The following is a 57671-nucleotide window of genomic DNA, read 5'->3' as shown; positions in this document are numbered from 1 at the left end:
GACGGAGCTCGACAAGGCGCTCAAGCCCATCGCGGAGCACCTGCGCGGGCAGCGCGGACGTTCCTGACGGCGCTCTCGACGGCGGCCTCACCAGGCACCGGGCAGGCGGAGCTCGAACAGGGCACCGCCTGCCGGCGCGTCGTGGACCGTGAGGGTGCCGCCGTGCCGCAGCGCGACGTCGCGGGCGATGGCCAGGCCCAGCCCGGCGCCGCCGTCGTCGCGGCTGCGGGCGGCGTCGAGCCGTACGAAGCGTTCGAAGATCCGCTCCCGGTCGGCCGCCGGCACACCCTCGCCGTCGTCGGCCACCGCGACCACTGCCGCCTCACCGTCCCGTCGTACGGACACCTCCACCGCCGAGCGGGCGTGCCGCTGCGCGTTGTCCAGCAGGTTGGCCAGCACCCGTCCCAGCTGCCCCCGTGATCCGGCCACGGTGACCTCACCCCCGGCCCGCACGCTCACTCCGGACCGGCCCGCGGTCTCCTCCCGCGCGAGCGCGGCGAGGTCGAAGCGGGCGTCGGCGGGCCTCTCCCCCGCGTCCAGCCTGGCCAGCAGCAGCAGGTCGGCGGCGAGCCGCTGCAGCCGTACGGTGTCCTCCACCGCGCCGTCGAGGTCCAGCAGCTCCGGGTGGGCGGCGGCCACCTCCAGCTGGGTGCGCAGGGAGGCGATCGGGCTGCGCAGTTCGTGCGAGGCGTCGGCGACGAACCGCCGCTGCCGCTCCACCGAGGCCTCCAGGGCGGCCAGCGTCTCGTTGGTCGTCGAGGCGAGCCGGGCGACCTCGTCGTGGGTGCCCGGCACCGGGACGCGGCGCGCGAGGTCCTCGCTGGCGGTGATCGCGGCCATCTCGCGCCGGATGCCCTCCACCGGGCGCAGCGCACGCCGGGTGACCAGCCAGGTCACCCACGCGACGACCGCGAGCAGCACGGGGAAGCCGATCAGCATCACGGTCAGCGCGGTGTCCACGGCGCCGTGTTCGGCGGACAGCGGGGCACCGGCCCAGACGGTGAGCCGGCCCCGGTCCCGGGTCTCGACGGGTACCGCGGCGAAGCGGTAGTCCTGCGTGTCGCCGTCGACGGTCGCCGATCCGTCGCCGGTGGTGGCCCGCTCACCGATCTCGCCGGGTTCGAGTGACTCGCCGGAGGCGTCATCGTCGTCGTCCGCGTCGTCGTCCTCCCCGTCCCGGGGAGCGGCCTGCTGCGGCTTCACCGCGGCGACGCCGGTGCCGCTGATCCGCTCCAGGTCCTCACTGGCGGCGACCAGCCTGCCGTGACCGTCGACGACCTGCACCGGCCGGTCGTCCACGTCCAGCGACAGCTCGCCGTACGCCGTCCCGACGGCCAGCTCGGCGGCGACCTCCCGCGCGGAACGCTCCGCCTGCGTACCGGCCTCGCCGAGCAGGTTGGAGCGCAGGGACAGCAGGACGGCGGCGCCGGCCGCGACGAGGGCGACGGCCACGACGAGGGTGGCGCCCAGCGTGGCCCGGGCGCGGACCGACCCGAAGAGCCGGCTCATCGTCCGCCCTCCAGCCGGTAGCCGGCGCCGCGCACGGTCCCGATGAGGCCGGCGCGCAGCTTGCGCCTGAGGGCGCTGACGTAGACCTCGACGATGTTGGGGTCGCCTGCGTAGGCGAAGTCCCAGACGTGCTCCAGGATCTCCGCCTTGGAGACGACCTGGCCGGCGCGCACCACCAGCTGCTCCAGGACCGCGAACTCCTTCGCGGTCAGCGTGACCTCGGCCTCGCCCAGGAAGACCCGGTGCGCGGCGGTGTCGACCTTCAGGTCGCCGTGGACGTGCACGGGCGAGGCCCCGGCCGCCTGGGCGCGTCGCCGCAGCAGGGCCTTCACGCGGGCGACGAGGACGACGTACGAGAAGGGCTTGGTGAGGTAGTCGTCCGCGCCCGTGTCCAGGCCCTCCGCCTCGTCGTACTCGCCGTCCTTGGCGGTCAGCATCAGGATCGGCACGTCGTGCCCGGCGGCGCGCAGGGCGGCGCAGACCCGGTAGCCGTTGAGGCCGGGGAGCATGATGTCGAGGACGACGAGGTCGTACGTGCCCTCACCGGCCCGGTGCAGGCCCTCCCGGCCGTCGTGGACGACGTCCACGGCGTGGCCCTCGGCGGTGAGGCCCTTGGCCAGCGAGAGGGCGAGCCGCTTCTCGTCCTCCACGATCAGGATGCGGGAGGGGCGGCGCGCGGCGCCTCCGGCGGGGTGGTGGTGGGCGACGGGTGGGCGCATGCGTCAAGAGTCCCAGAGCGAGGCTGAAGATCCCTTCAGGTGGCTTCAGCCTGGCCTCAGCGTCGGTCCGCGACAGTGAAGGCGTCGATGTCGAAGCGATGGAGATTGACTCGGAGGACAAGGCATGAAGCGCAACATCGTGATCGCCGCCGTGACCGCCGCCGCACTGATCGGAGGCGGTACGGCGACGGCCCTGGCGACCACGGGGGACGACGACCCCGGTACGACGCGTCAGACGGACGTCCGCGACGCCTCGGAGGCCGACGTCGACGGCGGCGGCGTCACCCGCGTGTCCTCCGCGAAGGTGACGGTGGCCGACGCCGTCGCCTCCGCCCTGCGGGAGGCACCCGGCGCCGCGGTCTCCGCCGAACTGGACGACTTTGACCGCGACGACGGCGACGACGGCGACGGCGACGAGAGCGCGGCCTGGGAGGTCGACGTCCTCGCCGGTGACGGCACGTGGCACAGCGTGCGCGTCGACCCGGCCACCGGCGAGGTCCTCGGCTCCCACACGGAGAAGGACGAGGACGACACGGCCGAGGCGCGGGCCGCCCTCAAGGGCACGTCCGTCAGCGCGGCCGAGGCGGCGCGGGCCGCGGCCGGCAAGGGCACGGTGACCTCCGTGGAGCTGGACGACGGCGATGACGGCGACAAGGCGGCCTGGGAGGTCGAGACCCGGTCCTCCGGCGACGCGGAGCAGGACTGGCGGGTCGACCTGAAGACCGGCAAGGTCACGGCCGACCGCTCGTCCGACTCGGACTCGGGCTCGGACGGCTCGGGCTCGGACGACTCCCGCCCGGACGACGACTGAGCAGCCCGGGCCGCTCCCCGGTTGCACCGCGGCGGCGCCCCGGCACCAGCGCCGCCGCCACGGCGACCGCGCCGCAGAGCGCGAAGCACACCGGCAGCGGCAGCCGTTCCACCAGCAGGCCCACCGCGGCGGCACCGGCGGACATGCCGGCGTTCACGGCCGTGTTGCACCAGGCGCCGGCCCGGGTGCGGAAGCCGGGCTCGGCGCTCTCGTCGGCGATCAGGTAGGCCGTCGTCAGCGCCGGTGCCACGAACAGCCCCGCGCAGGTGACGGCCGCGACCAGCATGCCGACGCCGGGGGCGAGGCCCGCGGCGGCCAGGCACAGTCCCAGGCCGGCCGCGAGGAACGGCAGCCGGGCACGGGCGGACGACCTCCAGGTGACGGCGCCGTTCAGCAGGCCGCCGACCGCGCTGCCCGCCGACAGCGCCGCGAGCACCCAGGCGACGGTGCCGTCCCCGTGGCCGTGCTGCCCGGCGAAGGCGACGGCGAGGAGGTCGACGGCGCTCACCGAGACGCCGACACCCGCCGCGACGACCACGGGTTGCAGCAGGGCCCGCCCCTGTCCCGTTCCGGCCCGTCCGGCCGCCGGGGTGCCGTCCTTCGCCCGCCCCGCCGGACGCAGCGCGCCCGCCGCCGGTGACGTGGCGAAGACGAGGGTGCCCACCGCGACCAGCAGCGCGCTGAGTGCGACGCCGACAGCCGGTGGAGCGACGCCGACCACCACGCCGACCAGGAGCGGGCCGGAGACGAAGAGCAGTTCCTCGGCGACGCCGTCCAGGCTGTAGGCGCGCTGCACCATGGCCCGGTCGGGCAGCAGTTCGGCCCACACGGCGCGCATCGTGGGGCCGAGCGGCGGCGTGCAGGCGCCGGCCAGCGCGGCGGTCCCGGCGAGGACGGCCGGGTGCGCGCCCGGTCGCCAGCAGGCCGCCGCGAGCGCGCCGAGCAGGGTGGCGTACAGCAGGGCCATGGGGAGCAGGGCCCGGCGTGGGCCGTGCCGGTCGACCAGGGCGGCGCGGTAGGGGGACAGGAAGACGCTGGTGGCCCCGAAGAGCGCCATGAGGGTGCCGGCCATGGCGTACGACCCGGTGGACCGGGTCAGGGAGAGCATCAGGGCGAGGGAGACCGTGCCGTACGACAACCGGCCGACGAGGGCGGCCGTGAAGGCGCGGAGGGCATGGGGGGCGCGGAGGACGGCGGCGTAGGAGGGCCGCGGAGAGGGCGTGGACACGCGAGTGGTTCCTCAGGAAGGAGGCGAAAGGGGGACGCCGAAGCGCGCGACGGCCGGGTACGGCGGTCGCGTGCGGGGCGGGTCCTAGGCCAAGAGGAGGAACACGCGGGTGAAGGTACCAGCAAGTCCGTGAAGCCGCGACGGGTTTTTCGCGGGCGGGTTCGCGGGCACGGGCAGAGGTCAGCCGCGACGCGTGTGCCGCGCCCACAGACGCACGCCGGTGCCGGCCGCGACGCACCGGTCGCGGCCGCGGACGCAGGCCGAAGTCAGCCGCGACGCGTACATCGCACCCACAGACGCACGCCGGCGCCGGCCGCGAGGGCGTGGCGCGGACACGGACGCACGCCGGCGCCGGCCGCGAAGGTTGGCGCAGACACGGACGCCCGCCGGCGCCGGCCGCCCCGCGTCGTCGCGTGCGGCGGACGCGGACCCACCCCCGGCCGCCGCACGTCCTTCCCCGGACCCGGGCCAGGGCGCGGACCCGCCCAGCCACCCCGCGCCTCTCGCAGGCGCAGGCCGGTGTCAGCCGCTGGTCAGTCCCGTCACCAGTTCGTCCGCCGCGCGGTACGGGTCCAGGTCGCCCGCCACGATCCGTTCCGCCAGCGCGCCCAGGCGGCGGTCACCGTGGAGGTCGCCGATGCGTTCGCGCAGGGTGGTGACGGCGATGGTCTCGACCTCGCGGGCGGCGCGGGCCCGGCGGCGTTCGGCCAGGACGTCCCGCTCCTCCATCCACGCGCGGTGCTTCTCCAGGGCCTCGACGACCTCGTCGACGCCCTCGCCGCGCGCGGCGACCGTCTTGACGATGGGCGGGCGCCAGTCGCCGGGAGCGCGGGCCTCGCCGAGGCCGAGCATGTGGTTCAGCTCGCGTGCGGTCGCGTCGGCGCCGTCCCGGTCGGCCTTGTTGACGACGTAGACGTCGCCGATCTCCAGGATCCCGGCCTTGGCCGCCTGGATGCCGTCGCCCATGCCCGGGGCGAGGAGGACGACGGAGGTGTCGGCCTGGGAGGCGATCTCGACCTCCGACTGCCCCACCCCCACCGTCTCGACGAGGATCACGTCGCAGCCGGCCGCGTCCAGCACCCGGATGGCCTGCGGCGCGGCCCAGGCGAGGCCGCCGAGGTGGCCGCGGGTCGCCATCGAGCGGATGTAGACGCCGGGGTCGGAGGCGTGCTCCGACATGCGGACGCGGTCGCCGAGCAGGGCACCGCCGGAGAAGGGGGACGAGGGGTCGACGGCGAGCACACCGACCCGCTTGCCCTGCTTGCGGTACGCCGTCACCAGAGCCGAGGTGGACGTCGACTTGCCGACCCCCGGCGAGCCGGTCAGACCGACCACGTACGCCCCGCCGGTCAGCGGCGCAAGGGCCGCCATGACCTCCCTGAGCTGCGGGGACGCCCCCTCCACCAGGGAGATCAGCCGGGCCACGGCCCGCGGCCGGCCTTCTCTGGCCTGGGCGACCAGCGAGGAGACGTCCTGCATCACAGCTCCGTTCAGCTCCGTTCGGCGTTCAGGTTCATTCGGGTGCGTCCGGGGTCGCCCGGTGAGACGGCGTACCGCGCACTCAGGCCTTGGGTACCCGCACGATCAACGCGTCACCCTGGCCGCCACCGCCGCACAGCGCCGCCGCGCCGACCCCGCCGCCGCGCCGCTTCAGCTCCAGCGCCAGGTGGAGTACGAGCCGGGCGCCGGACATGCCGATCGGGTGACCCAGGGCGATCGCGCCGCCGTTGACGTTCACCTTTTCGGTGGAAACGCCGAGGTCGTTCATTGACTGCACCGCGACGGCGGCGAACGCCTCGTTGATCTCGATCAGATCCAGGTCGCCCACCTCCAGCCCCTCCTTCTTCAGAGCGTGCCGGATGGCGTTCGACGGCTGCGACTGCAAAGAGTTGTCCGGACCGGCCACGTTGCCGTGCGCGCCGATCTCCGCGATCCACTCCAGGCCCAGCTCCTGCGCCTTGGCCTTGCTCATGACGACCACGGCCGCCGCGCCGTCGGAGATCTGCGAGGAGGAGCCCGCGGTGATCGTGCCGTCCTTGGAGAAGGCCGGCCGGAGCTTGCCGAGCGACTCGGTGGTGGTGTCGCCGCGGATGCCCTCGTCCTTGCTGAACAGCACCGGGTCGCCCTTGCGCTGCGGGATCTCGACCGGGGTGATCTCGGCCTCGAAGACGCCGTTCTTCTGGGCGGCCGCGGCTCGCTGGTGGGACAGGGCGGCGATCTCGTCCTGGGCCTCGCGCGCGATGCCGAGGCGGGTGTTGTGCTTCTCCGTGGACTCGCCCATGGCGATGCCCTCGAAGGAGTCGGTCAGACCGTCGTACGCCATGGCGTCGATCATCTGGACCGCGCCGTACTTGAAGCCCTCACGGGACTTCGGCAGCAGGTGCGGGGCGTTGGTCATGGACTCCTGGCCGCCCGCGACGATCACGTCGAATTCGCCCGCGCGAATCAGCTGGTCGGCGAGCGCGATGGCGTCGAGGCCGGAGAGGCACACCTTGTTGACCGTGAGCGCCGGGACGCTCATGGGGATGCCCGCCTTGACCGCGGCCTGACGGGCGGGGATCTGTCCGGCGCCGGCCTGGAGCACCTGCCCCATGATCACGTACTGGACCTGGTCGCCGCCGATCCCCGCACGGTCGAGGGCGGCCTTGATCGCGAAGCCGCCGAGGTCGGCTCCGGAGAAGGACTTCAGCGAACCGAGCAACCGCCCCATCGGGGTACGCGCACCCGCGACGATGACGGAGGTCGTGCCGTTCGTTGCAGAAGACATGAGCTGCGATCCCCTTTTCCGGCCCGCACAGGCCCAGGAGTGAACGAGGGTTTACTTGAATGTACTGAGCGGTATCCCGCCCGTCACCCGGCGGTCGGTGTGATCGCGCGCACGTTGCGTAACCACCTCCGGAGCGCTGCACTGAATCCATGCTGACGCGAATCGACCACATCGGAATCGCCTGCCGCGACCTCGACACGACCGTCGAGTTCTACCGTGCCACCTACGGCTTCGAGGTGTTCCACACCGAGGTCAACGAGGAGCAGGGGGTGCGCGAGGCCATGCTCAAGATCAACGAGACGTCCGACGGCGGCGCCACCTACCTGCAGCTGCTCGAACCGACCCGCGAGGACTCCGCGGTCGGGAAGTGGCTGGCGAAGAACGGCGAGGGCGTCCACCACATCGCGTTCGGTACGCCGGACGTGGACGCGGACGCCGCGGACGTCCGCGGCAAGGGCGTACGGGTTCTGTACGACGAGCCCCGGCGCGGTTCCATGGGGTCGCGGATCACCTTCCTGCACCCCAAGGACTGCCATGGCGTACTGACAGAACTGGTCACTTCGGCGGCCGTTGGGACACCTGAGCACTGACCCTCGTACATAGGGGCCGGTAGGGTTGGGTGCGGTCGCCGCTCAGTCCAGGGTGACCCGGTCCTGTCGTCGGTGACGTCGGGATCGCCGGGGTCGTGTTTCGGGGGGCGGGCGACGGGGCAGCAGCCCAGGCTCCGCCGTTGATCTGACACCATTCCCCGGGGGCACCGTTCGGCCGACGGACGGAGCCCGTTCTAAGGGATTTGCGACCAGGGGACGGATGGGACCGCGCAGTGCGGGGCTACGAGAGCCAGGAGCGAGAGCCGGCGGCTGACGTCGACCACCTCTCTCGGTTCGAGGCCGAGATGAAGCGGCTGAGGACCGAGCGGGAAAAGGCGATCCAGCACGCCGAGGACCTCGGCTACCAGGTCGAGGTGCTGCGCGCCAAGTTGCACGAGGCGCGGCGCACCATCATGTCCCGGCCCGCCTTCGACGGCGGCGACATCGGGTACCAGGCCGAACAGCTGCTGCGCAACGCGCAGACGCAGGCCGACCAGCTGCGCGCGGACGCCGAGCGGGAGCTGAGCCAGGCCCGGGCGCAGACCCAGCGCATCCTCCAGGAGCATGCCGAGCAGGCCGCCCGGCTCCAGGCGGAGCTGCACCAGGAGGCGGTGTCCCGGCGCCAGCAGCTGGACCAGGAGCTGGCCGAGCGCCGGCGGACCGTCGAGTCGCACGTCAACGAGAACGTGGCCTGGGCGGAGCAGCTGCGTGCCCGGACCGAGCAGCAGGCCCGCCGGCTCCTCGACGAGTCCCGCGCCGAGGCCGAGCAGGCCATGGCCGCCGCCCGCGCCGAGGCCGAGCGGCTGACCTCCGAGGCCCGGCAGCGGCTGCAGAGCGACGCCGAGAGCGCCCGCGCCGAGGCCGAGCAGATCCTGCGCCGGGCCCGCGCCGACGCCGAGCGGCTGCTGAACGCCGCCTCCACGCAGGCGCAGGAGGCCACCGACCACGCGGAGCAGCTGCGCAGCTCCACGGCGACGGAGTCGGAGTCCGCCCGCCGTCAGGCCCAGGAGCTGAGCCGGGCCGCCGAGCAGCGCATGTCCGAGGCCGAGGAGGCGCTGCGCAAGGCGCAGACCGAGGCCGAGAAGCTGGTCGCCGAGGCCAAGGAGTCCGCGGCCAAGGCCCTGGCGAGCGCCGAGTCGGCCAACGAGCAGCGCACGCGCACCGCCAAGGAGCAGGTCGCCCGGCTGGTCAGCGAGGCCACGAAGGACGCCGAGTCGACGAGGTCCGAGGCCGAGCAGCTGGTCGCGGACGCCCGCGCCGAGGCCGAGAAGATCGTCGCCGAGGCCGTCGAGAAGGCCCGTGCGCTCACCGCCGAGGAGTCGGCCACCCAGCTGTCCAAGGCGGCCAAGACCGCCGAGGACGTGCTGAACAAGGCGTCGGAGGAGGCCAAGCGGACCCGGAAGGCCGCCGCCGAGGAGGCCGAGCGGATCCGCACCGAGGCCGAGGCCGAGGCGGACCGGCTGCGCGGCGAGGCGCACGACATCGCCGAGCAGCTCAAGGGCGCGGCGAAGGACGACACCAAGGAGTACCGCGCCAAGACGGTCGAGCTCCAGGAGGAGGCGCGCCGGCTGCGTGGCGAGGCCGAGCAGCTGCGCGCCGAAGCGGTCGCCGAGGGCGAGAAGATCCGCGCGGAGGCCCGCAAGGAGGCCGTGGCGCAGATCGAGGAGGCGGCGAAGACCGCCGAGGAGCTGCTCGCCAAGGCCAAGGCGGACGCGGACGAGCTCAGGCAGACCGCGACGGCGGACAGCGAGAAGGTCCGCACCGAGGCCATCGAGCGGGCGACGACCCTGCGCCGGCAGGCCGAGGAGACCCTGGAGCGCACCCGCGCCGAGGCCGAGCGGCACCGCGCGGAGGCCGCCGAGCGCGCCGAGGAGCTCCAGGCGGACGCCGAGCGCGCCGCCCGCGAGCTGCGCGAGGAGACCGAGCGTGCCGTCGAGGCCCGTCGCACGGAGGCCGCCGAGGAGCTGACGCGGCTGCACACCGAGGCCGAGGAGCGCCGCACCGCCGCCGAGGAGGCGCTGACCGAGGCCCGTGAGGAGGGCGCGCGGATCCGCCGCGAGGCCGCCGAGGAGAGCGAGCGGCTGCGCACCGAGGCCGCGGAGCGGATCCGTACGCTCCAGCAGCAGGCCGAGACGGAGGCCGAGCGGCTGCGCACCGAGGCCGCCGCGGACGCCTCCGCCTCCCGCGCGGAGGGCGAGGCCGTCGCCGTACGGCTGCGCACGGAGGCCGCCAGTGAGGCCGAGCGGCTGAAGTCGGAGGCGCAGGAGAGCGCCGACCGGGTGCGGGCGGAGGCGCAGGCCGCCGCCGAGCGCATCGCCACCGAGGCGTCCGAGACGCTGGCCGCCGCCCAGGAGGAGGCCGCCCGGCGTCGCCGCGAGGCCGAGGAACTGCTCGGTTCCGCGCGGCAGGAGGCCGACCAGGAGCGCGAGCGGGCCCGCGAGCAGAGCGAGGAACTGCTGGCCTCGGCGCGCACCCGCGTGGAGGAGGCGCAGGCCGAGGCGACCCGGCTGGTCGAGGAGGCCGACCGGCGCGCGACCGAGATGGTGTCGGCCGCCGAGCAGCACGCGCAGCAGGTGCGGGACTCGGTCGCCGGGCTGCACGAGCAGGCCCAGGAGGAGATCACCGGGCTGCGCAGCGCCGCCGAGCACGCGGCGGAGCGCACCCGGCGCGAGGCCGAGGAGGAGGCGGACCGCGTCCGCTCCGACGCCTACGCGGAGCGCGAGCGGGCGAGCGAGGACGCCGGCCGGCTGCGCCGCGAGGCGCAGGAGGAGGCGGAGGCCGCCAAGGCGCTGGCCGAGCGGACGATGTCCGAGGCGATGTCGGAGGCCGAGCGGATCCGGTCGGACGTCGCCGAGCACGCCCAGCGGGTGCGCACGGAGGCGTCGGACACCATCGCGGAGGCCGAGCAGGCGGCGGCGCGTACCCGGGCGGACGCCCGCGAGGACGCCAACCGCATCCGGTCCGACGCGGCGACGCAGGCGGACACCCTGATCACCGAGGCGCGTTCCGAGGCGGAGCGGCTCACCACCGAGACGGCGGCCGAGACCGACCGGATCCGGACGGAGACGGTCGCCCGGGCGGAGCGCGTCCGCGGCGAGGCGGCGGACGAGGCCGAGCGGGTACGGACGACGGCGCGCGAGGAGGCGGAGCGGCTCACCGCGGAGACGGTCGCCGAGGCCGAGCGGGTCCGGGCCGAGGTGGCCGCCCAGGCCGAGCAGATGCTCTCGGAGGCCGCCGCCGAGGCGGAGCGGCTGCGTGCCGAGGCCGCCGAGGCGGTCGGCTCCGCGCAGCAGCACGCCGAGCGGACGCGCACCGAGGCCGAGCGCGTGCGGGAGGAGGCCGCCGCGGCGGCCGAGCGGGTCACCGCGGCCGCGCGCGAGGAGGCCGAGCGCACCCTCGACGAGGCGCGCAAGGACGCCAACAAGAGGCGTTCGGAGGCCGCCGAGCAGGTCGACACGCTCATCACCGAGACCGCGGCCGAGGCCGACAAGCTGCTCACCGAGGCCCAGCAGCAGGCTCAGAAGACCACGGCGGACGCCGAGTCGCAGGCCGACACGATGGTGGGCGCGGCCCGTGCCGAGGCCGAGCGGATCGTGTCGGAAGCGACGGTCGAGGGCAACCTGCGGGTGGAGAAGGCCCGTACGGACGCGGACGAGCTGCTGGTCGGCGCGCGCCGGGACGCGACCGCCGTCAGGGAGCGCGCGGAGGAGCTGCGCGAGCGGCTCACCCGGGAGATCGAGGAGCTGCACGAGCGGGCCCGACGCGAGGCCGCCGAGACGATGAAGTCGGCCGGTGACCGCTGCGACGCGCTGATCAAGGCCGCCGAGGAGCAGCTCGCCAAGGCGGAGGCGAAGGCCAAGGAGCTGGTGTCGGAGGCCAATTCGGAGGCCGGCAAGGTACGCATCGCCGCCGTCAAGAAGGCGGAGGGGCTGCTGAAGGAGGCCGAGCAGAAGAAGGCCACGCTGGTCCGGGAGGCCGAGGAGCTCAAGGCCGAGGCGGTCCGGGAGGCCCGGCGCACGGTCGACGAGGGCAAGCGCGAGCTGGAGATCCTGATGCGGCGCCGCGAGGACATCAACGCCGAGATCTCCCGGGTGCAGGACGTGCTGGAGGCGTTGGAGTCCTTCGAGGCGCCGGCCGGGGGCAAGGACAACGGGGTCAAGGCGGGAGCCACGGTGGGCGCCCCACGTTCGGGTGGCAAGTCGTCGGACGGCTAGCGCCCGGGACGGATTCGGTGTCTGCTGGAGATCTTTGGCCGAGTTCCGTCCAGGCCCTTGGCCTGAACTTTGGCAAGCCGTCCGAGGGTCAGCCACTCAAAAGAGGTGTCATTCTCCGTATCAAACGTGCATCCGCTCGATGACGCACCGCGTTGGCGCCTAGGATTCCCTCTATCACCTCACCCGGTCTCTTTCGACAGGAACCCCATGAGCGACACTTCCCCCTACGGCTTCGAGCTTGTGCGGCGTGGGTACGACCGCGCTCAGGTGGACGAACGCATCTCCAAGCTCGTCTCCGACCGTGACAGTGCTCTCGCCCGCATCACCGCTCTGGAAAAGCGCATCGAGGAGCTCCACCTCGAGACCCAGAACGCGCAGGCCCAGGTCAACGACGCCGAGCCGTCGTACGCCGGTCTCGGTGCCCGGGTCGAGAAGATCCTGCGTCTCGCCGAGGAAGAGGCCAAGGACCTGCGCGAGGAGGCCCGGCGCGCGGCCGAGCAGCACCGCGAGCTCGCCGAGTCGGCGGCCCAGCAGGTGCGCAACGACGCCGAGTCGTACGCCGCGGAGCGCAAGGCCAAGGCCGAGGACGAGGGCGTCCGGATCGTCGAGAAGGCCAAGAGCGACGCCTCGCAGCTGCGTTCGGAGGCGCAGAAGGACGCGCAGTCCAAGCGCGAGGAGGCGGACGCCCTCTTCGAGGAGACCCGCGCCAAGGCAGCGCAGGCCGCCGCCGACTTCGAGACGAACCTCGCCAAGCGCCGTGAGCAGTCCGAGCGCGACCTGGCGTCCCGTCAGGCCAAGGCCGAGAAGCGCCTCGCGGAGATCGAGCACCGTGCGGAGCAGCTGCGCCTGGAGGCGGAGAAGCTGCGCACCGACGCCGAGCGCCGGGCCCGTCAGACCGTGGAGACGGCGCAGCGCCAGGCCGAGGACATCGTGGCCGACGCCAACGCCAAGGCGGACCGGATCCGTTCGGAATCCGAGCGCGAGCTCGCCGCCCTCACCAACCGCCGCGACTCCATCAACGCGCAGCTCACCAACGTGCGCGAGATGCTGGCGACCCTCACGGGCGCCGCGGTGGCCGCCACCGGTGCGCCGGCCGAGGACGAGCCGGTCTCCCGCGGGGTCCCCGCCCAGCAGACCCGCTGACGCGGGGCGTACGCCGGCCGGCCCGCACGGACGGGGACGAGGCCTTCTGTCACTGGGGTGGCAGTGGGCCTCGTCCCGTTCTAGCGTGGGCGGCATGATCGAGCTCGAGGGGCTGACCAAGCGGTACGGCGAGAAGGTGGCGGTCAACAATCTCTCCTTCACCGTCAGACCCGGGATCATCACGGGCTTCCTCGGGCCCAACGGCGCGGGCAAGTCGACCACCATGCGGATGGTGCTGGGCCTGGACCGGCCCAGCGCCGGGGACGTACGGATCGACGGCAAGCACTACGACCAGCTCAAGGACCCGCTGACGTACATCGGCGCCCTGCTGGACGCCAAGGCCGTGCACGGCGGGCGCAGCGCGTACAACCATCTGCTCTGTCTGGCGCAGGCCAACGGGATCCCGTCCAGGCGGGTCCACGAGGTGCTGGACACCGTGGGTCTGACGGCGGTCGCGAAGAAGAAGGCCAAGGGCTTCTCCCTCGGCATGGGCCAGCGGCTCGGCATCGCCGGCGCGCTGCTCGGCGACCCGCGGATCCTGATGTTCGACGAGCCGGTCAACGGTCTCGACCCCGAGGGCATCCACTGGATCCGCAACCTGATGAAGTCACTGGCCGCGCAGGGCCGTACGGTCTTCGTCTCCTCCCATCTGATGAGCGAGATGGCGCTGACGGCGGATCACCTGGTGGTCATCGGCCAGGGCAGGCTGCTGGCGGACACGTCGATGGCCGAGTTCATCGCGGAGAACTCGCGCGCTTACGTCCGGATCCGCACCCCGCAGCGCGAGCGGCTGCTCGACGTGCTGAGCGGCGCGGGGATCGCGTTCGTCCAGCCCGGCACCGAGGTCCTCGAGGTGGACGGCGACAAGGCCGAGGCCGTCGGTGAGCTGGCGGCACGGCACCAGATCGTGCTGCACGAGCTGAGTCCGCAGCGGGCCTCGCTGGAGGAGGCGTTCATGCAGCTGACCGCGGAGTCGGTGGAGTACCACGCGCACGACGGACAGCCCGCCGGGCCGCTGCCTCAGCAGCAGCAACCGCAGCCGCACCAGCCGCCGCAGCAGCAGTGGGGCAGCGACTGGAGGAAGGGATGAGCATGACGGCGGCACAGGTCGTCCGGTCCGAGTGGACCAAGATCCGGTCGGTCGCGTCCACCGTGTGGACGCTGTCCCTCGCCGTGGTCGTCACCATCGCCCTCGGCATGCTGATCTCGGCCCTGTCGAAGAGCGAGTTCGACAACATGAGCGAGCGGGACCGGCTCACCTTCGACCCGACCTTCGTCAGCTTCGCCGGGACGAGCCTCGGTCAGCTCGCGATGATCGTGTTCGGGGTCCTGGTGGTGGCGAACGAGTACAGCTCCGGCATGATCCGCACCTCCCTGGCCGCCGTGCCGCAGCGCGGCACCTTCCTGTTCAGCAAGATCGCGGTGGCCACGGCGCTCTCCCTGGTCGTGAGCATGGTCACCAGCTTCGCCACCTTCTTCCTCGGCCAGGCGATGCTCGGCGGCCTCAAGGCGTCGATCGGTGATCCGGGCGTGCTGCGCGCGGTCATCGGCGGCGGCCTCTACATGACCCTCATCGCGATGTTCTCGATGGGCGTCGCCGCGATGCTGCGCTCGCCGATGCTGTCGCTGGGCATCCTGATGCCGTTCTTCTTCCTGATCTCCAACATCCTGGGCAACGTCCCGGCGACGGAGAAGGTCGGCCGGTTCCTGCCCGACCAGGCCGGCAGCAAGATCATGCAGGTGGTCACGCCGATCGACGACGACGTCCCGTACGGCCCGTGGGGCGGCCTCGGGATCATGGCGCTGTGGGTGATCGCGGCGCTCGTCGGCGGCTACGCGGTGCTCAAGCGGCGGGACGCCTGAGGACCGGGGGCCGCCCGAAGACCGGGCGGGGACGGGAAGGGCCCGGACCGCGGACGGGAAGGCCCCGGACCGCGGACGGATGTGCACGCGCTTGAACGGAACCGTCAGCACCTGGATATCCTCCTAACCCTTACGGGGGCGTGTGCCCTGCTGTCCTGATCCTTTCGATGGGTGCGGAGCATGATCGAGGCTGTCGGCCTGACCAAGCGCTACGGCGACAAGACCGCTGTGTACAACCTGTCCTTCCGGGTGCGGCCCGGTGCCGTCACCGGCTTCCTGGGGCCCAACGGTTCGGGCAAGTCGACCACGATGCGCATGATCCTCGGCCTGGACAACCCCACCGCCGGACATGTGACGATCGGCGGCCACCCGTACCGCAAGCTGCCCAACGCCCCTCGCCAGGTCGGCGCGCTGCTCGACGCCAAGGCGGTGCACGGCGGCCGGTCGGCCCGCAACCACCTGCTGAGCCTGGCCCAGCTCTCGGGCATCCCGGCCCGGCGCGTGGACGAGGTGCTCGGTGTGGTCGGCCTCCAGGACGTGGCCAAGCGGCGCTCCAAGGGCTTCTCCCTGGGCATGGGCCAGCGGCTGGGCATCGCCGCGGCCCTCCTCGGCGACCCGCAGGTGCTGCTGTTCGACGAGCCGGTCAACGGCCTCGACCCCGAGGGCATCCACTGGGTGCGCAACCTGATGAAGGCGCTCGCGGCCGAGGGCCGTACCGTCTTCGTCTCCTCGCACCTGATGAGCGAGATGGCGCTGACCGCCGACCACCTGATCGTCATCGGGCGCGGCCAGCTGCTCGCCGACATGAGTGTGACGGACTTCATCTCGGCCAACTCCGCCGACTTCGCGCGGGTTCGGACGCCGGACACCGAGCCGCAGCTGCGCGAGAAGCTGACGTCCGCGCTGACCGAGGCGGGCGGGCACGTGCTGCCCGAGCAGGACGGCGCGCTGCGGGTGACCGGGCTGGCGCTGCCCCGGATCAGCGACATCGCGCACGACAGCGACGTACGGCTGTGGGAGCTGTCACCGCACCAGGCCTCGCTGGAGGAGGCCTACATGCGGATGACGCAGGGCGCCGTCGACTACCGGTCGACCGTCGACCAGAAGGCGGGGCTCCAGCAGCCGCTGCCGCCCGGCGCGCAGCCCCCGATGCCGGTGCCCGGCCAGGGCCAGCCCGGCTGGTACGCCCCGCCGCCGCCCCAGCAGGGCGGTCAGCCCTTCCCGGCGCCGCAGGGCGCGCCCCACGGCGCCCCGGGCCGGGCCCCGGCAGGACCGTACGGCGCGCCGGCGGCACCCGGCGCGGTGCCGGGCGACCGGCCCGCCAACCCGTACGCGCAGCAGGCGCCGCAGGCACCCGCCGCGGCGCCCTCCCCCACTGCCGCCAATCCCGCCAGTCCCGCCACTCCCGCCCCCGCGCCCGTCACCGACCCGACCAAGCCCGAGGACGCCCGATGAGCACGCCCCAGCCCCCGATGCCGCAGGCCGCACCCGAGTGGCAGGCGGCGCCCGGCTCGCCGTACCCCGCCTACACGTCGCCGATCCCGGTGGTGCGCGCCCACCTCGGACACGCGCTCGCCTCCGAGTGGACGAAGATCAAATCGGTGCGCTCGACGATCTGGACGCTGGGCGTGTTCGTCCTGCTGGTCGTCGGCATCGGTCTGCTGGCCGGACTGGTGGTGGCGAGCTCGTCCTCCGGCCTGGCCGGCGAGACCGCGCTGAGCCTCGGTTTCTTCGGTCTGCTGCTCGGCAGCATGTGCGTCATCACGCTCGGCGTGCTGACCACCGCGTCGGAGTACGGCACGGGCATGATCCGCACGACGATGACCGCCTGCCCCAGCCGCAGCCGGGTGCTGGCGGCGAAGGCGATCGTGTTCTTCCTGGTGGCGTTCGTGGTGACCCTGGTGTCCGTGACGCTCGTCGCGCTGCTGCACGTGGCCCTGCTGGAGGACAAGGGCGCGGCGGACCCCACCGGCTCGGAGTGGCTGAAGGCCACCGTCGGCGTCTCGCTGTACATCGCGCTGCTCGGACTGCTCTCGCTGGCCGTCGGCTCGGTCATCCGGCACTCGGCGGGCGCGATCACCATCATGATCGGCGTCCTGCTCGCCCCGCTGGTGATCGCGCTGTTCATGTTCTCGGAGTCGCTGACGGACGTGCGGCAGGCTCTGCTCGAGTACTCGATCCCGAACCAGATGAGCATCTTCTACGCCAACTCGCTCTCCGAGTCGGGGCCGTCCGGCTGGGACCCGCTGTGGATCGTGCTCGGCGTGACGGCGGTCGCCCTCGCGGGCGCCTTCGCCCTGCTGCAGAAGCGGGACGTCTGACCCGCGGGTTCAGAACCTCGGCGCGTTACGGGACCGCTGCACCCGCGTGGTGCGGCGGTCCTTCGCGTTCCAGCATGATCTGTGCCAGTGCCGTCGCTCGTCGACCCCCGAGTGCGCCGGCCAGGCCACCACGTGCGGGACGCCGTCCGGAATGAGCTGGTCGCAGCCCGGGCAGCGGTACGACTTGCCCTGCGCGCTCGCACCCGCCACGTGCCGTACGCTCCAGTCCTCGCCCTGCCAGCTCTCCGAGGACTGCCAGCCGCCGTAGCGGCCGGAGCCGTCGTCCTCGGCGCTCCGGCCGGACGAACCGGCTCCCTTGGGTCGGTTGCGACGCGGGGACACAGGACACCTCACGGAGCTATACAGGGAGTACGGGCGGCGTCCAGCCTACGCGGCACGGACCGGGGTACGCGTACGGCACCAACCACCACAACTCGCCGTGCGGGACTCCTGCGAGGACCGCCGCGACCCCCTCCACGACGGCCCATTCTGCAGACAATCGGCCAATCCCCCCGTCCGACCGTGTCCTCGGCACGTGTCAGGCGGTTATGCCCTGTGGGGGAGCTCCGTGTCGGGGCCGAGGAAGCAGGAAAAGCAATGCGCGTAGGAAGTTTCGTGTTGGGCGCCCAGTTCCCGGGCCAGGGCCAGGGCGAGGCGCTGCACCGCGCGGTCCGTTCGGCCGAGGTCGCCGAGGAGGCGGGGCTGGACGCGGTCTGGCTGGCCGAACACCACTTCGTGCCGTACGGCACGTGCCCGTCGGCCGTGACACTGGCCGCGCTGTTGCTGGGCCGCACCCGCCGCATCAGGGTCGGCACCGCGGTCAGCGTGCTGCCCACCGTCCACCCCGTGGCGCTCGGTGAGCAGGCCGCGCTGCTCCACGTCACGAGCGGCGGCCGGTTCTCGCTGGGCGTCGGCCGCGGTGGGCCGTGGGTCGACCTGGAGGTGTTCGGCACGGGCCTGGAGGCGTACGAGAAGGGGTTCCCGGACTCACTCGATCTGGTGCTTCGCTGGCTGCGCGAACCGGCCGTCGGCGCCTCGGAGGGCCGCTTCCGGTTCCGTGAGGTGCCCGTCGTCCCGCGCCCCTCGGAGTCCCTCACGGAGGTCCCGGGCCCGGAGGTCGTCGTGGCCTGCACGTCACCGTCGAGCGTGCGCATGGCGGCCGAGCGCGGACTGCCGATGCTGCTCGGGATGCACGTCGGGGACGAGGAGAAGGCCGAGATGGTCGCCCTGTGGCGGCGGCACGCCCGCGCGGCCGGGCTCCCGTCGGCGCGCGTCCACGGCGCGGCCCACGTCTCGGCCGGCGTCTGCCAGATCGCGGACCGGCGCACGGACGCGGCGGAGACCCTGCTCAAGGCGATGCCGGGCTGGCTCCGGCAGGGACTGGACGCCCACGTCACGGTGGACGGCCGCGCCCGGCGGATGCGCGACCCGTACGCGTACACCGAGTTGCTCTGCGGGCTGCACCCGGTGGGCACGCCCCGGCTGTGCGCGGACCGGCTCGCGGCGACCGGCGAACGCACCGGGATCTCCCGCTTCGCCCTGCTCGTCGAGGGATCCGGGGACCTCGCGGCGACGGAGGAGAACGTACGGCGGCTCGGGGCCGAGGTACTTCCCCAGCTCCGCTGAGCGAGCCGGTGACGGACGGACGGGCCCGGTGGGCTCGAACGGGAGCCTGCCGCTCCGGTACAAACTGCTCCTCCCGCGTACGGAGCGGCAAGCGGACGATCGTCAGCAGTCGCGGAACTCGGGCGACTGGTTCAGCACTTGGCTGCGCACCGAGGTGAAGCGGGTGAGCGTCTCGTCGACGGAGGAGTCCAACGGGAACACCGCCACCCGGTGGCAGTTCTGGAAGGCCAGCCGCACCCCGAAGTGCCGCTGCAGTGCACCGCGTATGGCGTCACTCGCGAGCGCACGCAGCAGCTGACCGCGCGCCTGCTCGTCCGGCGGGGGCGTCTGGTTGTCGGCGAACGCTCCGCCGTCGACCTTCAGCTGTGCCACCAGGGAACTGACCATCTCCCATGCGTAGGGCAGGGAAGTCCGGACGCAGTCGACGAAGGCTGCTTCGTCGACCTCGCCTCGCTCGGCCTGTTCGAGTAGGGCCGGTGAGACGTCGAGCGACATGGGTTCTCCTCTCGCACCCCCGAACAGCAGGGGTTGCCGGACAGTGGGTGGGAGCGCGCGATGCCGAACACGCTGCGTACACGCTTCGCGACCTCCCGTTCAATACCGTAAGCAACCGATCGTGACGGCACCAGGAGAATGCCCAGATGGACACCATCCGGTAGGAACACAATCGGCCAGTGTGCAACACGGGGCCAATGGGAGAAGTGGGACGGGCCGCGACGTCACGCCGGGTGGAGGCGAATCGCGTCGGACCGGGCGCGTCGAGTAGCGTTGCCGACCATGCGTCTCGTCATTGCCCGCTGCTCCGTCGACTACGCCGGGCGGCTCACCGCCCATCTCCCCTCGGCTCCCCGCCTGATCCTGGTCAAGGCGGACGGCAGCGTCTCGGTCCACGCCGACGACCGGGCCTACAAGCCCCTCAACTGGATGTCGCCGCCCTGCACGCTGAAGGAGGGCACGGGCGAGGAGGAGGGAGTCTGGACCGTCGTCAACAAGGCGGGCGAGAAACTCATCATCACGATGGAGGAGATCCTGCACGACTCCTCGCACGAGCTGGGCGTCGATCCCGGACTGATCAAGGACGGCGTGGAAGCGCACCTCCAGGAGCTGCTCGCCGACCGCATCGAGACGCTGGGCGAGGGCTACACCCTCATCCGCCGTGAGTACATGACGGCCATCGGCCCCGTCGACATCCTGTGCCGGGACGCCGAGGGCCGGACCGTCGCCGTCGAGATCAAGCGGCGCGGCGAGATCGACGGCGTGGAGCAACTCACCCGCTACCTGGAGCTGTTGAACCGCGACCCGCACCTCGCCCCGGTGCGCGGCGTCTTCGCCGCCCAGGAGATCAAGCCGCAGGCCCGCGTGCTCGCCACGGACCGCGGCATCGGCTGCCAGGTGCTGGACTACGACGCCCTGCGGGGGATCGAGGACGACAAGCTGCGGCTGTTCTGAGCAGACGCGGACCGTAGGGACCCGTGCGGATGACACGTACGGATCCCTACAGGCGTCAGGTGGTACGTGAGGGCCGGGTCCGCCGCACGGACCCGGCCCTCACGTGCCGTCCCGGCGGCGTCAGACGATCCGGCCCGTCGCCGGCCCCGAACCGCTCGGCGACCCCGTGTCGCCGGTCGCCGTGCTGCTCTGCGAGGCCGTCGTGGTGCCGGCGGAGGTGGGGGACCTGTCGGGGCCGTCGGCGGTGTCGGACGTCTCGGGCGTCGACGGCGCAGGCGAGCCGGTGCCGGTGGGCGTGGGGCTGGTGGGCTCCTCCGTGCCGGTGGGCGTCCCGGGACCGCTCGGCTCGGTGTAGGTCGGCTTCGGCGGCGTCGGCCTCGTCGTCGGCACGGTCGGCGACTTGCTCGGCACGTGCGGCGAGTCCCCGTCGTCCGGGCTCTCGTCCTCACCGGGGCCGGCGCTGCCGCCCGGACTGCTCGGGGTGCCCGACGGCCGCCCCGACTCCGTGGGCGTCGGGTCGTCCGACGTGCCCGCGGTGCCGTCCGGGCCGGGGTGGGTCGGCCGGCCGGTCTCCCCGGTGATGCCGCCCGAGCCCTCGCTGTCGTCCTCGGGCCGGTCGGCGCCCATACTGCCGTCGTCGACCCCCTGGCTCGCCGACGGGTTGACGCCGACCTGCTCGGAGGGGTCGCCGGCGTCCTTCTCGGACGTGGCGCCGAGGGTCACCACCGTGCCGAGCACGGCGACCAGCAGTGCGCCCGCTCCGGCGGCCGCGAGGTTGCGCCGCGCGAAGTACCGGATGCCGCCCACGCCCTTGCGGGACGGCTCCTCGGACGGCACGTGGCGGGTGACGAGGGTCGGGGACTGCGGGGGTGGCTGGAGCGGCGGGAAGGGTGCGGGCACGCCCGCGGGCGGCGACGCCGACGCCTCGTTGCGGGCGTCGGGCACCTCCTCGCCCGCGGTGGGGCCCAGCCCGACGCCGACGACGCCGAAACCGGCACCGGCGCCCGCGGCACCGACCGCGCCCGCCCCGGTGCCCAGGCCGGGCGTGTCCCCGGTCCGGTCGGCGACCAGCGTGAGGGCACGGCGGCCGGCCACGGCGCCCCGCTTGTCGGACAGGGCGCCGCGCAGCCCGACGGAGGCCTCCAGCTCGGCGCGGGCCCGGTCGAGCTGCCCCTCGCACAGGGCGAGGATGCCGAGCTCGTGGTGGAAGTAGGCCTGCTCGGCGACGTCACCGGCGAGCCGGGAGGCCTGGGTGCCGGAGCGCAGCGCCCGTTCCCAGGCACTCCAGTGCAGCCCGGCGGCGAACGCGGGTGCCGCGGTGCGGGCCAGCTGGACGGCGGGGCTCTCCTCGTCGTCGGCGGGCGGGGTCGTCGTCGGGACCAGCACGGCGAGGGCGGCCAGCACGGCGTCGGCCTCGGCGCAGACCCGTTCCGGGGTGACCGAGGGGTGGCCGGCCCACCAGGCGTAGTGCTGGGCGGCGGCCAGCGCCCGCTCCCGCACGTCGGCGCCGTATCCGGCGCTCTCCAGCTGGGTGAGCACCCCGGCGGCGAGCCGGTAGCGGGAGCCGACCGGCGAGACGAGTCCGCAGTCCGCCAGTTCGCCGAGGGCCGCGTCCGCGTGGGTGTCGCCGATCAGGGCGGGCAGGTGCGCCTGGTGCGGCACCTCGCCGCCGAGCGCGACGGCGAACTCGAGGGTGGCGCGAGCGGAAGGGCTCAGCCTGGAGGCGAGCAGCGGCGCGGGCGCGGCGGCCTCGCCGACGGACGGCAGGGGGACCTCGTCGCCCTCGGCGGCGTCGTAGGGCGTGTCGTCGGCCGGGCGGGCGTCGGCGAAGACGCCGAACTCGTCGACGGCGTCGGCTCCGGCCCGCTGCCGGTCGCGCCGGCGCAGCAGGGCACCGGCCTGGACGAAGCGCAGCGGCAGGCCCTCGGACTCGAACCAGAGGTCGCCGGCCCAGTTGGCCTCCTCCTCGGTGAGCTCGCGGCCGGCGGCGCGCTCCAGCAGCTCCACGCCGTCCGAGCGGTCCAGGCCGGTGAGGAAGACCTCCTCGACGGCCGAGTCGGCGGAGGGTGCGGGCACGTCCGGGGTCGCGCCGATGAGGAAGGCGCACTCGGGGGTGGCGTCCAGCAGCTCGTCGAGGGCGGTGCCGCCGAACTCGATGTCGTCCAGGACGACGACCGCGCCGACCTCCCGGAGCCGGGCGAGCAGTTCGTCGCGGTCCGGGCGGTACAGGGGCGCGCGGTGGACGGCGTAGAAGAGGTCGTGGAGCAGGTCGTCGGCCGTGCGGTGGAAGCCGCTGAGGCGGACGACGCCGTCGGGGGCGAGGCCCGCGCAGTCCTCGGCGACGACGTCGAGGAGGCTGGAGCGGCCGGAGCCGGCGGGGCCGGTGAGGCGGACGGAACGGCCCCGGGCGAGCAGCCGCACCAGGCGCTCGCGCTCGTCCTCGCGGGCCAGCAGTCCCAGTACGGTCCTGGACGGCCCCGGCGGGACGGGCGGCCGGACGGCACGGGCCACCTCGGCGCGTTCGGCCGCGGTGAGCTTCTCGGGCCGGGCGGGGCGCTCGGCGGGCGGGCAGACCTCGATCTCGCTGCCGTCGACGGGGTTGACGGTCAGCAGGAAGTCGCCGGAGACGAGTTGCACCGTGCGGGCGAGCGCGGGCGCGGGCTGTCCGAAGTCGGGTGTGAGGGGGTCCCTGGAGGGGCGGCGCGACGTGTGGCCGTCACCGGTCTCGAACGCGCTCGACCGGGAGGTGCCGGCATCGTCGTGGCCGTACTCCTCGGGCCCCCGGTTGTTCGGGTCCATAGGTTCAAGCCCCCCAAAAGCGTCGTGTGCGGGGTCCCCGGTCGGGACCGCCCCTCCCGGCCTTGCCGCACACCGCGCTGTCGCTTCTGGTCCGGGCCCGCCGGTGGGTTCATGAGTGCGGGCAGCCAGACAGTAAACCTTCGCTCAGTATCCCCGACAGTCCGGGGTGCCGTCCCGTCCGAGACGTCACGGTCTCGTGAGGATTGCGTGCGTCGGGCGTTTCGCCGAGCGGTGTCCGGGTCTTCCGGGCGCCCGCCCGCACCGTCCCGGGGGCGTCACACCCGGGGCAGGGACTCCACGCCGAGGCCGCCCTCGATGGCCAGGATCCGGTGCAGCCGGGTGGCCACCAGCAGGCGCTGCATCTGCGGTGGTACACCGCGCAGCACCAGTCGCCGGCCGCAGCGGCCGGCCCGCCGGTGAGCCCCCATGATCACCCCGAGGCCGGTGGCGTCCCAGGAGTCCAGCTCGGACAGGTCCAGCACCAGGTCGCCGACTCCGTCGTCGACGGCCGAGTGCAGGACCGTACGGGCGTCCGCCGCGCTGCGGACGTCGAGGCGGCCCCCGACGACCAGCTCGACGTGGTCGCCCCTGATGTGCATATGCGCTCCCCGGCGTGCGTCTTTTTTCGTCTCTTCGGTTCTGCGATGTGGTCGATGTGGTCTCTCGGCGCTGTCAGGTGTTGCATCTTCTGACTGGCCTGAGCGATCGGAGGTTGCCGCCTGTGAGCGAACCGATACCGAATTCACTCCGGCGTGTGATGTTCGCCGGGGGCGGTGCGACCTCAGTGCTTGTAGAAGCCCTGCCCGCTCTTGCGGCCGATGTCACCGGCGTCCACCATCCGGCGCATCAGCTCCGGCGGGGCGAACTTCTCGTCCTGGGACTCGGTGTAGATGTTGCCCGTGGCGTGCAGCAGGATGTCGACGCCCGTCAGGTCGGCGGTGGCCAGCGGGCCCATGGCGTGGCCGAAGCCGAGCTTGCAGGCGAGGTCGATGTCCTCGGCGCTGGCGACGCCCGACTCGTACAGCTTCGCGGCCTCGACGACGAGGGCGGAGATGAGGCGGGTCGTCACGAAGCCGGCGACGTCGCGGTTGACGACGATGCAGGTCTTGCCGGTGGACTCGGCGAACTCCCGGGCGGTGGCGAGGGTTTCGTCGCTGGTCTTGTAGCCGCGCACCAGCTCGCAGAGCTGCATCATCGGGACCGGCGAGAAGAAGTGGGTGCCGACGACGCGCTCGGGGCGCTCCGTCACGGCCGCGATCTTGGTGATCGGGATGGCGGAGGTGTTGGACGCGAGGATCGCCTCGTCCTTCACCAGCTTGTCGAGCGCGCGGAAGATCTCGTGCTTGACGTCCAGCTTCTCGAAGACGGCCTCGACGACGACGTCCGCGTCGGCGGCGGCGTCCAGGTCGGTGGTCGCGGTGATGCGGGCGAGGGCGGCCTCGGCGTCGTCGGCGGCGAGTCTGCCCTTGGCGACGAACTTGTCGTACGAGGCCTTGATGCCGTCGGTGCCGCGCCGGAGCGCCTCGTCGGTGACGTCGCGCAGGACGACGTCCCAGCCCGCCTGTGCGGAGACCTGGGCGATGCCGGACCCCATGAGGCCGGCTCCGATGACGGCAAGCTTCCGTGTCACTGTGCCACTCCCCTGATACGCGCTGTCTGTCGTCTCTGGGCCGGAGATTATCGGGAGTGCGGGGCTGTGTGACCGGTTAGTAACGCGCGTCACGTCTCACATGACGGACATCACACCGGGGGTGCCGTCCGGGTGTCAGCCCGCGCCCCGTACGGCGTAGTTGGGCGCCGCGCGCCGGTCGGAGGCGAGCGGCACCCGAACGCCCGCTGCGCGGAAGTCGTGGCCGTGCCCCACCCGTTGCACCGTCGGTCGGTGAGGGCGGGCACGCGGGAGCGGTCGCCGGCGTCGCTCCCGCGCCGGGCCGGCCGTGGCGGTGGGGACACGCGTGCCCCGTACCGCAGGCGCGTCACTACGCTGACCTCATGGTCAACCTGACACGCATCTACACCCGGACCGGCGACCGGGGCACCACCGCCCTCGGTGACATGAGCCGGGTCCCCAAGACCGACCTCCGGATCGCCGCGTACGCCGACGCCAACGAGGCGAACGCGGTGATCGGCACGGCGATCGCTCTCGGCGGCCTGCACGAGGAGGTCGTCAAGGTCCTCGTCCGTGTCCAGAACGACCTCTTCGACGTGGGCGCGGACCTGTCGACGCCGGTGGTGGAGGACCCGCAGTACCCGCCGCTCAGGGTCGAGCAGTTCTACGTCGACAAGCTGGAGGCGGACTGCGACCGCTTCCTGGCCGGGCTGGAGAAGCTGCGCTCCTTCATCCTCCCCGGCGGCACGCCCGGCGCGGCCCTGCTGCACCAGGCGTGCACGGTGGTCCGGCGGGCCGAGCGCTCGACGTGGGCGGCGCTGGAGGTGCACGGCGAGACGATGAACCCGCTCACCGCGACCTACCTCAACCGCCTGTCCGACCTCCTGTTCATCCTGGCCCGGACGGCCAACAAGGAGGTCGGGGACGTGCTGTGGGTACCGGGCGGGGAACGCTAGGGCCGGTCGCGCGCCGGCCGGAACAGGCCCCACGCGGTCTCCGCGCCGCCGACGCACATCATCACGACGCCGGCCTTCGCCGGGTCCACGACGGGGACCTCGGCCTCCCCGGCGAACAGCCGGAGGGCGATGCCGACCACGAAGGTGGCACCGCCCTCCCAGAGGTTCCGCTCCGTCCTATCGGCGGGTGATCTCCTTCTCGTTCTCCTTCTCCGCCCCCGACGTGACCGGGGTGCCGGACGGACGCTGCTTGGGCCAGACGGCGTACGACAGCGCGATCACGCCGTGGATGCCGGTGACGCGCCAGGCGGTGAGCTGCCAGCTCTCCAGGGAACCGGTGCGGCTCGGGTCGCCGACGTACCACATGGCGAGCTGGAGCAGCCCGGTCGCCACGACGGCGCCGATCAGCGTGCCGATCCACACCTTGCCCTCGTGCCAGGCACGGGCCATGCCGTAGCGCGGCGGTCCGGCCGGTTTCGACGCCCCGCCCAGCCGGTGGGCGGCATGTCCGTCGAGCCACTTCACGGTGCGGTGGCCGTGGCCCACGGTGTAGCCGATGTACAGGGCCGCCAGACCGTGCTCCCAGCTCGGGTCGGCGCCGTTCTTCAGGTCCAGCGCGGTGGCGACCAGCAGCACGACTTCCAGCAGCGGCTCGCACAGCAGCAGCGCCATGCCCGCGCGCGGCTTCTTGAGCAGGTACCGGACGGACAGCCCGGCCGCCAGCAGTACCCAGAAGCCGATCTCGCAGACGATGATCAGGGTGACGATCACGGTGTGCTCCTCTCGATCGCTCTTCCAGGCTCTCCCGCCGGGCAGCCCGGATCGTCGTCGCCGGTGACGAACCTCCGGTACATCGAAAGGTGCAGTACGGGACCCGCCTCCGGGATCAGGCGAGCGGGCCGCGGGCCGTGTTGGATGGTGGCATGGCCCTCCGACTGCCCCGCCCGCGCCGCTTCGACGTGTACGCCGCGTCGTCCGGGCTGCTCGGCGGGCTGCTGCTGTGGGGCATCGGCCTGGGGGTGCGGCCCGCCGACGAGCCGATCGTGCTGTTCGACGGCCGCTGGCCGCTGCTGCTCCCGCTCGCCGTCATGGCGGGCTGCGAGCTGCTGCGCCGGGCCGCGCCCCGCACCGGTCTGCTGATCGGCACCGCCGCCCTGTTCGGGGACACGGTCACCCAGGGCAGCCTGGTCACGTTGATCATGTACACCGACCTGATGTACGCCGCCGTGCTGTACGGCCCACCCTCCTCCGCCCGCCGCATACCGTGGATCACCGGGCTGATCACGGTGGCCGCGACGGTGGTGGCGTTCGCGGTGTGGCGGGTGCCCGAGGCGCTGCTGGTCGGGGTCGCCGTCGGGGTCGTGTCGTTCGGGCCCGCCTCCACCGGCCTGATCGTGCGCAACCACCGGGAGGCCGCCGACGCCGCCCTGCTGCGCGCGGAGCAGACCGCGCTGCTGGCCGAGATGGACCGGGTCCAGGCCGTGACCGCGGAACGGTCCCGGATGGCCCGCGAGTTGCACGACATGGTCGCCAACCACCTGTCCGCGATCGCCATCCACTCCACGGCCGCGCTCTCCCTGGACGACGCGGCCACCACCCGGCAGGCGCTCGGTGTGATCCGGGAGAACAGCGTCGAGGGGCTGGCCGAGATGCGACGCCTCATCGGCATCCTGCGGGAGAGCGGCGAGGACACCGAGCCGGCCGCCGCCCCCACCCTCGACGGCCTCGGCGCCCTGGTCGACGGCGCCCGCGCCAACGGGCTCGACGTCACCCTGGAGGCGGCGCCCGGCGAGGGACTGCCGGCGCCGGTCGAGCTGGCCGCGTACCGGATCGTGCAGGAGTCGCTGACGAACGCGCTCAAGCACGCGGCGAAGGGAAGCGTCCGGGTGGAGCTCGACCGGCGCGACGACGTCCTGCGCGTCCGGGTGACCAGTCCGTACGGGGGCGGGGACACGCCGCGCGCCCCCGGTTCCGGCGCCGGCCTGATCGGCATGCGGGAGCGGGCCGCGCTGCTGCACGGCACGTTCGAGGCCGGGCCGGTGGCCGATCCCGCGTCGGCCGGCGGCAAGCTCTGGTCCGTACGCGCCACCCTGCCCCTGACCGAAGGAGACCTCCCATGATCCGCGTCCTCGTCGCCGAGGACCAGTCCGCCGTCCGCGCCGGGCTGGTGCTGATCCTGGGCAGCGCACCGGACATCGAGGTGGTCGGGGAGGCGGCGGACGGCGAGCAGGCCGTGGAGCTGGCCCGCCGGCTGCGCCCGGACCTGGTGCTGATGGACGTGCAGATGCCCCGGCTGGACGGGGTGTCGGCGACCCGGCGGGTGGTCGACGAGCAGCTGGCGGACGTGCTGGTGCTGACCACCTTCGACCTGGACGAGTACGTCTTCGGGGCGCTGCGGGCGGGCGCCGCCGGGTTCCTGCTGAAGAACACCGAGGCGAAGGACCTGATCAGTGCCGTGCGCACGGTGGCGAACGGGGAGGGGATCGTCGCCCCGGCCGTCACCCGGCGGCTGATCGCCGAGTTCGCCGCGAAGCCGGTGCGGGAGCCGGCCGCCGATCCGGCGGTGCTCAAGGATCTGACGCGGCGCGAGCGAGAGGTCCTCTCCTGTCTCGGCGAGGGGCTGTCCAACGCCGCGATCGCCACGCGGCTGGACATGGCCGAGGCCACGGTGAAGACGCACGTCAGCCGTCTGCTGGGGAAGCTGGGGCTGCGCAGCCGGGTGCAAGCGGCGGTTCTGGCACAGGAGTTGGGGCTCTAGCGGGACCCGGCGGGACACTGGTCCAGACCTATTGACCTATGGTCCAGACCTTTCTATTCTCGCCGCACTGCGGGCCGATGGCTCAGTCGGCCCGCGCCGACAACCCCACATAAGGAGGCGCAGCATGCGCTTCAGACACAGAGCCGCGGCACTTCTCGCGACCCTGTCGCTCCCGCTGGCCGGTCTGGTCGGCCTCGCGAGTGAGGCCCAGGCGGCCACGACCGCGACGGCCACCTTCGCCAAGACCTCGGACTGGGGCACGGGCTTCGGCGGCAACTGGACGGTGAAGAACACCGGTACCACCACCATCAACTCCTGGACCGTCGAGTGGGACTTCCCCGCCGGCACCAAGGTCACCTCCGCGTGGGACGCCACGGTCACCAACTCCGGTGACCACTGGACCGCCAAGAACGTCGGCTGGAACGGGACGCTCGCCCCCGGCGCCTCGGTCTCCTTCGGCTTCAACGGCAGCGGCCCCGGCTCGCCCTCCAACTGCAAGCTCAACGGCGGCAGCTGCGACGGCAGCTCCCAGCCCGGCGACGCGGCCCCCTCCGCGCCCGGCACGCCCACCGCCTCCGACATCACCGACACCTCGGTGAAGCTGTCCTGGACGGCGGCCACCGACGACAAGGGCGTCAAGAACTACGACGTGCTGCGTGACGGCGCCAAGGTCGCCACGGTCACCGGCACCACGTACACCAACACCGGCCTGACCGCCGGAACCGACTACTCGTACACCGTCCAGGCCCGCGACACCGCCGACCAGACCGGTCCGGTCAGCGGCGCGGTCAAGGTCCGCACCACCGGGGACGGCGGCAACCCGGGCGGCGGCGACGAGGTCAAGCTGGGCTACTTCACCAACTGGGGCGTCTACGGGCGCAACTACCACGTCAAGAACCTGGTCACCTCCGGCTCCGCCGAGAAGATCACGCACATCAACTACGCCTTCGGCAACGTCCAGGGCGGCAAGTGCACCATCGGCGACGCCTACGCCGACTACGACAAGGCGTACACCGCCGACCAGTCCGTCGACGGCGTCGCCGACACCTGGGACCAGCCGCTGCGCGGCAACTTCAACCAGCTCCGCAAGCTGAAGGCCAAGTACCCGCACATCAAGGTGCTGTTCTCCTTCGGCGGCTGGACCTGGTCCGGCGGCTTCCCCGACGCCGTGAAGAACCCGGCCGCGTTCGCGAAGTCCTGTCACGACCTGGTCGAGGACCCGCGCTGGGCCGACGTCTTCGACGGCATCGACCTGGACTGGGAGTACCCGAACGCCTGCGGTCTGAGCTGTGACACGACCAGCGGCAAGAACGCCTTCAGCTCCATGATGAAGGCCATGCGCGCCGAGTTCGGCAACGACCTGGTCACCGCGGCCGTCACCGCCGACGCCTCCGACGGCGGCAAGATCGAAGCGGCCGACTACGGCGCCGCCGCCCCGTACGTCGACTGGTACAACGTGATGACGTACGACTTCTTCGGCGCCTGGGCGAAGAACGGTCCGACCGCGCCGCACTCGCCGCTGACCTCGTACGACGGCATCCCGCAGCAGGGCTTCAACTCTGCCGAGGCGATCGCGAAGTTCAAGGCGACGGGTGTGCCGGCCGACAAGCTGCTCCTCGGCATCGGCTTCTACGGCCGCGGCTGGACCGGCGTCACGCAGGCGGCGCCCGGCGGCACCGCGACCGGCCCGGCCGCCGGCACCTACGAGGCGGGCATCGAGGACTACAAGGTCCTCAGGAACAGCTGCCCGGCCACCGGCACCGTCGCCGGCACCGCGTACGCCCACTGCGGCACCAACTGGTGGTCCTACGACACCCCGGCGACCGTGAAGTCGAAGATGGACTGGGCCGAGAACCAGGGCCTGGGCGGTGCCTTCTTCTGGGAGTTCAGCGGGGACACGGCCAACGGCGAGCTGGTCAGCGCCATCGACAGCGGTCTGAAGTAACAGCCGTCGAGCGACAGAGAGGGGGGGCGCCCCCGGACTTCGTCCGGGGGCGCCCCCCCTCCAGCGGGTGCACGTCGCTACGCCACGTTCACCCGCTGTCCGGGCGGGGCTGCCTCCAGCCACGCGAGGAATCCGGTCAGCGCGTCTTCGCTCATCGCCAGTTCGAGCCGGGTGCCCCGGTGCAGACAGGCGAGGACCACGGCGTCGGACAGCAGCGCCATCTCCTCCTCACCGTCCGGGAGACGGCGGCCGGCCACCTCGATCGCGGAACGCTCCAGGACGCGGCGCGGGCGCGGGGAGTACGAGAAGACGCGGTACCACTCGACCCGGTCGCCGTTGTAGCGCGCCACCCCATAGGCCCAGCCCTTGCCGCCGGCGTCACCCTCCTCGGGGGCGTCCCAGCGCAGAGAGCAGTCGAAGGTGCCGCCCGAACGCTGGATCAGCCGGCGGCGCAGGCCGAAGACGAAGAGTCCGACCACCACCAGGGCGACGACAATTCCGCACACAGTCAGAGCGAGGACCACCGGCACCGACCTCCTCGTCTCGTAGGTAACGGAACGGAAAAAACACCCGGATCTGCCTCAGCCGCGGCCGGGTCCGGATCGCTCCGGTCCCAGCCGCGGCTGAGTGACGTCATAGCACAGCGCCGTGGGTCAGTGCCCCGCCGCCGCGCGCAGTCGGACGTCCGCGCGACGCTCGGCGTGGGCGTCGCCCTCCGCCTTCGCGCGCTCGAGCTCCCGCTCCGCGCGATGGACGTCGATCTCTTCCGCCAGCTCGGCGATCTCGGCCAGCAGCGACAGCTTGTTGTCGGCGAACGAGATGAAACCGCCGTGCACCGCGGCGACGACGGTCTGGCCGTCACTCGTACGAATGGTCACCGGGCCCGACTCCAGCACACCGAGCAGCGGCTGGTGACCGGGCATGACGCCGATGTCGCCGGACGTGGTGCGCGCGACGACCAGGGTGGCCTCGCCGGACCAGACCTCTCGGTCGGCCGCGACCAGCGCGACGTGCAGCTCAGCAGCCAAGGTGGCTCCTCGGGTCACCACCCGGCGGGAGAGCCGGGTGTTGGTTACAAGTCTAAGGGGCGTGACGGAGGGGGCGGGACGCGCCCGCCCCCTCCGGTGTGGGCCGTGGGGCCCACCACGAGCACGGGGCTCAGGAGACGCCGAGCTCCTTCGCGTTCTTCTTCAGGTCCTCGATGCCACCGCACATGAAGAACGCCTGCTCCGGGAAGTGGTCGTACTCACCGTCGCAGATCGCGTTGAACGCGGCGATCGACTCGTCCAGCGGCACGTCCGAACCGTCCACGCCGGTGAACTGCTTGGCGACGTGGGTGTTCTGGGACAGGAAGCGCTCCACGCGACGGGCACGGTGGACGACGAGCTTGTCCTCCTCGCCGAGCTCGTCGATACCGAGGATCGCGATGATGTCCTGCAGGTCCTTGTACTTCTGCAGGATGTTCTTCACGCGCATCGCGGCCTGGTAGTGGTCCGCCGCGATGTACCGCGGGTCGAGGATGCGGGACGTCGAGTCCAGCGGGTCCACGGCCGGGTAGATGCCCTTCTCGGAGATCGGACGGGAGAGAACCGTCGTCGCGTCGAGGTGGGCGAAGGTGGTGGCCGGGGCCGGGTCGGTCAGGTCGTCCGCGGGGACGTAGATCGCCTGCATCGAGGTGATCGAGTGACCACGGGTCGAGGTGATGCGCTCCTGGAGGAGACCCATCTCGTCGGCCAGGTTCGGCTGGTAGCCCACCGCGGAGGGCATGCGGCCGAGCAGGGTCGACACCTCGGAACCCGCCTGGGTGAAGCGGAAGATGTTGTCGATGAAGAACAGCACGTCCTGCTTCTGGACGTCACGGAAGTACTCGGCCATGGTCAGGCCGGCCAGCGCGACGCGCAGACGGGTGCCCGGCGGCTCGTCCATCTGGCCGAAGACCAGCGCGGTCTTGTCGATGACGCCCGAGTCGCTCATCTCGTCGATGAGGTCGTTGCCCTCACGGGTGCGCTCACCGACACCGGCGAACACCGACACACCGTCGTGGTTGTTGGCGACGCGGTAGATCATCTCCTGGATGAGCACCGTCTTGCCGACGCCGGCGCCGCCGAACAGGCCGATCTTGCCGCCCTTGACGTACGGGGTGAGAAGGTCGATGACCTTGACGCCGGTCTCGAACATCTCGGTCTTCGACTCGAGCTCGTCGAAGTTGGGCGCCTTGCGGTGGATCGGCCAGCGCTCACCGGTGTACTTCTCGTCGACGTTCAGCACCTCGCCGAGGGTGTTGAACACCTTGCCCTTGGTGAAGTCGCCGACGGGGACGGAGATGGCCGAGCCCGTGTCCGTCACCGGGGCCTGGCGGACCAGGCCGTCGGTGGGCTGCATGGAGATGGTGCGGACCAGGCCGTCACCCAGGTGCTGGGCGACCTCCAGGGTCAGCGTCTTGATCTCGCCGGCCTGCGCCGGGTCGGCGACCTCGACGTGGAGGGCGTTGTAGATCTCCGGCATCGCGTCGACGGGGAACTCCACGTCGACGACCGGGCCGATGACCCGCGCGACGCGGCCGGTGGCCACGCCCGACGCAGCGGTCGGCTCAACAGTGGTGGTCATTAGTTGTCACTCCCCGCGGTCGCGTCGGCCAGTGCGCTCGCGCCACCGACGATCTCGCTGATTTCCTGGGTGATTTCGGCCTGGCGGGCCGCGTTGGCAAGACGGGAGAGCGTGTTGATCAGCTCGCCCGCGTTGTCGGTGGCCGACTTCATCGCGCGCCGCGTCGCGGCGTGCTTGGAAGCGGCCGACTGGAGCAGCGCGTTGTAGATACGGCTCTCGACGTAGCGCGGCAGCAGGGCGTCGAGGACGTCCTCCGCCGACGGCTCGAAGTCGTACAGCGGAAGGACCTCGTCCTTCGCGCCCGACTCCTGCGCGTCCGCTTCGAGGCGCAGCGGAAGCAGCCGGGAGTCGACCGCCGTCTGCGTCATCATCGAGACGAACTCGGTGTAGACGATGTGGAGCTCGTCCACGCCGCCCTCCGCCGTCTCCTTCCCGATGGCCTCGATCAGCGGCGCCGCGACCTTCTTGGCGTCCGCGTACGTGGGCTCGTCGGTGAAGCCCGTGAACGACTCCATGACCTTGCGCTCACGGAAGTTGTAGTGGGCGAGACCGCGTCGGCCGACGATGTACGTGTCGACCTGCCGACCCTCGCGCTCCAGGCGCTCGGTCAGCTGCTCCGCCGCCTTGATGGCGTTGGAGTTGAAGGCGCCGGCCAGGCCGCGGTCGCTCGTGAGGAGGAGGACCGCGACACGGGTCGGGTTGTCCGCCTCCGTGGTCAGCGGGTGCTTGGCGTCCGAACCGGTACCGACCGCCGTGACCGCGCGGGTCAGTTCCCGTGCGTACGGCGTGGAGGCCGCCACCTTGCGCTGCGCCTTGACGACACGCGAGGCGGCGATCATCTCCATCGCCTTGGTGATCTTCTTGGTCGCGGTGACGGATCGGATGCGACGCTTGTAGACCCGGAGCTGGGCTCCCATGAGTCAGGTCCCTTCCTTACGTCACTTGGCGGCGGACGGGGCGTCCTCGCCGAGCAGCTTGCCGTCCGAGGTCTCGAACTGCTTCTTGAACGCCGCGACGGCCTCGGCGACGGCCTGCAGGGTGTCGTCGGACATCTTGGCGCCCTCGCGGATGGAGGTCATGAGGCCCTGCTCCTGGCGGTGCAGGTACTCGAGGAGCTCCTTCTCGAAGCGGCGGATGTCGGCGACCGGCACCTCGTCCATCTTGCCGGTGGTACCGGCCCAGACGGAGACGACCTGGTCCTCGGTGGCCATCGGCTGGTACTGGTCCTGCTTCAGCAGCTCGACCATGCGCTGACCGCGCTCCAGCTGCGCCTTCGACGCGGCGTCCAGGTCGGAACCGAAGGCGGCGAACGCCTCCAGCTCACGGAACTGGGCGAGGTCCACGCGCAGTCGGCCGGAGACCTGCCTCATGGCCTTGTGCTGGGCGGAGCCACCGACGCGGGAGACCGAGATACCGACGTTCAGGGCCGGACGCTGACCGGCGTTGAACAGGTCGGACTCCAGGAAGCACTGGCCGTCGGTGATGGAGATGACGTTGGTCGGGATGAACGCCGAGACGTCGTTGGCCTTCGTCTCGACGATCGGCAGACCGGTCATCGAACCGGCGCCCATGTCGTCGGAGAGCTTGGCGCAGCGCTCCAGCAGACGGGAGTGCACGTAGAAGACGTCACCCGGGTAGGCCTCGCGGCCCGGCGGCCGGCGCAGCAGCAGGGAGACGGCGCGGTAGGCGTCGGCCTGCTTCGACAGGTCGTCGAAGATGATCAGGACGTGCTTGCCCTCGTACATCCACTGCTGGCCGATGGCCGAGCCGGTGTACGGCGCCAGGTACTTGAAGCCGGCCGGGTCGGACGCCGGGGCGGCGACGATGGTCGTGTACTCCAGCGCGCCGTTCTCCTCCAGCGCGCGGCGGACCGACGCGATGGTGGAGCCCTTCTGGCCGATGGCGACGTAGATGCAGCGGACCTGCTTGTTCGGGTCGCCGGTGCGCCAGTTGTCACGCTGGTTGATGATCGTGTCGACGGCCAGGGCGGTCTTGCCGGTCTGGCGGTCGCCGATGATCAGCTGACGCTGACCACGGCCGATCGGGGTCATGGCGTCGACGGCCTTGTAGCCGGTCTCCATCGGCTCGTGCACCGACTTGCGCTGCATGACCGTGGGGGCCTGCAGCTCCAGCGCGCGGCGACCGGACGTCTCGATCTCGCCGAGGCCGTCGATCGGGTTGCCGAGGGGGTCGACGACGCGGCCGAGGTAGCCCTCGCCCACGGCGACCGACAGGACCTCGCCGGTGCGGGTGACCGGCTGGCCCTCCTCGATACCGCTGAACTCACCGAGGATGACGCAACCGATCTCGCGCTCCTCGAGGTTGAGGGCGAGGCCGAGGGTGCCGTCCTCGAACTTCAGCAGTTCGTTGGCCATGGCCGACGGAAGACCCTCGACCTTCGCGATGCCGTCGCCGGCAAGGGTGACCGTACCGACCTCCTCGCGCGAGGCCGCGTCCGGCTTGTACGACTGGACGAAATTCTCCAGCGCGTCCCGGATCTCCTCCGGCCGGATCGTGAGCTCCGCCATCTGAGTTCCCTGCTCTCCTTGTTGGGCCCGAAGTTTCACTTTGGGGGGATGGGGACTCCCCCCTGATTGAGGTGAATCCTCTGCACGGCCCAACCCGGGCCGTAGTCATACGTATGGAGTTGCTGCTAGCTCGCCATGCGGCGGGCGGCGTCTTCGAGCCGGTCCGCGAGCGAGCCGTTGATGATCTCGTCGCCGACCCGCACCCGGATCCCGCCGAGGACCTCGGGGTCCACGTCGAGGTTGAGGTGCATCGCGCGGCCGTACAGCTTCGCCAGTGCCGCGCCGAGGCGCCGCTTCTGGGTGTCGCTGAGCGGGACCGCGGAGGTGACGACGGCGACCGCGCGGTTGCGGCGCTCGGCGGCGAGCTTGGACAGGGACTCGAGTCCCGCTTCCAGGCTACGTCCCCGGGGCGCGGTCACCAGACGCGTCACCAGACGCTCGGTCGTGGCCTTGGCCCGGCCGCCGAGCAGGCTGTGCAACAGCTCGCTCTTGGCCGAGGTGCTCGCCGAGCGGTCGGTCAGCGCGGACCGCAGTCCGGTGTCGGACGCGACGATCCGGCCGAACCGGAACAGCTCGTCCTCGACGTCGTCGAGCGTGCCCGCCCTCTGGGCCGCGGTGAAGTCGGCCGTGGCGGCCAGCTCCTCCAGCGCGTCCACCAGGTCGCGCGACCCCGACCAGCGGGAGCGCACCGTTCCGGCCACCAGGTCGGCGGTCGGGCCGCTGACCTGGCCGCCGAGGATGCGTCCGGCCAGGTCGGCCTTGGCGTCGGCGGCCTGCGCCGGGTCGGTGAGGACCCGGCGCAAGCTGACCTCGCGGTCGAGCAGCGCGGTGACGGCGGCCAGCTCGTCGGCGAGCTGCGCCGCGTCCACGGACGTGGAGTCCGTCAGCGCGTCGAGCCGCTCACGTGCGGCTGCCAGGGCCTCGCGGCTCGCTCCGTTCATCGTCCGGCCTCGGCCTTCTCCTCGAGCTGGTCGAGGAAGCGGTCGATCACACGGCTCTGCCGGGCGTGGTCCTCGAGGGACTCGCCGACGAGCTTGCCGGCCAGGTCGGTGGCGAGCTTGCCGACGTCCTGGCGCAGCGCGGACGCGGCGGCCTTGCGGTCGGCCTCGACCTGCGCGTGCCCGGCGGCGATGATCTCCTCACGCTGCCGCTGGCCCTCCGCGCGCATCTCAGCGATGAGCGCGGCGCCCTGCTCCTGCGCCTCCTGGCGCAGACGCGCGGCCTCGTGCCGGGCCTCGGCGAGCTGAGCCTTGTACTGCTCCAGCACGCTCTGCGCCTCGGTCTGAGCGGCCTCGGCCTTCTCGATCCCGCCCTCGATCGCCTCGCGACGCTGCTCCAGAACCTTGTTGATGTTCGGGAGGAGCTTCTTGGCGAGGAAGCCGAAGACGATGACGAAGGCGAGCAGGCCGACGACGAGCTCGGGAATCGGCGGGACGAGGGGGCTCTGCTCCTCAGCCGCGATATGAAGCAGTGGGCTCATATCAGAGTGCCTTTCGTCTAGTGAACCGGTCGCGGATCAGATGCTTACCGGCCGTAGACGAACGGCATGACCAGACCGATCAGGGCGAGCGCCTCACAGAAGGCGAAGCCGAGGATCTGGTTGGCACGGATCAGGCCGGCGGCCTCGGGCTGGCGGGCAATGGCTTCGGTGCCCTTACCGAAGATGATGCCGACGCCGATGCCGGGGCCGAAGGCGGCGATGCCGTAACCGATGGAAGCGATCGAGCCGGTGACGGCGGCGAGGGTCTGGGACATGCCAGTTCTTCCTTTTCTTCACGGTTCCGGTGGGGGTGGGCCACCGGACGACTGGGGGCGGGTGCGGGACGCTCAGTGGTGCTCGGCGAGCGCGCCCTGGAGGTAGGTAACGGTCAGCAGGACGAACACGTACGCCTGCAGGGCCTGGATGAAGAGCTCGAAGAGGGTCATCACCAGGACCATCACGAACGAGACGCCGGCGTAGGCGATCCCGATGCCGTTCAGCAGGTACCAGCTGGCGATGGTGAACAGCACCAGCAGGATGTGACCCGCGAACATGTTCGCGAAGAGTCGCACGGCGTGGGTGAAGGGACGCACGAGCAGGTTCGAGAAGGCCTCGATCAGCATGACGACCGGCAGGGCCCCACCGAGCGACTTGTCGTAGCCGGTGAAGTTCTTCAGCGCGCCGACGAAGCCGTGCTTCTTGAAGGTCAGCGAGACCCAGAGGACGTAGACGAGCAGCGCGAGCGCCATGGGGTACGCGATGATCGACGTCACCGGGAACTGGGCGAGCGGGATGATGGACCAGATGTTCATCATCCAGACGAAGAAGAACAGCGCGACGACGAACGGGACGTACTTCTCGCCCTCGCGCTTGCCCATCGTCTCGTAGACGACGCCCCGGCGGACGAAGTCGTACCCCGCCTCGGCGACCATCTGGAGCTTGCCGGGGACGACCTTGGGCCGACGGAAGGCCGCCCAGAAGAAGCCGATCACGATGACCGAGCCGAGCAGCGCCAGCAGCATCGGCTTGTTGAAGTACACGTTGCTGTCGCCGTCGCCCCACAGGGGCTCGAACAGGAACGAGTGCAGCCCGGGAGACGGGAAGCCACAGCCGTCGAAGATGTGGCAGTCGGTCTCGAAGGCGAGCACCTGCGTCGGGTCAGCACTCACCGCGGGCTCCTTCAGCGTGGCGCATGGATTCGGCAACCTCGTGGTGTCGGCGCGGCACGGGGCCGCGGTTCGGCACGGAACTGGTGTTACGGGTACAGGGGCGGCTGGGGGGCATCTCGCCTCGCGATGTGGCAGGCGTCAGCTCGGATGCCCGCGCCCGCGATGCCGCAGTTGGCACCGGACGATAGCAGGGTCGCGCATGCGCCTTTATCCCGGCCCTACGTCTCACGACGAGCGCCCCGGGGTTTCCTTCTTCTCGCCCGTTGACGATTCGGGCTCCACGTAGAGAATCTTGGCCTTCATCTGAGCACGCGCCTGTGCGGCGACCCAGGTGAGAGTGCCGGCGAGCAACGAGAGGGCGAAGACCTTCGGGTGGAACAGCGTCGTGTCCCTGAAGAGCACGATGAAGATGAACATCAGCGCGATCTGAGCCATGTACATCATCAGTGCCATCGCCTGGAACAGCGTCGGCAACGACTTGGCGGTCCACTGGAGGACGTACAGCCCCGCTCCCATGAAGAGGATCACGACCACCGCCCCGACCACCGCCCCGATCGCACCCTTGCCACCCTCGACGGCGCCGCCGATCGCGACTGCGACCGCACCGACCACAGCGGTGGGCACGGCAGCCTGGATCAGGATCCGGACGTCGTTGGAGGGCATGGCGGCAACTCCGCTTTCAGGGGGCAGGGGGTGTCGTCATGGACGAGCGTAGTCCCCCGGGTCGAGTGCAGAACTCTCACCAACGGGCCGTCACGCTGCGACCCTTTGGCTCCATCCGGGGTTCTCGTGAACGGTATCACAAACTATTTGATGAGGTCTTTACCTGCGGATGTGCTTGCCGTCACACATGAGAATGACCGTGCGCGTTTGTGCAGTAACCGAGGTCATTTGTCTGGTAATGGGGCACTTCGTTCCCCCACGAGTTGGCAATGCTCTCGTCAGATTCTTACCTTGTGCGCGAACGGGGGCCGATGGCGGTGGCCCCGTTGACGCCCGAGACACCCACGGCGACCGGCACGCGGTCGTCGGACTCGGCGGTGACGTCCGCGGACTCGGCCACGCCCTCCGCCGCGGCGTTCGCGGCCGCGGCCCGGCGACGCCGGTAGCGGGGCGGCACGAACCGTTCCGCCCAGCGCGGAGCGCGCGGCCTGAAGCGCGGCAGCAGGAGCAGCACCAGGCCGACCGCGCTGAGGAAGACGACGCCCAGGACGATCCACATGGAGGCGGCGTTCACCGAGAAGGCGAGCGCACCGAAGGCGATCAGCGCCGAGAAGAAGTACATGATGAGCACCGCGCGGCTGTGCGAGTGGCCGATCTCCAGCAGCCGGTGGTGCAGGTGCCCCCGGTCCGCGGCGAACGGCGACTGGCCGCGCCAGGTGCGCCGCACGATCGCCAGGACCAGGTCGGCGGCCGGGATGGCGATGATGGTCAGCGGCATCAGCAGCGGGATGTACACCGGCACCATCTGGTGCACGGTGTTGCGCTCCGAGCCGGAGAACAGCCTCATCGCGTCCGGGTCGACCTGCCCGGTCACGGAGATCGCGCCGGCCGCCAGTACCAGGCCGATCAGCATCGAGCCGGAGTCGCCCATGAAGATCCGGGCGGGGTGCATGTTGTGCGGGAGGAAGCCCAGGCACATGCCCATGAGGATGGCGGCGAACAGCGAGGCGGGCGCGGCGGCCTCGATGCCGTACGAGTACCAGATCCGGTAGGCGTACATGAAGAACGCCGCCGCCGCGATGCACACCGTGCCGGCCGCGAGCCCGTCGAGGCCGTCCACGAAGTTGACCGCGTTGATGGTGATGACGACCAGCGCCACCGTCAGCAGGGTGCCCTGCCACTGGGTCAGCGCCACGTTCCCGACGCCCGGGACGGGGATCCACAGGATCGTCAGACCCTGCACCACCATCACGCCGGCGGCGATCATCTGCCCGCCCAGCTTGATCAGGGCGTCGATCTCGAACTTGTCGTCCAGGACACCGATCAGCCAGATCAGGGCGGCCCCCGAGAGCAGGGCCCGCGGCTCGTTGGACTTCTCGAAGACCTCACTGAGGTTGGTGAGGTGGTCGGCGACCAGCAGGCCCGCGCACAGCCCGAAGAACATCGCGATCCCGCCGAGGCGCGGAGTGGGTTCCCGGTGCACGTCACGTGCCCGGATCTCCGGCATCGCCCCCGCCACGATCGCGAACTTCCGTACCGGCCCTGTCAGCAGATACGTCACCGCGGCCGTGACGCAGAGCGTCAGCAGGTATTCACGCACGGGCTTCCCCACAGGTCTCGCTGGCCATTCCCAGCCCCACACCCTAGCGAGGGACGCATATGGTTGGGGACTTCCGGGTAGCGACGATGGTTGCACGTGTGGCTGTGCACGCGTGTGCGCCTGCCCCGCCTCAGCCCGGATACGGCGGAAACTGACCGACCAGGTCCCGTACGTCGTCCCGGGCCGCGGCGGGCCGCGCCTCGCCCCGGAGCACCGCGGCGAGCAGCGTGGCCACCACCCGCATCTCCCGCTCCCCCATGCCCTGGGTGGTGAGGGCCGCCGTGCCCAGACGCAGCCCCCGGGTGTCCCCGTGGGGCAGCGCGCAGCAGTCCAGGACGATCCCGGCCGCCGCGAGCCGTCCCCGCGCGGTCCGCCCGTCGACGCCGAGCGGGGCGGGGTCGGCGGTGATCAGGTGGGTGTCGGTGCCTCCGGTGGTGACGGCCAGGCCCTCGTCGGCCAGCTGGGCGGCCAGCGTCCGGGCGTTGGCGACCACCTGATGGGCGTACGCGGAGAAGGCCGGGGTCGCCGCCTCCCCGAAGGCGACCGCCTTGGCCGCGATGGTGTTCATCTGGGCGCCGCCCTGCGTGAACGGGAAGACGGCCCGGTCGACCCGCCCGGCCAGTTCGCTCCCGCACAGGATCATGCCGCCGCGTGGGCCGCGCAGCACCTTGTGCGTGGTGGCGCAGACGATGTCCGCGTACGGCACCGGGCTGGGCGCCGCTCCCCCCGCGACCAGCCCCATCGGGTGGGCGGCGTCCGCGATGAGGTGGGCACCGACCTCGTCGGCGATGTCGCGGAAGCAGGCGTAGTCGAGGTGGCGGGGATAGGCGATCGAACCGCAGACGATCGCCTTGGGCCGGTGTGTACGGGCCAGGGTGCGCACCTGGTCGTAGTCGACGAGCCCGGTCTCCGCGTCGACGCCGTAGCCGACGAAGGTGAACCAGCGCCCGGAGAAGTTGGTGGGCGAGCCGTGGGTGAGGTGGCCGCCGTGCGGCAGGCCGAGCGCGAGGACGGTGTCACCGGGCCACAGCAGCGCGGCGTAGGCGGCCAGCACGGCGGAGGAGCCGGAGTGCGACTGGACGTTGGCGTGCTCGGCGCCGAACAGCGCCTGGGCCCGCTCCACGGCGAGCCGCTCGGCGACGTCGACGATCTCGCACCCGCCGTGGTGCCGGGCGCCCGGGTAGCCCTCGGCGTACTTGTTGGCGAGCGGGGAGCCGAGCGCGGCAAGCACGGCCGGTGACGTGAAGTTCTCGGCGGCGATCAGCTGGAGCGTCGTCGACTGCCGTAGCCGCTCGGCGTGCAGGATCTCGGCCAGCTCGGGGTCCTGCCGCAGCAGGACGCCGAACATGCTGTCATCGGCCTCGAGGGCATGGGTGACCGACATGGTGCGCTCCGGGCGTGCGTCGACGGTGACGTACGACCAATGTAGGCCCGGGGGGCGCGGGGCGCCCGGCGTTGCTGCGTCCGGCCGACGCCTGTCCGGGCGGCGTCCGGCGGCGCGGGCCGTGCCCGCCCTCCCCCGGCTCCCGGCACGCCGTCTACGTCCGCGCCGCGACCCCCGTCAGCGCGGTCACCACCGGATCCAGCGCCTGGTGTATCTCGTCCCCGATCGACCGGAAGAACGTCAGCGGCGCCCCGTACGGGTCGTACACCTCGTCCGCCTCCGCCGTGGGCGCCAGCAGCCACCCGCGCAGCGCCGCCGCCGCACGCACCAGCGCACGCGCCCGCGTGACCACGCCCTCGTCCAGGGACGGCAGCGTCGCGGGGTCGATGGCGTTCACCAGGCGGGTGAACTCCTTGAGGGTGAAGGTGCGCAGGCCCGCCGAGTGGCCCATGGAGATGACCTGGGCGCGGTGGTCCCGGGTCGCCGTCAGCACCAGGTCGGCGCGGATCACGTGCTCGTCGAGGAGCTCGCGCCCGGTGAAGCCGGCCGCGTCCGCGCCGAAGTCCGCGAGGACCGTCTCGGCGTTCGCCTCCATGGGCGCGCCCTCGTGGCCCCAGGTGCCCGCGCTCTCCACGATGAGGGAGCCGCCCAGGACGCCGAGCCGCTCCGTCACGAAATGCCGGGTCAGCCGCTCGGTGATGGGCGAGCGGCAGACGTTTCCGGTGCTGACGTGGAGGATGCGGAAGCTGTCGCGCGGAAAGCCGAACGTCGTCGTGATCTCCGCGGCGCGTTCCTCGCTGCCTATGCCACGCCCCGTCCCAGGGGCCGTCAATTCGCCACCTCGAGGTCGGGTACCACCTTGCGCAGTTCCTCGGCCGACAACGCGCCCGCGCGCAGCAGCACGGGCACCTCACGGGTGACGTCGACGATGGAGGACGGGACGTTGCCGGGGGTGGGGCCGCCGTCGAGGTAGACGGAGACGGAGTCGCCGAGCATCCGCTGGGCGGCGTCGCAGTCCTCGGGCGCCGGGTGGCCGGTCAGGTTGGCGGAGGAGACGGCCATGGGGCCGACCTCGGTGAGCAGCTCGATGGCGACGGGGTGCAGCGGCATGCGGACGGCGACCGTGCCGCGGGTGTCGCCGAGGTCCCACTGGAGGGACGGCTGGTGCTTGGCGACCAGCGTCAGCGCGCCGGGCCAGAAGGCGTCGACCAGCTCCCAGGCCATCTCGGAGAAGTCCGTGACCAGGCCGTGCAGGGTGTTCGGCGAGCCGATGAGGACGGGTGAGGGCATGTTGCGCCCGCGGCCCTTGGCCTCCAGCAGGTCGCCGACGGCCTCCGCGGTGAAGGCGTCGGCGCCGATGCCGTACACGGTGTCCGTCGGCAGCACCACCAGCTCGCCACGGCGGACGGCGGACGCGGCCTCGCGCAGACCGGTCACTCGGTCGGTCGCGTCGTTGGTGTCGTATCGCCGTGCCATCTAGCGGGCCTCCTCGTACGGGTACTGCGGGGTCGAAGTCGGGGCGGTGCTCACGGCAGCGCCTTGCGGGCGGTCGCGAACCGTGGGCGGTTGTTGAGGTCGGGGTGGTCGGCCGCGTCGGCCCAGCCCCGCTCCTCGGTGAAGATCCACGGCACCTGGCCGCCCTGGGTGTCGGCGTGCTCGATGACGACGACCCCGCCGGGACGCAGCAGGCGGTGCGCGGTGCGTTCCAGACCGCGGATGAGGTCGAGGCCGTCCTCGCCGGAGAACAGGGCCATCTGGGGATCGTGGTCGCGGGCCTCGGGGGCGACGTACTCCCACTCGGTGAGCGGGATGTACGGCGGGTTGGAGACGACCAGGTCGACCTGTCCGTCGAGGTCCGGGAAGGCCGTCAGGGCGTCACCCTGGCGCAGCTCCACCCTGGACCGCTCCATGTTCTTCCGCGTCCACACCAGGGCGTCCTCGGAGAGCTCCACGGCGTACACGCGTGAGCGCGGGACCTCCTGCGCGAGCGCGAGCGCGATGGCGCCCGAGCCGGTGCACAGGTCGACGATGCAGGGCTCGACGACGTCCATGGCGCGTACGGCGTCTATGGCCCAGCCGACGACGGACTCGGTCTCGGGGCGCGGCACGAAGACGCCGGGGCCCACCTGGAGCTCCAGGTAGCGGAAGTAGGCGCGGCCGGTGATGTGCTGGAGCGGCTCGCGCGCCTCGCGGCGGGCGACGACCTCCCAGTACCGGGCGTCGAAGTCGGCGTCCGGCACGGTGTGCAGCTGGCCCCGCTTGACGCCGTGCAGGTACGCGGCGAGCTCCTCCGCGTCGGTGCGCGGCGAGGGCACGCCGGCGGCGGCCAGCCGCTGGGTGGCCTGGGCCACCTCCGCGAGCAGCACACTGCGGGGGTTCGGGGGTCGCCCCCCGTGATGTTGCGGCACGCTGGTCCTCCGGGGCTGAGCTGTGGTCCGGTGCGGGTGGTGCGGCGGTGCTTACGCGGCGGCCAGCTTGGCCGCCGAGTCCGCGTCGACGCAGGCCTGGATCACCGCGTCGAGGTCACCGTCCAGGACCTGGTCCAGGTTGTAGGCCTTGAAGCCGACACGGTGGTCGGAGATGCGGTTCTCCGGGAAGTTGTACGTGCGGATCTTCTCGGAGCGGTCCACGGTGCGGACCTGGCTGCGCCGGGCGTCCGCGGCCTCCTTCTCCGCCTCCTCCTGCGCCGCCGCGAGCAGCCTGGAGCGCAGGATACGCATCGCCTGCTCCTTGTTCTGCAGCTGGCTCTTCTCGTTCTGGCAGGAGGCGACGACTCCGGTCGGAAGGTGCGTGATGCGCACGGCGGAGTCGGTGGTGTTGACGGACTGGCCGCCGGGGCCGGAGGACCGGTAGACGTCGATCCGCAGGTCGTTGGGGTTGATCTCGACGTCGATCTCCTCGGCCTCGGGCGTGACGAGCACGCCGGCCGCGGAGGTGTGGATGCGCCCCTGCGACTCGGTCGCGGGCACCCGCTGCACGCGGTGCACGCCGCCCTCGTACTTCAGCCGCGCCCAGACGCCCTGTCCCGGCTCGGTGGCGCCCTGGCCGCCCTTGGTCTTCACGGCGACCTGGACGTCCTTGTAGCCGCCGAGCTCGGACTCGGTGGAGTCGATGATCTCGGTCTTCCAGCCGACCCGCTCGGCGTAGCGCAGGTACATGCGCAGCAGGTCGCCGGCGAAGAGCGCCGACTCGTCGCCGCCCGCGCCCGCCTTGATCTCCAGGATGACGTCCTTGTCGTCGCTGGGGTCGCGCGGGACGAGCAGGAGGCGGAGCTTCTCGGTGAGCTCTTCGCGCTGCTTGTCCAGCACCTTGACCTCGGCGGCGAAGTCCGGGTCGTCGGCGGCGAACTCGCGCGCGGTCTCGATGTCGTCGCCGGTCTGCTTCCAGGAGCGGTACGTGGCGACGATCGGGGTCAGCTCGGCGTACCGCTTGTTCAGCTTGCGGGCGTTGGCCTGGTCGGAGTGGACCGACGGGTCGGCGAGCCTGGTCTCCAGGTCGGCGTGCTCGGCGACGAGTTCCTCGACGGCCTCGAACATCTTGGGCTCCTGCTACTGCTGGGGAAGGGGAAGGCGGGCGACCAAAAACGCCGGTCCCGGCGCTCCCCCGGCTGGGGGCGCGGCCGTGGACCGGCGATCGGTGGCTCGCTACTTCTTGGAGCCGGCGGCAGCCTTGCCGAAGCGGGCCTCGAAGCGGGCCACACGGCCACCGGTGTCGAGGATCTTCTGCTTGCCCGTGTAGAACGGGTGGCACTCGGAGCAGACCTCGGCCCGGATGGTGCCGGACTCGATGGTGCTGCGGGTGGTGAACGACGCGCCACAGGTGCAGCTGACCTGCGTCTCGACGTACTCGGGGTGGATGTCGCGCTTCAAGGTGTCTCCTAGGTTCGGGAGGGCGCCGGGTCGCCGCCGCGGGATGCGGAAGCGTGAACCGGGGCCGACGTACCAGTCTGCCAGGACTGGCGCCATCCCCCAAAACCGGGGACGCGGGCCGTCTATTCCCCGGGGGCGTCGGGGGCGTTCGAGGAGCCGCGCGCGTTCGTGGGGGGCGTCGAGGGGCCGTCAGGGGTTCGCCGAGGGCCGTGGGGGTTCTGTTCCCCGCGCCCGCGCCGGGAAGCCGCACGTGTCACGGGCCCGCGCCGCTACCCGGCGCTCACGACGCCCTCCGCCTCACCGGTGGCCGTCGCCTCGGTGGCCGCCGCCGGGATCGGCCGGTCGTTCCTCAGGGCCGTCCACACCTGCTCGGCCTTGGACTCCTCCACCAGCACGCGGTTGGCGTCCGCGGGGTCGTAGACCACCGGCAGGGTGACCAGGTGCAGGTTGGCCGGGCCGATGCCCTTCAGGCCGGTCGCGAAGGACATCAGGGAGTTCACCGAGCCCAGGTCGGAGTCGGTGGTCACCGTCCTGGTGGCGGTGTCGGCGATGTCGTAGAGCTTCTTGGGGTTGCCGAGCAGGCCGATGTCCTGGACCTGGTGGACCAGGGCCTTGATGAACGCCTGCTGGAGCTGGATGCGGCCGAGGTCGGAGCCGTCGCCGACACCGTGCCGGGTGCGGACCAGGCCGAGGGCCTGCTCGCCGTCGAGCCGGTGGGTGCCGGCCCGGAGGTCGAGGTGGCTGTCGGGGTCCTTGATGTCCTCGGTGGTGGTGACCTCGACGCCGCCGAGGTCGTCGACGAGGTTCTGGAAGCCGCTGAAGTCGACCTCCAGGTAGTGGTCCATGCGCAGGCCGCTGATCGACTCGACGGTCTTCACCGCGCAGGCGGCGCCGCCGGTGGAGTAGGCGGAGTTGAACATCACGTCGGCGGCGGCGGGGTGCTCGACACCGTCGGTGTCGGTGCACTCGGGACGGTCGACGAGGGTGTCGCGGGGGATGGAGACCACGTCGGCCTTCTTGTGGCCCGCGCGGACGTGGACGATCATCGCCGTGTCGGAGCGGGCGGTGCCGTCGTCGGTGCCGCCGCCGAGCTTCACGTTGCCGCCGGAGCGGCTGTCCGAGCCGAGGACCAGGATGTTCTGGGAGCCGTTGCCGGCCTTCTCGGGCCGGTCGGTGCCGAGGGCCTGGTCGATGTCGACGCTCTTGAGGTTGCCGTTGAGCTTGAGGTACAGGACCCCGGCGCCGGTGCCGCCCAGGACCACGACACCCGCGGCGGTCCAGGCCGCCACCAGCAGCGCCTTGCGCCGCTTGGCGCGGGGCCTGCGTCTGCGGCCCCTGGCCCGGTGACGGGGACCGGCAGGACGGGCCTCCCCGCGGCCGGGTATGGCGGGATCCGGCGTGCTCTCGGCGGACATGTGCTCCTCGGTGTTCGTCCGGTCGGTTACCCCCTGCGCTCAGGGTCGGGGTGGTCGGTTCCGGCGGTTCGCGCCGGTACCTCACCATCGTCCCTCCGTGGGTGGGACGGCGGAACTCGGGACAGGGTGGCACAGCGGTCTGTGCCGGCCGGGTGGACCGGCGGTCACGGAGGGTGTTCGAGGACTGCCGCCCCGCGTCGCTGACCTGGGGTTGCGCGATCATCCCCGCGGGTGCGCGGGGCCGGCCGCGGGACGGCGCGTGTGGCGAAGATCGCAGCGCGAAGGGCCGCATCGGGGGCGGCCCTGGACACGAGCCCGCGCGGCGGACCGGCGGGATCAGCCGAGGATGTCGAAGGCACCCCAGCCGCTGCCGACCTTGGTCCGGGTGGCGAACGGCGCCGTGCCCGTGCCGGTGCCCTTGTACAGCCACAGCACCCCGGAGGCGTCCCTGGCCAGCAGGTCGGACCTGCCGTCGCCGGTGACGTCACCGGCGGTAGCGAGGGCGTTGTACGCGTTCCAGCCGCTGCCGATCCTGATCCGGGAGCCGAGCGCCGGGGAGGCCTTCCCGGTGCCCGGGTACAGCCACAGGACGCCCGCGCCGTCCCGCGCCAGCAGGTCGGACCTGCCGTCGCGGTCGTAGTCGCCCTTGCCGGTGATCGTGTACGGCGACCAGCCGCCGCCGATCCGGACGCGGCTGCCGAAGAGCCCGTCGCCCTTGCCGGGGTAGAGCCACAGCACGCCGTCCTTGGCCTGGGCCACCAGGTCGGGCAGGGCGTCACCGGTGAGGTCGCCCGGTACGCGGATGTCCTTCATCGCGTTCCACCCGGCACCGACCCGGACCGACTCGTAGCGGTCGTCCCCGTTGAACGCGAGGACGTACAGGACGCCGTCCGCGGTGCGGTACAGGTAGTCCTGGCGGAAGTCGCGGTCCAGGTCGGCCTGTCGCACCAGACCCAGCCCGCTCCAGTCGCCGAGCTCGGCGCGGTTGCCCAGGTAGGGCCACCGGTTCCCGAGGGAGTAGTACTCGTAGGCCTGGCCGCCGCGGGTGCGGACGAAGAGGTCCGCCAGGCCGTCGAAGTCGAGGTCGGTGTCGTCGATGCGCGCGTTGACCTCGCCGGCGTAGGAGCGGGTCTTGGCGTAGACGCCGTAGGCGCCCGTCGCGACGCAGTCCTCGACGCCCCACGACACGACACCGGCGATCCGGCCGTTGACCACGAGGGGGCCGCCGGAGTCGCCGTTGCACGGGGAGACCGTACCGGCGTCCTGACCGGCGGCCGGGTTGCCGGCGCAGGCCATCTGGCCGGGCACGAAGTCGGAGCCCCAGTACGCGGTGCAGGTGGCGTCCGACCGCATCGGCACGGTCGCCTTCCGCAGCGTCGGCGAGATGTCGTCGCTGGTGGAGCTGGTGCGCCCCCAGCCGTACACCGTCGCCGGGGTGCCGTTCGCGTACGAGGCGGTGTCACCGCTCGACGTCGGCTGCAGGGTCTTGTAGGGCAGCGCCTCGGTCAGCGTCAGCACCGCGAGGTCCCCGCCCGCGATCGTGCTCGGCCGGTACGTGGGGTTGACCCACTGGCGCCATACTCCGGCGGCCCGGCCGCCGTGCAGGTCGGCGCCGTCCGGCAGCTGCGCCGTGCCCGCGAGGACGGCGCCGTTCGCCTTCCAGTCCAGGCCGTACACGCAGTGCGCGGCGGTCAGGACCTTCGTGGGGGCCACCAGGGTGCCGCCGCAGAAGTAGCCCTCGTCGTCGGAGGTGTCCTTGGTGCCCTTGTCGTCGGAGTAGTGCAGCTGCACCATCCACGGTGCCTCGGAGATGGTCGCGTCCTTACCGCCGATGATCTTGGGATCGACGGTGCGGGACGGGGCCTCGGCACTCGGGGTGGCGTTCGGCCGCGCCCCGGGAGTCGTGGCGGTGTCGCCCTCGATCGCGGCCCCGGAACCCTGGATCCGCCGCAGCAGCTCGGCCTGGGAGGCCGTGGGCTGCTCGGTGGCGGCCGGCCGGGGCGGGACGGGGGTCTCGCCGGACGCCTGGGCGGGGGCGGCCGCGAGGACCGCGCCCGACAGGGCGAGCGCGGCGGCGGCCGCGGGAAGAGCCAGGTGGGCTCTTCGTGGAGTGGATGTCACTCAGGTCTCCTGTCGCTGTGGACGCAGGCAGGAGAGGAGCACCGGCGGGCGCGGGCCCGTGAGGGCAGCACTGATCGCCCCGTGGGCGTATCCGAAAATACGTTCCCCCCCACTGCGGTGCGCTGATCCTACAAGGCAGAAGTCCCGCCCCGTCACCTGCGTGACGGAGCGGGACTTCGGACGGCGCCGGAGCTGACCGGCGGCGACTCAGTCGCCGTTGCCGGGCGTCGGGGTCGTCTTCTGGATCTGCATCAGGAACTCGGCGTTCGACTTGGTCTGCTTCATCTTGTCGAGGAGCAGTTCGATCGCCTGCTGCTGGTCGAGCGCGTGCAGCACGCGGCGCAGCTTCCAGGTGATGGCGAGCTCGTCGCTGCCGAGCAGGATCTCTTCCTTGCGGGTGCCGGACGCGTCGACGTCCACCGCCGGGAAGATGCGCTTGTCGGCGAGCTTCCGGTCGAGCTTGAGCTCGGCGTTGCCGGTGCCCTTGAACTCCTCGAAGATGACCTCGTCCATGCGGGACCCGGTGTCCACCAGGGCGGTGGCGAGGATGGTCAGCGAGCCGCCGTCCTCGATGTTGCGGGCCGCACCGAAGAAGCGCTTCGGCGGGTACAGGGCGGTCGAGTCGACACCACCGGACAGGATGCGGCCGGAGGCCGGGGCGGCGAGGTTGTACGCACGGCCCAGACGCGTGATCGAGTCGAGCAGCACGACGACGTCGTGGCCCAGCTCCACCAGGCGCTTGGCGCGCTCGATCGCCAGCTCGGCGACCGTGGTGTGGTCCTCGGCCGGGCGGTCGAAGGTCGAGGAGATGACCTCGCCCTTCACCGACCGCTGCATGTCGGTGACCTCTTCCGGACGCTCGTCGACCAGGACGACCATCAGGTGGCACTCGGGGTTGTTGTGGGTGATCGCGTTGGCGATCGCCTGCATGATCATGGTCTTGCCGGTCTTCGGCGGGGCCACGATCAGACCGCGCTGGCCCTTACCGATGGGCGCGACGAGGTCGATGATGCGGGTGGTGAGGACGCCGGGGTCCGTCTCCAGGCGGAGGCGGTCCTGCGGGTACAGCGGCGTCAGCTTGTTGAACTCCGGCCGACCGCGGCCGTGTTCGGGCGCCATGCCGTTGACCGAGTCCAGACGCACCAGGGCGTTGAACTTCTCGCGGCGCTCGCCCTCCTTGGGCTGGCGCACGGCACCGGTGACGTGGTCGCCCTTGCGCAGGCCGTTCTTGCGGACCTGGGCGAGGGAGACGTACACGTCGTTGGGGCCGGGCAGGTAGCCGGAGGTCCGGATGAACGCGTAGTTGTCGAGGATGTCGAGGATGCCGGCGACCGGGATGAGGACGTCGTCCTCGTTGATCTGCGGCTCCTGGATCTCGTCGCGCCCGCGACGGCCCCGGCGGTCCCGGTAGCGGCCGCGACGGCCCCGGCGGCCACCCGCCTCGTCGTCGTAGCCGTCGTCCTGCTGCTGACGGTCCTGGCGCCCGCCGCCCTGCTGCTGGCGCTGACCGCCGCCCTGGCCCTGCTGGTCGTCGCCCTTGCCCCGGCGGTCGCGGTCACGTCCGCGGTCGCCGCGGTCACGGTCACGGTCGCCGCGGTCACGGTCGCGCTCGCGGCGGTCACGGCGGCGGCCCTCGCCGCCCTCACCGTCGGAGCGGGCGTCGCCCTGGCCCTGCTGCTGTGCCGAGGACTCGGTCTTCGGCTCGTTCCGCGTCTCGACGGCCACCGTCTCGGTGGCGCCGGACGGGCTGCCCGCGTCGGCGGTGGCGCGGCGGCGACGGCGCTCGGAGGGCGCCTCGTCACCGGCGGCACCGGCCTGGTCGGCCGAGGGGACCTTGGCGGACGGCTGGCCGGGGATCTCGATCTGCTGCTGGGCGGCGGCCTTGTCGGCCTTCTTCTCGGACTTCGCGGCCTTCTCCGCCTTCTCGGCGGGGGCCTCGTCGCCCGTACGGGCCCGGGAGGTGCTGCGGCGCTTCGGCTTGGTCTCGCCGGCGGCGTCCGCGGCGGCGGGCGCGGCCTTCGCGGGGGCGCCCCCCGCGGCCTGCGCCTCCTTGATGACCTCGATCAGCTGGCTCTTGCGCATGCGCGCCGTGCCCCTGATGCCGAGGCCGGATGCGACCTGCTGCAGCTCGGCCAGCACCATGCCCTCGAGGCCGGTACCACGGCGCCGCCGGGAGCCGGCACCGGTGGCAGGCGCGGAGGCGTCCGTGGCGGGCGCGGCAGCGGTCTCCTCGACACGTGCGCCCATCAGATCGGTGGTGTCGCTCACGAAGGGTCCTTCCCTGGAGCGGACGTCGGCCTGTCTGGCTCGGCGACCGGTTGTGCTGTCCGGCTTCGGTCCTTGCTGTGCGAACCGTGCCGGGGCGGTGGTCCGCCTGAACGGCGGAAGAGATATCTGGTGATGGCGCTTCCCCTGACCGTGGCACCCAGTGTCTGTGTCACGCGGTCTGGTCACACCGGTTCCGAAGCGTGCCCGGCGGGCCGCTCAGTGTCCGTGTCGGTCGCACTGATCACGTACGACGTCCACCACACAGTGCGGCTTGGGGAGCTCCCGGAAGAATGTCTGTCCCGGACGGGGACACGAGGCACCTCGCCATGGTGGGGTCGGGTGCAGACTTGAGATTAACACTACCGGATCCAACAAACATTCCCCCTCTCGAAATCCGGCAACCGCGCGCGTCTAACTCTCACTGGAGGTGGCCAGGGGCAGCACGCACGCGCCGTGCTGGTCCAGGCTCAGCCGGTTGGCCGCCCAGCCCGTGCCGGCCAGCGCCTCGACCTTGTCGGCCGTTCCGGCGTCGGCCAGTGCCATCACCGTGGGCCCCGCGCCGGAGATCACCGCGGGGATGCCGTCGGCGCGCAGCCGCTCCACCAGCGCCGCGCTCTCCGGCATGGCCGGCGCGCGGTACTCCTGGTGCAGACGGTCCTCGGTGGCCGGCAGCAGCAGCTCGGGGCGCCTGGTCAGGGCCTCGACGAGCAGCGCGGCCCGGCCGGCGTTGGCGGCGGCGTCGACGTGCGGGACGGTGCGCGGGAGGAGGCCGCGCGCGGTCTGGGTCAGTACCGGCTTTCCGGGCACGAAAACCACCGGAACGATGGAATCGGCGGGCTCCATCCTGATCGCCCGGGCGGCACCGGACTCCATCCAGGACAGGGTGAAGCCGCCCAGCAGACAGGCCGCCACGTTGTCGGGGTGGCCCTCGATCTCGGTGGCGAGGTCGAGCAGCGCGACGTCGTCGAGGCGGGCCTCGCCGCCTATGGTCACCGCGCGCGCGGCGACGATGCCGGCGCAGATGGCGGCGGAGGAGGAGCCGAGCCCGCGGCCGTGCGGGATCCGGTTGGCGCAGACGATCTCCAGGCCGCGCGGCTGTCCGCCGAGGAGGTCGAAGGCGGTGCGCAGGGAACGTACGAGCAGGTGCTTCTCGTCGCGGGGCAGCGTCTCGCTGCCCTCCCCCGCGATGTCGATGTGCAGCCCGGAGTCGGCCACCCGGACGACCACGTCGTCGTACAAGCCCAGCGCGAGGCCGAGGGCGTCGAAGCCCGGGCCGAGGTTGGCGCTGGTGGCGGGGACGCGCACCCGGACGGCGGCGGCGCGGAACGCTGGACCGGCCATCGCTTGATGACTCTCCTTGAGCTGCGTGACGTGACTGTCGAGTGACATTCGATGACGTACGGAACCTTCGGGCCCGCCGCTGCCTGCCCAACGGCCGGCCGGCCGGCCGCGTTCCCGACCGCGGAGACGGCGCGGCACCGCGGCATATGCGGTAGGCGGGTTCGGTACAGCCTATCGAAGGAAGGTTCTGCGGCGACATAGGGCGCACAGGAGGCGCACGATGCGTGTCGTAAGCCCCCTGTGCACCCCCCATCAGTGACTTTCCCGGCCGGGCGTCGCTTACGCCCCCTTACGCTGGGCGCGTTCCCGGACGAGGGTTTCCCGGGCGTGGGCCGGGGGCCTCAGACCAGGCCGAGGCGCTCGGCCGCCGTCGCCGCGTCGACCGGCACGGTGACCGGCTGCGGGGCGCCGGCGACGGCCCAGTCCGGGTCCTTCAGACCGTTGCCGGTGACGGTGCACACGATCTTCTGCCCCGGGTCGACCTTGCCCTGCTCGGCCGCCTTCAGCAGACCGGCCACCGACGCGGCGGAGGCGGGCTCGACGAAGACACCCTCCTGCGAGGCCAACAGCCGGTAGGCGCGCAGGATCTCACGGTCCGTCACCTCGTCGATGGCGCCGCCGGACTCGTCCCGCGCGGCGAGCGCGAAGTCCCAGGAGGCGGGGTTGCCGATGCGGATGGCGGTGGCGATGGTCGACGGGTCCTTGACGACCTCGCCGCGCACGATCGGAGCACTGCCGGAGGCCTGGAACCCCCACATGCGCGGCGCCCGGGTGGCGACGCCGTCGGCGGCGTACTCCTTGTAGCCCTTCCAGTACGCGGTGATGTTGCCCGCGTTGCCGACCGGCAGGACGTGGATGTCGGGTGCGTCGCCGAGCATGTCCACGATCTCGAAGGCGGCCGTCTTCTGCCCCTCGATACGCACCGGGTTGACCGAATTGACCAGTGCCACCGGGTAGTTGTCGCTCAGTGCGCGAGCGAGCGTGAGGCAGTCGTCGAAGTTGCCGTCGACCTGGAGGATCTTCGCGCCGTGCACGAGGGCCTGGCCCATCTTGCCGAGCGCGATCTTGCCCTGCGGTACGAGGACCGCGGAGACCATGCCCGCGCGCACGCCGTAGGCGGCGGCGGAGGCCGACGTGTTGCCGGTGGACGCGCAGATGACGGCCTGCGCGCCCTCCTCCTTGGCCTTGCTGATGGCCATGGTCATGCCGCGGTCCTTGAAGGACCCGGTCGGGTTCGCACCCTCCACCTTGAGGTGGACCTCGCAGCCCGTGCGCTCGGAGAGCACCTGCGCGGGCACGAGCGGCGTGCCGCCCTCACGGAGCGTCACGACGGGCGTGCTGTCGGAGACCGGCAGCCTGTCCCGGTACTCCTCGATGATTCCGCGCCACTGGTGGGTCATTGCTGGTTACTCTCCTTCAACCCGCATGATGCTGGCGACACCCCGCACGGTGTCGAGCTTGCGCAGCGCCTCGACGGTACCCCCGAGGGCGGCGTCGGACGCACGGTGGGTGACGACGACGAGAGAGGCCTCGCCGTCCTTGCCGGACTGCCGGACGGTGTCGATGGAGACACCGTGCTCGGCGAACACGGTCGCGACCTGGGCGAGCACGCCCGGTTTGTCGGCGACGTCGAGGCTGATGTGGTAGCGCGTGACGACGTCGCCCATCGGTGAGACGGGCAGTGCGGCGTAGGCGGACTCGCCGGGTCCGGTGGCGCCGCCGATCCGGTTGCGGCAGACGGCCACGAGGTCGCCGAGGACGGCGGACGCGGTCGGCGAGCCGCCGGCGCCGGGCCCGTAGAACATGAGCTGTCCGGCCGCGTCCGACTCGATGAAGACGGCGTTGTAGGCGCCGCGGACATTGGCCAGCGGGTGGCTGAGCGGAATCATCGCCGGGTGCACGCGCGCGGTGACCGACGCCCCGTCCGCCGCCCGCTCGCAGATGGCGAGCAGCTTGATGGTGCAGCCCATCTCCTTGGCGGAGGCGAAGTCGGCGGCGGTGACCTCGGTCATGCCCTCGCGGTGGACGTCGTCGAGGCGCACCCGCGTGTGGAAGGCGATCCCGGCGAGGATGGCGGCCTTGGCGGCGGCGTCGAAGCCCTCGACGTCCGCGGTCGGGTCGGCTTCGGCGTACCCGAGGGCGGTGGCCTCGTCGAGCGCCTCCTGGTAGCCGGCGCCGGTGGTGTCCATGGCGTCCAGGATGAAGTTCGTCGTCCCGTTGACGATGCCGAGCACCCGGTTGACCTTGTCCCCGGCGAGGGACTCGCGCAGCGGGCGGATCAGCGGGATGGCACCGGCGACGGCGGCCTCGTAGTAGAGGTCCTTGCCGTGCGCGTCCGCCGCGGCGTGCAGCGCGGCCCCGTCCTGCGCGAGGAGCGCCTTGTTCGCGGACACGACCGACGCGCCGTGCTCGAAGGCGGTGGTGATGAGGGTACGGGCGGGCTCGATGCCCCCGATGACCTCGACCACGACGTCGATGTCCCCGCGTTTGACCAGGGCGGTGGCGTCGGTGGTGACGAGGGCGGGGTCGATGCCCTCGCGCACCCTGTCGGGCCGCCGTACGGCGACGCCCGCGAGCTCCACGGGGGCCCCGATCCGGGCGGCGAGGTCGTCGGCGTGCGTCGTCATGATGCGCGCCACCTCTGAGCCGACCACTCCACAGCCCAGCAGCGCCACCTTCAGCGGACGCGTACGCATCATCCGACCTCGTTTCCTCATACCGTCTACGGTTCGACCAGTCTCACGCACCGGACGGGATTTTCTGCCTTTCGTCCGGATCGTGAGACGTTTATTTCATTTTCCCAGGGGCGGAAGACAGAAGATCTTGCGCCCCGGCAGCGGCCCGCCGACGGGCCTCGTTCTCATCCTCGCGCCATCCTCGACCTCACCTCGACACCTCACCTCGACCTCGCCACGTCCGCGCCTCGACCTCGCCACGTCCGCGCCTCGTCCGCGCCTCGTCGTCGCCACGTCGTCGCCTCGTCCGCGCCTCGTCGTCGCCTCGACCGCGTCCTCAGCCGACGTCGAGGCGCAGCAGGTCCTCCTCGGTCTCCCGCCGGACGATGACGCGCGCCTCGCCGTCCCGCACGGCGACGACGGGCGGGCGCAGCACGTGGTTGTAGTTGCTGGCCATGGACCGGCAGTACGCCCCGGTCGCGGGTACGGCGATCAGGTCACCGGGTGCCAGGTCGGCCGGCAGGAAGGCGTCCCGCACCACGATGTCGCCGCTCTCGCAGTGCTTGCCGACGACGCGGGCGAGCACGGGCTCGGCGTCGGAGGCGCGGGAGACGAGCGCGACGCTGTACTCGGCGTCGTACAGCGCGGTGCGGATGTTGTCCGACATGCCGCCGTCGACGGAGACGTACGTCCGCAGCCCTTCGAGGGGCTTGACGGTGCCGACCTCGTAGAGCGTGAAGGCGGTGGGCCCCACGATGGCACGGCCCGGCTCGACGGAGATACGGGGCGTGCGCAGCCGCGCGGACTCGCACTCGCGCGTGACGATCTCGGTGAGCGCCTTGGCGATCTCGTGCGGCTCACGGGGGTCGTCATCGCTGGTGTAGGCGATCCCGAGCCCGCCTCCGAGGTCGATCTCGGGCAGCTCGACGCCGTGCTCGTCGCGGATGTCCTTGAGCAGCCCCACGACCCGGTGGGCGGCGACCTCGAACCCCGACATGTCGAAGATCTGCGACCCGATGTGGGAGTGGATGCCGATGAGTTCGAGCCCGTCCAGCCGCAGCGCCCGCCGCACGGCTTCCGCCGCCTGCCCGCCGGCAAGCGGGATCCCGAACTTCTGGTCCTCGTGAGCGGTCGCGATGAACTCGTGCGTGTGCGCCTCGACCCCGACGGTGATGCGGATCTGCACGCGCTGCCGCGTGCCGAGGGACTGGGCGACGTGGGCGACGCGGACGATCTCCTGGAAGGAGTCGAGCACGATCCGCCCCACTCCGGCGCGGACGGCGCGCTCGATCTCCTGCGGCGACTTGTTGTTGCCGTGGAAGGCGATGCGTTCGGCGGGCATCCCGGCGGAGAGCGCGGTGGCGAGCTCGCCCCCCGAGCACACGTCCAGGTTCAGCCCCTCCTCGTCCAGCCAGCGCACGACGGCGCGCGACAGGAAGGCCTTGCCCGCGTAGAACACGTCGGCATCGGCGCCGAAGGCGGTGCGCCAGGCCCGCGCCCGGGCCCGGAAGTCGGCCTCGTCGAGGACGTAGGCGGGGGTGCCGTACTCCTCGGCGAGCCGCGTGACGGCGATCCCGCCGACGGTGACGACGCCGTCCTCGTTCCGGTCGACCGTCTGGGCCCAGACCTTGGGGTCGAGGGCGTTGAGGTCGGCGGGCGGCGCGGCGTAGTGGCCTTCGGGGAGGACATCGGCGTGACGGGGCCCGGCGGGGTGGGCGGAACGGCTCATGGCGTCTCGTGCTCTCTCAGAGGTGGTCGGGTGCGTCGATGCCGAGGAGGGACAGGCCGCCGGCCAGCACCGCCCCGACGGCTTCGGCGAGGGCCAGCCGGGCGCGGTGGGCGGCCGAGGGTTTCTCGGCGCCGCGCGGCAGCACGGTGGGCAGGAAGGGCAGCGCGGCATCGGCGACGGTGACGAGGTGCCGGGCGAGTCGGTCGGGGGCGCGGTGCGCCGCGGCGGCGGCGAGGACGCGGGGCTGGTCGGCGAGGGCGGCGAGGAGGTCCTGGGCGCCGGTGACGGGGCCGGGGGCGGCGGTGACGGGGCCGGGGGCGGCGGTGAAGCACAGGTCGGCGGCGTTGCGGGAGAGGGCGCGGGTGCGTGCGTGGGCGTACCGCACCCGGAAGAGCGGGTTGCTCTCGCGCTGGACGAGGTGCTCGTCGCCGGTCCGGGGCCGGTCGTGGGGGGCGGGGTGGAGCAGGGCCCAGCGTGCGGCGTCCCGGCCGAGGCGGAGGGGGTCGGGATCGCCG

At 72.0% G+C, this 57671-nt stretch carries 51 protein-coding genes and 1 pseudogene (1 of these 52 running past the window's edge); 15 read left to right on the top strand and 37 right to left on the bottom strand.

The window, feature by feature from the left end; all coding sequences use genetic code 11:
* Positions 1-67, top strand: the final stretch of a protein-coding gene (locus tag KUM32_RS03165; RefSeq protein WP_217140211.1) for a MarR family winged helix-turn-helix transcriptional regulator. Its footprint begins 410 nt before the window's first position; the window shows 67 of its 477 coding nt (coding positions 411-477); its start codon lies off the left edge, out of view; the stop codon is at positions 65-67.
* Between the two features lie 20 nt (positions 68-87).
* On the opposite strand, the gene KUM32_RS03160 is transcribed toward KUM32_RS03165, so the two are convergent.
* Positions 88-1509, bottom strand: a complete 1422-nt coding sequence (locus KUM32_RS03160) for an ATP-binding protein (protein WP_217140210.1) — start codon at positions 1507-1509, stop codon at positions 88-90.
* Positions 1506-2228 (bottom strand): response regulator transcription factor, encoded by a 723-nt coding sequence (locus KUM32_RS03155; protein ID WP_217140209.1) that lies wholly within the window; start codon positions 2226-2228, stop codon positions 1506-1508. The genes KUM32_RS03160 and KUM32_RS03155 overlap by 4 nt, the downstream gene beginning before the upstream one ends.
* 124 nt (positions 2229-2352) lie before the next feature.
* On the opposite strand from KUM32_RS03155, the gene KUM32_RS03150 reads away from it, so the two are divergent.
* Positions 2353-3039 carry a PepSY domain-containing protein gene (locus KUM32_RS03150; RefSeq protein ID WP_217140208.1) on the top strand — a complete coding sequence of 229 codons (687 nt, stop codon included), beginning with the start codon at positions 2353-2355 and terminating at the stop codon, positions 3037-3039.
* Here KUM32_RS03150 and KUM32_RS03145 read toward each other — a convergent pair.
* The 3 genes from KUM32_RS03145 to KUM32_RS03135 all read right to left on the bottom strand — a co-directional run bounded on the left by KUM32_RS03145 (position 2960) and on the right by KUM32_RS03135 (position 7034).
* Positions 2960-4267, bottom strand: a complete 1308-nt coding sequence (locus KUM32_RS03145) for an MFS transporter (RefSeq protein WP_217140207.1) — start codon at positions 4265-4267, stop codon at positions 2960-2962. The genes KUM32_RS03150 and KUM32_RS03145 overlap by 80 nt on opposite strands.
* A gap of 522 nt (positions 4268-4789) precedes the next feature.
* Complete coding sequence (gene meaB, locus KUM32_RS03140; RefSeq protein WP_217140206.1) at positions 4790-5746, bottom strand: methylmalonyl Co-A mutase-associated GTPase MeaB; 957 nt, start codon at positions 5744-5746, stop codon at positions 4790-4792.
* Positions 5747-5828: 82 nt separating this feature from the next.
* Complete coding sequence (locus KUM32_RS03135) at positions 5829-7034, bottom strand: acetyl-CoA C-acetyltransferase (protein WP_217140205.1); 1206 nt, start codon at positions 7032-7034, stop codon at positions 5829-5831.
* A 149-nt stretch (positions 7035-7183) separates the two neighbouring features.
* Here KUM32_RS03135 and mce point away from each other — a divergent pair, with 149 nt between their 5' ends.
* From mce to KUM32_RS03100, 7 genes are all read left to right on the top strand, one after another.
* Entirely contained in the window at positions 7184-7624 is a 441-nt protein-coding gene (gene mce, locus KUM32_RS03130) for a methylmalonyl-CoA epimerase (protein ID WP_217140204.1), read from the top strand.
* A gap of 233 nt (positions 7625-7857) precedes the next feature.
* Positions 7858-11838, top strand: a complete 3981-nt coding sequence (gene scy, locus KUM32_RS03125; protein ID WP_217140203.1) for a polarized growth protein Scy — start codon at positions 7858-7860, stop codon at positions 11836-11838.
* A 207-nt stretch (positions 11839-12045) separates the two neighbouring features.
* Positions 12046-12981 (top strand): cellulose-binding protein, encoded by a 936-nt coding sequence (locus tag KUM32_RS03120; protein ID WP_217140202.1) that lies wholly within the window; start codon positions 12046-12048, stop codon positions 12979-12981.
* Between the two features lie 94 nt (positions 12982-13075).
* Positions 13076-14071: an ABC transporter ATP-binding protein gene (locus KUM32_RS03115; RefSeq protein ID WP_217140201.1), complete on the top strand. Its 996-nt coding sequence runs from the start codon at positions 13076-13078 to the stop codon at positions 14069-14071.
* Positions 14068-14844 (top strand): ABC transporter permease, encoded by a 777-nt coding sequence (locus KUM32_RS03110; protein ID WP_217140200.1) that lies wholly within the window; start codon positions 14068-14070, stop codon positions 14842-14844. Before KUM32_RS03115 ends, KUM32_RS03110 begins: the two co-directional genes overlap by 4 nt.
* A 180-nt stretch (positions 14845-15024) precedes the next feature.
* Complete coding sequence (locus tag KUM32_RS03105; protein WP_217140199.1) at positions 15025-16299, top strand: ABC transporter ATP-binding protein; 1275 nt, start codon at positions 15025-15027, stop codon at positions 16297-16299.
* A complete protein-coding gene (locus KUM32_RS03100; RefSeq protein WP_217140198.1) occupies positions 16296-17165 on the top strand; it encodes an ABC transporter permease subunit in 870 nt (289 codons plus the stop codon). The genes KUM32_RS03105 and KUM32_RS03100 overlap by 4 nt, the downstream gene beginning before the upstream one ends.
* A gap of 9 nt (positions 17166-17174) precedes the next feature.
* Here KUM32_RS03100 and KUM32_RS03095 read toward each other — a convergent pair whose 3' ends face one another.
* A complete protein-coding gene (locus KUM32_RS03095; RefSeq protein WP_217140197.1) occupies positions 17175-17507 on the bottom strand; it encodes an ATP/GTP-binding protein in 333 nt (110 codons plus the stop codon).
* A gap of 255 nt (positions 17508-17762) precedes the next feature.
* Here KUM32_RS03095 and KUM32_RS03090 point away from each other — a divergent pair, with 255 nt between their 5' ends.
* On the top strand, positions 17763-18791 hold the full coding sequence (locus tag KUM32_RS03090; protein ID WP_217140196.1) for an LLM class flavin-dependent oxidoreductase: 1029 nt from the start codon (positions 17763-17765) through the stop codon (positions 18789-18791).
* 102 nt (positions 18792-18893) lie between these two features.
* Here KUM32_RS03090 and KUM32_RS03085 read toward each other — a convergent pair whose 3' ends face one another.
* Positions 18894-19286, bottom strand: coding sequence for an SCO5389 family protein (locus KUM32_RS03085; RefSeq protein ID WP_019326839.1), 393 nt, complete (start codon positions 19284-19286; stop codon positions 18894-18896).
* Between the two features lie 282 nt (positions 19287-19568).
* Between KUM32_RS03085 and nucS the strand changes: the two genes are divergently transcribed.
* Positions 19569-20240: an endonuclease NucS gene (gene nucS / locus KUM32_RS03080; RefSeq protein WP_217140195.1), complete on the top strand. Its 672-nt coding sequence runs from the start codon at positions 19569-19571 to the stop codon at positions 20238-20240.
* Positions 20241-20360: 120 nt separating this feature from the next.
* On the opposite strand, the gene KUM32_RS03075 is transcribed toward nucS, so the two are convergent.
* The 3 genes from KUM32_RS03075 to KUM32_RS03065 form a co-directional block, all read right to left on the bottom strand.
* Complete coding sequence (locus KUM32_RS03075) at positions 20361-23039, bottom strand: ATP-binding protein (protein WP_217140194.1); 2679 nt, start codon at positions 23037-23039, stop codon at positions 20361-20363.
* 275 nt (positions 23040-23314) lie between these two features.
* Complete coding sequence (locus KUM32_RS03070) at positions 23315-23638, bottom strand: STAS domain-containing protein (RefSeq protein WP_030420940.1); 324 nt, start codon at positions 23636-23638, stop codon at positions 23315-23317.
* Between the two features lie 182 nt (positions 23639-23820).
* Positions 23821-24669: a 3-hydroxyacyl-CoA dehydrogenase family protein gene (locus KUM32_RS03065; RefSeq protein ID WP_217140193.1), complete on the bottom strand. Its 849-nt coding sequence runs from the start codon at positions 24667-24669 to the stop codon at positions 23821-23823.
* A gap of 362 nt (positions 24670-25031) precedes the next feature.
* On the opposite strand from KUM32_RS03065, the gene KUM32_RS03060 reads away from it, so the two are divergent.
* The gene (locus tag KUM32_RS03060; RefSeq protein ID WP_217140192.1) at positions 25032-25604 is read left to right on the top strand and encodes a cob(I)yrinic acid a,c-diamide adenosyltransferase; all 573 of its coding nucleotides are present in this window, start codon (positions 25032-25034) and stop codon (positions 25602-25604) included.
* Here the strand turns inward: KUM32_RS03060 and KUM32_RS03055 are convergent.
* Both KUM32_RS03055 and KUM32_RS03050 read right to left on the bottom strand, forming a co-directional pair.
* Positions 25601-25768, bottom strand: a pseudogene (locus KUM32_RS03055) (DUF5708 family protein); the annotation flags it as partial. The gene KUM32_RS03060 and the pseudogene KUM32_RS03055 overlap by 4 nt on opposite strands.
* Before the next feature lie 13 nt (positions 25769-25781).
* On the bottom strand, positions 25782-26375 hold the full coding sequence (locus tag KUM32_RS03050) for a hypothetical protein (protein WP_217140190.1): 594 nt from the start codon (positions 26373-26375) through the stop codon (positions 25782-25784).
* Positions 26376-26527: 152 nt separating this feature from the next.
* Here KUM32_RS03050 and KUM32_RS03045 point away from each other — a divergent pair, with 152 nt between their 5' ends.
* The 3 genes from KUM32_RS03045 (at position 26528) to KUM32_RS03035 (ending at position 30307) form a co-directional block, all read left to right on the top strand.
* On the top strand, positions 26528-27724 hold the full coding sequence (locus KUM32_RS03045) for a sensor histidine kinase (RefSeq protein WP_217140189.1): 1197 nt from the start codon (positions 26528-26530) through the stop codon (positions 27722-27724).
* The gene (locus KUM32_RS03040; protein ID WP_217140188.1) at positions 27721-28362 is read left to right on the top strand and encodes a response regulator transcription factor; all 642 of its coding nucleotides are present in this window, start codon (positions 27721-27723) and stop codon (positions 28360-28362) included. The genes KUM32_RS03045 and KUM32_RS03040 overlap by 4 nt, the downstream gene beginning before the upstream one ends.
* 124 nt (positions 28363-28486) lie before the next feature.
* Positions 28487-30307 carry a glycoside hydrolase family 18 chitinase gene (locus tag KUM32_RS03035; protein ID WP_217140187.1) on the top strand — a complete coding sequence of 607 codons (1821 nt, stop codon included), beginning with the start codon at positions 28487-28489 and terminating at the stop codon, positions 30305-30307.
* A 77-nt stretch (positions 30308-30384) separates the two neighbouring features.
* Here KUM32_RS03035 and KUM32_RS03030 read toward each other — a convergent pair whose 3' ends face one another.
* The 25 genes from KUM32_RS03030 to KUM32_RS02910 form a co-directional block, all read right to left on the bottom strand.
* On the bottom strand, positions 30385-30831 hold the full coding sequence (locus KUM32_RS03030; protein WP_217140186.1) for a DUF2550 domain-containing protein: 447 nt from the start codon (positions 30829-30831) through the stop codon (positions 30385-30387).
* A 129-nt stretch (positions 30832-30960) separates the two neighbouring features.
* Complete coding sequence (locus KUM32_RS03025) at positions 30961-31335, bottom strand: F0F1 ATP synthase subunit epsilon (protein WP_217140185.1); 375 nt, start codon at positions 31333-31335, stop codon at positions 30961-30963.
* A gap of 130 nt (positions 31336-31465) precedes the next feature.
* Positions 31466-32914 (bottom strand): F0F1 ATP synthase subunit beta, encoded by a 1449-nt coding sequence (gene atpD / locus KUM32_RS03020; protein WP_217140184.1) that lies wholly within the window; start codon positions 32912-32914, stop codon positions 31466-31468.
* On the bottom strand, positions 32914-33831 hold the full coding sequence (locus tag KUM32_RS03015) for a F0F1 ATP synthase subunit gamma (RefSeq protein ID WP_217140183.1): 918 nt from the start codon (positions 33829-33831) through the stop codon (positions 32914-32916). Before KUM32_RS03015 ends, atpD begins: the two co-directional genes overlap by 1 nt.
* A gap of 21 nt (positions 33832-33852) precedes the next feature.
* Positions 33853-35442: a F0F1 ATP synthase subunit alpha gene (gene atpA / locus KUM32_RS03010; protein WP_217140182.1), complete on the bottom strand. Its 1590-nt coding sequence runs from the start codon at positions 35440-35442 to the stop codon at positions 33853-33855.
* A 125-nt stretch (positions 35443-35567) separates the two neighbouring features.
* A complete protein-coding gene (locus KUM32_RS03005) occupies positions 35568-36383 on the bottom strand; it encodes a F0F1 ATP synthase subunit delta (RefSeq protein WP_217140181.1) in 816 nt (271 codons plus the stop codon).
* The gene (locus tag KUM32_RS03000) at positions 36380-36922 is read right to left on the bottom strand and encodes a F0F1 ATP synthase subunit B (protein WP_217140180.1); all 543 of its coding nucleotides are present in this window, start codon (positions 36920-36922) and stop codon (positions 36380-36382) included. Before KUM32_RS03000 ends, KUM32_RS03005 begins: the two co-directional genes overlap by 4 nt.
* A gap of 44 nt (positions 36923-36966) precedes the next feature.
* Positions 36967-37197, bottom strand: coding sequence for an ATP synthase F0 subunit C (gene atpE / locus KUM32_RS02995; protein WP_191886765.1), 231 nt, complete (start codon positions 37195-37197; stop codon positions 36967-36969).
* Between the two features lie 72 nt (positions 37198-37269).
* Entirely contained in the window at positions 37270-38106 is an 837-nt protein-coding gene (gene atpB / locus KUM32_RS02990) for a F0F1 ATP synthase subunit A (protein ID WP_217140245.1), read from the bottom strand.
* 210 nt (positions 38107-38316) lie between these two features.
* Complete coding sequence (locus KUM32_RS02985; protein ID WP_217140179.1) at positions 38317-38754, bottom strand: hypothetical protein; 438 nt, start codon at positions 38752-38754, stop codon at positions 38317-38319.
* A 286-nt stretch (positions 38755-39040) separates the two neighbouring features.
* A complete protein-coding gene (locus KUM32_RS02980; RefSeq protein ID WP_217140178.1) occupies positions 39041-40354 on the bottom strand; it encodes an MraY family glycosyltransferase in 1314 nt (437 codons plus the stop codon).
* 130 nt (positions 40355-40484) lie between these two features.
* A complete protein-coding gene (gene glyA, locus KUM32_RS02975) occupies positions 40485-41738 on the bottom strand; it encodes a serine hydroxymethyltransferase (protein WP_217140177.1) in 1254 nt (417 codons plus the stop codon).
* A 154-nt stretch (positions 41739-41892) separates the two neighbouring features.
* Complete coding sequence (locus tag KUM32_RS02970; RefSeq protein ID WP_217140176.1) at positions 41893-42570, bottom strand: protein-tyrosine-phosphatase; 678 nt, start codon at positions 42568-42570, stop codon at positions 41893-41895.
* On the bottom strand, positions 42567-43214 hold the full coding sequence (locus KUM32_RS02965; RefSeq protein ID WP_217140175.1) for an L-threonylcarbamoyladenylate synthase: 648 nt from the start codon (positions 43212-43214) through the stop codon (positions 42567-42569). The genes KUM32_RS02970 and KUM32_RS02965 overlap by 4 nt, the downstream gene beginning before the upstream one ends.
* Before the next feature lie 50 nt (positions 43215-43264).
* Positions 43265-44104: a peptide chain release factor N(5)-glutamine methyltransferase gene (gene prmC, locus KUM32_RS02960; RefSeq protein ID WP_217140174.1), complete on the bottom strand. Its 840-nt coding sequence runs from the start codon at positions 44102-44104 to the stop codon at positions 43265-43267.
* 93 nt (positions 44105-44197) lie between these two features.
* Positions 44198-45274: a peptide chain release factor 1 gene (gene prfA / locus KUM32_RS02955; protein ID WP_217140173.1), complete on the bottom strand. Its 1077-nt coding sequence runs from the start codon at positions 45272-45274 to the stop codon at positions 44198-44200.
* A 108-nt stretch (positions 45275-45382) separates the two neighbouring features.
* Positions 45383-45607: a 50S ribosomal protein L31 gene (gene rpmE / locus KUM32_RS02950; protein ID WP_019326867.1), complete on the bottom strand. Its 225-nt coding sequence runs from the start codon at positions 45605-45607 to the stop codon at positions 45383-45385.
* Between the two features lie 269 nt (positions 45608-45876).
* Positions 45877-47022, bottom strand: coding sequence for an LCP family protein (locus KUM32_RS02945; RefSeq protein ID WP_217140172.1), 1146 nt, complete (start codon positions 47020-47022; stop codon positions 45877-45879).
* Between the two features lie 336 nt (positions 47023-47358).
* Positions 47359-49143 carry a trypsin-like serine protease gene (locus KUM32_RS02940; protein WP_217140171.1) on the bottom strand — a complete coding sequence of 595 codons (1785 nt, stop codon included), beginning with the start codon at positions 49141-49143 and terminating at the stop codon, positions 47359-47361.
* A 207-nt stretch (positions 49144-49350) separates the two neighbouring features.
* Entirely contained in the window at positions 49351-51411 is a 2061-nt protein-coding gene (rho, locus tag KUM32_RS02935) for a transcription termination factor Rho (RefSeq protein ID WP_217140170.1), read from the bottom strand.
* 411 nt (positions 51412-51822) lie between these two features.
* Positions 51823-52752 (bottom strand): homoserine kinase, encoded by a 930-nt coding sequence (gene thrB, locus KUM32_RS02930; RefSeq protein ID WP_217140169.1) that lies wholly within the window; start codon positions 52750-52752, stop codon positions 51823-51825.
* A gap of 341 nt (positions 52753-53093) precedes the next feature.
* Entirely contained in the window at positions 53094-54152 is a 1059-nt protein-coding gene (gene thrC, locus KUM32_RS02925) for a threonine synthase (protein ID WP_217140168.1), read from the bottom strand.
* Between the two features lie 6 nt (positions 54153-54158).
* Positions 54159-55451 carry a homoserine dehydrogenase gene (locus tag KUM32_RS02920; RefSeq protein ID WP_217140244.1) on the bottom strand — a complete coding sequence of 431 codons (1293 nt, stop codon included), beginning with the start codon at positions 55449-55451 and terminating at the stop codon, positions 54159-54161.
* Between the two features lie 313 nt (positions 55452-55764).
* Positions 55765-57156 carry a diaminopimelate decarboxylase gene (gene lysA, locus KUM32_RS02915; RefSeq protein ID WP_217140167.1) on the bottom strand — a complete coding sequence of 464 codons (1392 nt, stop codon included), beginning with the start codon at positions 57154-57156 and terminating at the stop codon, positions 55765-55767.
* Positions 57157-57172: 16 nt separating this feature from the next.
* A partial coding sequence (locus KUM32_RS02910) for a DALR anticodon-binding domain-containing protein (protein WP_254404954.1) occupies positions 57173-57671 on the bottom strand: 499 nt, incomplete at its 5' end.

This window comes from Streptomyces sp. AC627_RSS907, from assembly GCF_019049165.1.
Note: the sequence above shows the minus strand (reverse complement) of the source record. Positions and strands in the feature narration are given on the sequence as shown.

Coding starts and splice junctions, on each gene's coding strand:
- KUM32_RS03150 (WP_217140208.1), top strand. CDS start 2,353: ATGAAGCGCAACATCGTGATCGCCGCCGTGACCGCCGCCGCACTGATC.
- KUM32_RS03040 (WP_217140188.1), top strand. CDS start 27,721: ATGATCCGCGTCCTCGTCGCCGAGGACCAGTCCGCCGTCCGCGCCGGG.
- atpA (WP_217140182.1), bottom strand. CDS start 35,442: ATGGCGGAGCTCACGATCCGGCCGGAGGAGATCCGGGACGCGCTGGAG.
- KUM32_RS03090 (WP_217140196.1), top strand. CDS start 17,763: ATGCGCGTAGGAAGTTTCGTGTTGGGCGCCCAGTTCCCGGGCCAGGGC.
- KUM32_RS03105 (WP_217140199.1), top strand. CDS start 15,025: ATGATCGAGGCTGTCGGCCTGACCAAGCGCTACGGCGACAAGACCGCT.
- KUM32_RS03135 (WP_217140205.1), bottom strand. CDS start 7,034: ATGTCTTCTGCAACGAACGGCACGACCTCCGTCATCGTCGCGGGTGCG.
- atpE (WP_191886765.1), bottom strand. CDS start 37,197: ATGTCCCAGACCCTCGCCGCCGTCACCGGCTCGATCGCTTCCATCGGT.
- KUM32_RS03120 (WP_217140202.1), top strand. CDS start 12,046: ATGAGCGACACTTCCCCCTACGGCTTCGAGCTTGTGCGGCGTGGGTAC.
- KUM32_RS03100 (WP_217140198.1), top strand. CDS start 16,296: ATGAGCACGCCCCAGCCCCCGATGCCGCAGGCCGCACCCGAGTGGCAG.
- KUM32_RS03155 (WP_217140209.1), bottom strand. CDS start 2,228: ATGCGCCCACCCGTCGCCCACCACCACCCCGCCGGAGGCGCCGCGCGC.
- KUM32_RS03005 (WP_217140181.1), bottom strand. CDS start 36,383: ATGAACGGAGCGAGCCGCGAGGCCCTGGCAGCCGCACGTGAGCGGCTC.
- KUM32_RS03015 (WP_217140183.1), bottom strand. CDS start 33,831: ATGGGAGCCCAGCTCCGGGTCTACAAGCGTCGCATCCGATCCGTCACC.
- KUM32_RS03045 (WP_217140189.1), top strand. CDS start 26,528: ATGGCCCTCCGACTGCCCCGCCCGCGCCGCTTCGACGTGTACGCCGCG.
- glyA (WP_217140177.1), bottom strand. CDS start 41,738: ATGTCGGTCACCCATGCCCTCGAGGCCGATGACAGCATGTTCGGCGTC.
- KUM32_RS03000 (WP_217140180.1), bottom strand. CDS start 36,922: ATGAGCCCACTGCTTCATATCGCGGCTGAGGAGCAGAGCCCCCTCGTC.
- KUM32_RS02965 (WP_217140175.1), bottom strand. CDS start 43,214: ATGGCACGGCGATACGACACCAACGACGCGACCGACCGAGTGACCGGT.
- prfA (WP_217140173.1), bottom strand. CDS start 45,274: ATGTTCGAGGCCGTCGAGGAACTCGTCGCCGAGCACGCCGACCTGGAG.
- meaB (WP_217140206.1), bottom strand. CDS start 5,746: ATGCAGGACGTCTCCTCGCTGGTCGCCCAGGCCAGAGAAGGCCGGCCG.
- KUM32_RS03075 (WP_217140194.1), bottom strand. CDS start 23,039: ATGGACCCGAACAACCGGGGGCCCGAGGAGTACGGCCACGACGATGCC.
- KUM32_RS02945 (WP_217140172.1), bottom strand. CDS start 47,022: ATGTCCGCCGAGAGCACGCCGGATCCCGCCATACCCGGCCGCGGGGAG.
- KUM32_RS02985 (WP_217140179.1), bottom strand. CDS start 38,754: ATGCCCTCCAACGACGTCCGGATCCTGATCCAGGCTGCCGTGCCCACC.
- KUM32_RS03160 (WP_217140210.1), bottom strand. CDS start 1,509: ATGAGCCGGCTCTTCGGGTCGGTCCGCGCCCGGGCCACGCTGGGCGCC.
- KUM32_RS03035 (WP_217140187.1), top strand. CDS start 28,487: ATGCGCTTCAGACACAGAGCCGCGGCACTTCTCGCGACCCTGTCGCTC.
- atpD (WP_217140184.1), bottom strand. CDS start 32,914: ATGACCACCACTGTTGAGCCGACCGCTGCGTCGGGCGTGGCCACCGGC.
- mce (WP_217140204.1), top strand. CDS start 7,184: ATGCTGACGCGAATCGACCACATCGGAATCGCCTGCCGCGACCTCGAC.
- KUM32_RS03110 (WP_217140200.1), top strand. CDS start 14,068: ATGAGCATGACGGCGGCACAGGTCGTCCGGTCCGAGTGGACCAAGATC.
- KUM32_RS03085 (WP_019326839.1), bottom strand. CDS start 19,286: ATGTCGCTCGACGTCTCACCGGCCCTACTCGAACAGGCCGAGCGAGGC.
- thrB (WP_217140169.1), bottom strand. CDS start 52,752: ATGGCCGGTCCAGCGTTCCGCGCCGCCGCCGTCCGGGTGCGCGTCCCC.
- lysA (WP_217140167.1), bottom strand. CDS start 57,156: ATGAGCCGTTCCGCCCACCCCGCCGGGCCCCGTCACGCCGATGTCCTC.
- KUM32_RS03115 (WP_217140201.1), top strand. CDS start 13,076: ATGATCGAGCTCGAGGGGCTGACCAAGCGGTACGGCGAGAAGGTGGCG.
- KUM32_RS02920 (WP_217140244.1), bottom strand. CDS start 55,451: ATGATGCGTACGCGTCCGCTGAAGGTGGCGCTGCTGGGCTGTGGAGTG.
- KUM32_RS03070 (WP_030420940.1), bottom strand. CDS start 23,638: ATGCACATCAGGGGCGACCACGTCGAGCTGGTCGTCGGGGGCCGCCTC.
- nucS (WP_217140195.1), top strand. CDS start 19,569: ATGCGTCTCGTCATTGCCCGCTGCTCCGTCGACTACGCCGGGCGGCTC.
- KUM32_RS03060 (WP_217140192.1), top strand. CDS start 25,032: ATGGTCAACCTGACACGCATCTACACCCGGACCGGCGACCGGGGCACC.
- thrC (WP_217140168.1), bottom strand. CDS start 54,152: ATGACCCACCAGTGGCGCGGAATCATCGAGGAGTACCGGGACAGGCTG.